This window comes from Streptomyces sp. C10-9-1 (assembly GCF_024497955.1).
Taxonomy (GTDB): Bacteria; Actinomycetota; Actinomycetes; order Streptomycetales; family Streptomycetaceae; genus Streptomyces; species Streptomyces sanyensis.
On record NZ_JANHKP010000016.1, the window covers coordinates 114309 to 171979 of the forward strand.

Consider the following 57671-nt stretch of genomic DNA (forward strand, 5'->3'; position numbering starts at 1 on the left):
CGCGTCGTCGCCGAGTTCGGTGACGCCCGCGTTGCGGTCGGTCGTGTCCAGGACGATCGGGACCGCGGTGTGGTACTTGCCGTCGTCGACGCGGTAGGCGAAGACGCCGTCGAAGTTCCCGTCCAGGTGGCCGGAGGGCCGGCGGTACTCGAGGAGCAGGCTCTGCTTGCCCTTCAGGGGGATCTCCAGGGCCCGGGTGCCCTTCTGCGTGCCGTAGAGGGGCTTGAGGCTGAAGGTTCCGGAGCCGGTGACGCGCTGGTGCTCGGCGGTCTCCAGCCAGCCCATGCGGATCAGCTGGTTGGCGGAGAGCCCGGCGCCTCCGTTGCCGCCCATGGGCGAGCGGCCCGCGACGGCGGCGCGGTCGGTGCAGTCGACGAGGTTGCCGTCCCGGCACTGGTAGCGGACCTGGTGACCGAAGCCGATGTTGTGGCCGAACTCGTGGCGGATCGTCGTCTCGGAGACGGTGTTGTTCTTGGTGTTCAGCCAGGTGTAGCGGCCTCCGATGGAGCCCATGCCGGACCAGTAGCAGCTGATGTTGGGGAGGACGATGGACAGGTGGTCCCAGTCCTTCCTCCGCTCCAGGCCCTTGGCGGTCACCTGGGCCTCGATGTCCTCGCGGATTCCCCGGAGGTTGCTGCAGCCCGCCTTCTGGTGCAGCGTCAGCGGGCCGATGACCTTCTCCTTGGCGGCGGGCGCGAAGGTGAAGCGGCCGCGCGAGACCTCGGTGAAGTACGTGGACAGGGAGTCGCCGGGACCGAAGTACTTGTCGAGGGCGTCCGCCCGCATCGCCGCGGGGTCGGGGTGGGCGCGGTCGGCGAAGTCGGCCACGACGACCAGGACGCGCCCGGTCTTGGCGTCGTCCGCCGCGGCCGGTGAGGCCGAGGCCCCGACCGCCAGCGTGGTGAGGGAGGCCGCAGCGGCCAGGAGCCTGCCGGTTCTGGTGTGCATGTGCTCTGTACTCCCGTTGCTCGAAGACTGACTGCACGGGTAGGGAGCGGGCACAGGGCGCCCCCTCGCGCCGTGTTACCGGTTCGTTATCTCCGGGCGGGGCGGGTGTCCCGGCTGCGGCTCGCAAAGGAGCTGCGGGAAGGTCGCCCCGCGACCCTTCCGCGACGGCGGCGCGGGGCGGTCCAGGCGCCGTCGCGGGGCGGGGGTGCTGAGCGTGCCGTGAGCGGGGAGGGGCCGATGGCCGTCGGCGTCGTCGGCATCGAGGCGGGCGGTGGTTCCTCGCTGGCCCGGGCGCCGGCCCGGGGGCGGCCGCCCGCATGACGCCCGTCACACGGCTGGCGCGTTGCTGATGCTGTCCGGTGCAGCGGACCGTGGCGTCGGCCGGATCGCGGGCCGGGAGCCCGGCGGTGCCGCAGCGGAACGGCGGTCCGAGGCGGCGACCACGGCACGGCCTCTGTGGGCGAGGAGCAGGACGACCCGGCCTCAGGACAACGACGAAGGGCCCCCTGTTTCCAGGGGGCCCTTCGACATCGTGCCCGGTGAGGCACTGGCGGAGGATACGAGATTCGAACTCGTGAGGGGTTGCCCCCAACACGCTTTCCAAGCGTGCGCCCTAGGCCTCTAGGCGAATCCTCCGCCGGGAACATTACATGACGTCGGGGGGTGCTCGCGAACCCGTTCCGGGGGGATCCCCCGAGGGGGTCGAGCACCCCTCGGGATCGGGTAACCTGGGGCGCAGCCCCTCACGTGGCGCTATCTGACTGAACTCCCCCAGGGCCGGAAGGCAGCAAGGGTAGGTCGGCTCTGGCGGGTGCGTGGGGGGCGTCTGCGTTCCCGGGGAACGGTCTCCGGGGCGGGCGCCGCGACGGGCCGCTCCGGTTGTCCGCGGGCCCCGATAACCTCGTAGGCGTGTCGTCCCTTGCGCTGTACCGCCGCTACCGCCCCGAGTCGTTCGCCGAGGTCATCGGACAGGAGCATGTCACTGACCCGCTCCAGCAGGCCCTGAGGAACAACCGGGTCAACCACGCGTACCTGTTCAGCGGTCCGCGCGGCTGCGGCAAGACGACCAGTGCGCGCATCCTGGCGCGCTGCCTCAACTGCGAGCAGGGGCCCACACCGACCCCGTGCGGTGAGTGCCGGTCCTGCCTCGACCTGGCCCGCAACGGTCCCGGCTCCATCGACGTCATCGAGATCGACGCGGCCTCGCACGGCGGTGTGGACGACGCCCGCGACCTGAGGGAGAAGGCGTTCTTCGGGCCGGCGGGAAGCCGCTACAAGATCTACATCATCGACGAGGCCCACATGGTCACCCCGCAGGGCTTCAACGCCCTGCTGAAGGTGGTGGAGGAGCCCCCGGAGCACCTGAAGTTCATCTTCGCCACCACGGAGCCGGAGAAGGTCATCGGGACCATCCGCTCCCGTACGCACCACTACCCCTTCCGGCTGGTGCCGCCCGGCACGCTCCGGGACTACCTCGCCGAGGTCTGCGGGAAGGAGGGCATCCCCGTCGAGGACGGTGTGATGCCGCTGGTCGTGCGGGCCGGGGCCGGCTCGGTGCGGGACTCGATGTCCGTGATGGACCAGCTGCTGGCCGGCGCCGCCGACGACGGTGTGACATACGCCATGGCCACGGCCCTCCTCGGCTACACCGACGGTTCCCTGCTGGACGCGGTGGTCGACGCCTTCGCCTCCGGGGACGGCGCCGCGGCCTTCGACGTGGTCGACCGGGTCATCGAGGGAGGCAACGACCCCCGCCGTTTCGTGGCGGACCTGCTGGAGCGCCTGCGTGACCTGGTGATCCTCGCCGCGGTCCCGGACGCGGGTGCCAAGGGCCTGATCGACGCCCCCGACGACGTGGTGGAGCGGATGCAGGCGCAGGCGTCCGTGTTCGGCGCGGTCGAGCTGAGCCGCGCGGCCGACCTGGTCAACCAGGGCCTGACCGAGATGCGGGGCGCGAACTCCCCCAGGCTGCAGCTGGAGCTGATCTGCGCCCGGGTCATGCTGCCCGCGGCCTTCGGCGACGAGCGCTCGCTGATGGCCCGGCTGGAGCGCCTGGAGCGCGGTGCCGCGGCCGGGCTCCCCGCGGGCGCCCCCGCACCTGCCATGGGCTACGTGCCCGGCCCCGACGCCCAGGCGCATGTGGCGCAGGTCCCCCCGGGCGGCGGCCCCGCCGCGGCCCGCGCCGCCGTGCGCGCGGAGCAGCCGCCTCCGCCGCCCGCTCCTCCGGCTCCCGGGCCCGAGGCCCCGGCCGCGCAGGCGCCCGCCCCGCCTGCGCCTGCCCCTTCCCCGGATGCCCGGCCCCCGGCGGGCCCCGCCCGGCCTGGGGCCTGGCCCGGGGCCTCGGCCGGCTCCGGTGGTGACGCCGCGCCCGCGCCGCCCGCCCCGGCGGCCGAGCCGGGCCGCCGCCCCGGGGGCTGGCCCACCGCGGCCTCGCCCGGGCAGGGTGCGCCCCAGCCCGCGGCCGCCCCCGCACCGCCTCGGCCGCAGGCCCCGCAGGCTCCGCAGGCCCCGGCGCCGTCCGCGGCCGCTCCGGCCGGAGGCGGGGCCGGGCAGGTGCGGACCATGTGGCCGGACATCCTGGAGGCGGTGAAGAACCGGCGCCGGTTCACCTGGATCCTGCTCAGCCAGAACGCCCAGGTGGCCGGATTCGACGGCACCACCCTCCAACTCGGCTTCGTCAACGCCGGAGCCCGGGACAACTTCGCCGGCAGCGGCAGCGAGGACGTGCTCCGGCAGGCACTCGCCGAGCGCTTCAACGTGCACTGGAAGATCGAGGCGATCGTCGACCCGTCCGGCGGCGCGGGCCACCCCTCCGGTCCGGGCCAGCCCCCTTCCGGCGGGTACGGCGGCTCCGGCGGCGGGGCCGCGCCTCCGCCGCGCCCGCCCGCCCCCGCCGCGCCCCAGGCCCCGCAGGCCCCCCGGCCGCCGGAGGCTCCGGCCGCGCCCGCCCCGGGGCAGCCGGCTCCGCAGCAGGCCGCACCGAAGGAGCCGCCCCGCTCCGCGGAGCCGCCGAGCCCGCCGCCGGTCTCCCTGGAGGACGACGTCCCGGAGGAGGACGACCCGGACCTGGTCGACTCCGCCCTCTCCGGGCACGACCTGATCGTCCGCGAGCTCGGCGCCACCGTGGTGGAGGAATACACGAACGAGTAGCGGGTCCTCTCTCGGAGGCCCGTACGACGACTTCCGGCGCCCGGCGGCTAGGCTGGCGCCCGTGAAGGTCCTTGTCATCGGCGGCGGCGCCCGCGAACACGCCCTGTGCCGCTCCCTGTCCCTCGATCCCGACGTCACCGCCCTGCACTGCGCGCCCGGGAACGCCGGTATCGCCGACGTGGCCGAGCTGCACGCCGTCGACCAGCTGGACGGCGGGGCCGTCGCCGCCCTGGCGGCGTCGCTGGAGGCCGACCTCGTCGTCGTCGGCCCCGAGGCGCCGCTGGTGGCGGGTGTCGCCGACGCCGTGCGCGCCGCGGGGATCCCCTGCTTCGGCCCGTCCCGGGAGGCGGCGCAGCTGGAGGGGTCCAAGGCCTTCGCCAAGGACGTGATGGCCGGGGCGGGCGTGCCCACGGCCCGGAGCTACGTCTGCACCACCGAGGCGGAGGTCGACGAGGCGCTCGACGCCTTCGGCGCCCCCTACGTGGTCAAGGACGACGGTCTCGCCGCGGGCAAGGGCGTCGTCGTCACGGACGACCTCGCCGCCGCCCGCGAGCACGCGCTGTCCTGCGACCGCGTGGTGATCGAGGAGTTCCTGGACGGTCCCGAGGTCTCGCTCTTCGCGGTGACGGACGGCACCACCGTGGTGCCGCTGCGGCCCGCCCAGGACTTCAAGCGCGCGCTGGACGGCGACGAGGGCCCCAACACGGGCGGCATGGGCGCGTACTCGCCGCTTCCGTGGGCCGACCCCAAGCTGGTCGACGAGGTCGTCGAGACCGTCCTGCAGCCGACCGTCGACGAGCTCCGGCGCCGCGGAACCCCGTTCTCCGGCCTGCTGTACGCGGGGCTGGCGATCACCTCGCGCGGGGTGCGGGTGATCGAGTTCAACGCCCGGTTCGGCGACCCGGAGACGCAGGTCGTCCTGGCCCGCCTCACGACCCCGCTGGCGGGGGTGCTGCTCGCGGCGGCGAACGGGACGCTGGACTCGCTGGAGCCGCTGCACTGGCGTGAGGACGCGGCCGTCACGGTGGTGGTGGCCTCGCACAACTACCCCGGCACGCCCCGCACCGGCGACCCGATCGAGGGCCTGGAGGAGGTCGCGGCCGAGGACGCCCCGCACGCCTACGTGCTGCACGCGGGCACCCGCCGCGACGGCGACGCCGTCCTCAGCGCGGGCGGGCGGGTGCTGTCGGTGACCGCGACCGGGGCGGACCTCGCCCAGGCCCGTGAGCGGGCGTACCGGGCCGTCTCCCGGATCCGGCTCGCCGACTCCCAGCACCGCACGGACATCGCCCGGAGCGCCGCCGGGGAGTGAGCCCGCGCCGCGTGCGCACACGGCGGGAGGGAGCCCGGCGGCATCGCGCCCCGGGCTCCCTTCCGCCGTGTGCGTCCGCCGCCGTACCCGGTCCCGGCCCGCCCGCGCGGGGGCTCGTCCCGCGCGGGTCCCGTCATCCGGTGTCCACCCCCCGCGTCCCACCCTTGCCCCAAAGCCATTCCATCGGGTGATGGCTGGGCCATCCGGATGACGGTCGCCGAACCCCCAACTATGGTGCGGCGCAGGCTTTCCGGCACTTGGCTCACCGGCATTGCGATGTCGGCGGCCGGTGCCACAGTGGGGGAGTGACCAACACCGTCGCAGGGCAGAGGGGGTGAGATCCGGTGGTGTCCGGTTCCGGTTTTTCCGTCGGCGCTCACGGCGCCCGTTCCAAGGCTCTCGCCGTACTGCGGGTGCGCGGCTGGGCCACGGCCGCCGCGCTGCTTCCCGCGGCGGCGGCCGTCGTGCTGCTCGCCGGCGCGGCCACGGGCCCGATGCGGGGCGCGGGCTGGGACACGGCGCGCTGGATCACCGGGGCCTGCGCGGTGGCCGTGCTGCTGGCGGCCGCGGGGGTGGCCGCGGTGATCGCCCGTGCGGCCCCCGCGCTGACCCCCACCGTGGAGCTCGCGCCCGGTGCCGCCCCGGACCTCCACCGGCTGGTGGAGGACCTGGCCGACCGCCTCGACGTCCCGGCGCCGTCCGCCCTCGCGCTCACGCCCGACTGCGACAGCTGGCTGGAGGACCGCTCCCACCCCGCCCGGAGCCGTACCGGTGCCCGCCGGTCCGGTGAGGGCCCGGTGCTGGTCATCGGCTCGCCGTTCCTCTGGTGGATGCGGGTGGCCGAGCTGCGCGCGGTGCTGGCGCCGGTGGTGGCGGGCGCGGGCCCGGCCGCGGACCCGGACATAGCCGCCGCCCGCCGGTTCGTCCGTGCGCTGGACGCGGCGGTCGCGGACGCCGCCGGGCCCGACGGGCGGCGGGGCATAGCCGCGCCCTTCGGGGCGTTGGCGGGCCGTGTCGCCGCGGTGCTGCTGCGGGCCTGCCGGACGGATGCGGCGGAGATGGAGCGCTGGGTCGCGACGGCCTCCTCCGAGCGCGCCAAGGGCGTGGACTTCGGGCTGAGGGTCGTCGCACAGGAGCAGGTCGGCCTCGCCTACGCCGGATGGGACCGGCTGCTGACGCGGGTGGCGCTCCCCGCCTGGCGGATCGGCCGCTGGCCCTCACGGCTGGACGCGGGCGTGGTGGCGGCCCTGACGGAGTTGTCCCGCCGGGACCGGCTCGCCGACGGCTTCGCCTCCCGTCTGGGCGAGCGCCCCGCGTGCGACCTGCTGGAGGAGCCGGGAGCCGTGGACGAGGCGGTGTCCCTGCTGGCGGCCCGGCTCTTCCACGGAGGGCGGTCCGGTCCCCCGTGGGCACCGGTCGCCTGGGAGGCCTATCCCGAGCAGGTCGTGGACCGCACCTGGCGGGCGCAGGCGGCCCGTATCCACGGGGTGCTGGACGACCTCGGGGTGCCGGCGGCGACCGGTCCCGGCGGTCCGACGCTGGCCCGGGTGATGGAGCACCTCTCCCGGAGGCCGGGCACCGCCGCGGGAGACGGACTGGCGGCCGCGCTCACGGCCCGCGCGGCCCGTGAGGAGGCGGCCGGGGCGGCGGGTCCGGGCGGCCCGGGGGAGCAGCGCCCCCCGGCCCCGGGCGAGGAGGCGGCCGCTCCCGCCGCCGAGGAGGTGTCCGCGCTGTGGGGCGGGGACACCACCCCGCTGGTGCCCCTGCAGCCGCCCCGCACCGGGCGGGAACTGCTCGCCGACCATGTGGTCGCCATGGTGTGCTGCACGGCGATCGACACCGTGGGCGCGGCGCCCGGTATGGACTGGCTCGACGGTCCGGTCCTGCTGGTCGACGGTGAGCGCTGCGCGGACCTGCTGCCCCCGGTGCTCAGTCTCGTGGAGGAGGGCGACGCCGCGCCGCTGCGCGTCTGGCTGGGCTCGCTCGGAGTGCGCCCGGAGAAGCCCGTGCGGCTGGTGTGAGCGCCCGGCCGGGGCGCCCCGTCGGCCGGAGCAGTTCGGCGGGGGTGCCACCGGGGCCGGCGTCCGCGGCCCACAGGGGTGTGCGCGACCGGCGGCGGGTCGCCCGGTGCCCTTCGACGCGGCCGGTGGCCGGAAGCGGTCCGTGCGGTGGGGCCGTCCGGGGGAGTCCGGCCGGCGGTGTGCGCAGTCCGCGGTGCCCGGAGCGGCAGGTGTCGTGAACCGCTCGGGTCCGGTCGCCGCCCGGTCTCCCTCCTCTCCCACCGGCTCGTCCTCCGCTCCTTCCCGGTACGGATCGGTCGGACGCGAGGTCCGCAGGGCGGCAGCCGTCACGGGCGGCCACGCAAACGCGCCGGATATGCGGGCAGCACGCCCGGGACGCCGGAAAGGTCCGGAGAAGTCCCTTCCGTTTCACGTCAATTCGCGACGAACGGTGACGGGCTGAGTGCGTTATGTGATGTGCTGGAGACCGGCGCTGCACAGGTCTGCGCCCACCGGCGGTCCGGGGCACCGAGGAGGCACGGCATGAGGGCGGAGAGGATCCGGCGATGGGAATCGGGCGCCCTCGCCCATGCCGTCAGCGACCCCTTCGGCCAGGGGCCGCTGCCCTGGCTGCGGGGCAGCGAGCAGTACTTCGGCGACACCGGGCAGGTCGTCCCCTGGTACGCCGACGAGGCGATGGCCCGGGGCGGCTCCGGTCGCCCGCGTACCGCCGACGACGTCCACCACCAGATCAAGGGCTTCGTCTCCCCGGGGGCGGTCGAGCCCGGCGGGGCCGTCGACTTCCACATCACCGTGGACCCGCCTCAGCAGTTCTCGGTCGACGTCTACCGGATCGGCCACTACGGGGGCGACGGTGCCGCGAAGATCACCACCAGCCCCCGGCTCTCGGGGATCGTCCAGCCGCCCCCGCTGACCGCCGACCGCACGGTCTCCTGCCACCACTGGTGGCTCTCGTGGCGGCTGCAGATCCCCTCGTACTGGTCCGTCGGCGCCTACGTGGCGGTGCTGACGACCCTCGACGGGCACCGCTCCCACATTCCGTTCACGGTCCGCGACGACCATCCGGCGGACCTGCTCCTGCTCCTGCCCGACATCACCTGGCAGGCCTACAACCTCTACCCGGAGGACGGGCGCACCGGTGCCAGCCTCTACCACGCCTGGGACGGGGACGGCCGGCTGCTCGGTGAGGCGGAGGCCGCGACGACGGTCTCCTTCGACCGCCCCTACGCCGGTGCCGGCCTCCCGCTGCACGTCGGCCACGCCTACGACTTCATCCGCTGGGCCGAGCGGTACGGCTACGACCTGGCCTACGCGGACGCGCGGGACCTGCACGCGGGGCGCATCGACCCGGCCCGCTACCGGGGCCTGGTCTTCCCCGGCCACGACGAGTACTGGTCGGTGTCCATGCGGCAGGCGGCGGAGCGGGCCCGGGACAGCGGGACGTCGCTGGTGTTCCTCTCCGCCAACACCCTCTACTGGCAGGTCCGGCTCGGTCCCTCGCCGTCCGGCGTGCCGGACCGGCTGCTCACCTGCCGCAAGCGCCGCGGCCCGGGGCGCCCGGCGCTCTGGCGCGAGCTGGACCGCGCCGAGCAGCAGCTGCTCGGCATCCAGTACGCGGGCCGGGTGCCCGAGCCGTCCCCCATGGTGGTGCGCAATGCCGACCACTGGCTGTGGGAGGCCACCGGCGCGGGCGAGGGCGACGAGATCCCCGGCCTCGTCGCGGGGGAGGCCGACCGGTACTTCCCGCGCACCGCGCTCCCCGAGCACCACCGGCGGATCCTGCTCGCCCACTCCCCCTACCGGGACGGCGAGGGCGTGGTGCGCCACCAGGAGACCTCGCTCTACCGGGCGCCCTCCGGGGCACTGGTCTTCGCCTCGGGGACCTTCGCCTGGTCGCCCGCGCTCGACCGGCCGGGCCATGTGGACGCCCGTGTCCAGCGTGCGACCGCCAACCTCCTCGACCGCATCTGCAAACGCGACTGAGCTCCGCGCCCCGCCGTTCGCGCGCCGCGTCCCGGCGGGCGGTCGGCGCGGCACGGCGCCCCCTGGTCGGGAGAGCCCCGCCGGTACGGGAGAATCGGTGCCGTCGTACTGAACCACGGGGAGGAACCGTGTCCGGATTCGTCGAAAAGCCCGAGCCCGTCCAGGTGCCGGGACTGGTGCATCTGCACACCGGCAAGGTGCGCGACCTGTACCGGAACGAGGCGGGCGACCTCGTGATGGTCGCCAGCGACCGCATCTCCGCGTACGACTGGGTGCTCCCCACCGAGATCCCGGACAAGGGGCGGGTGCTCACCCGGCTGTCGCTGTGGTGGTTCGACCGGCTGAAGGACCTGGTGCCCCACCACGTCCTGTCCACCGAACTGCCCGCGGGCGCTCCCGCCTCCTGGGAGGGCCGCACCCTGGTGTGCCGCTCGCTGCGCATGGTGCCCGTGGAGTGCGTGGCACGCGGCTACCTCACCGGGTCGGGACTGGCCGAGTACGAGCAGTCCCGGACCGTCTGCGGCCTGGCGCTCCCCGAGGGGCTCGCCGACGGGTCCGAGCTGCCGGCGCCGATCTTCACCCCGGCGACCAAGGCCGCCGTGGGCGACCACGACGAGAACGTCAGCTACGAGGAGGTCGCCCGCCAGGTCGGCGCCGAGACGGCGGCGCTGCTGCGCCGGAAGACGATCGACGTGTACGCGCGGGCGCGGGACATCGCCCGGGACCGCGGCATCATCCTGGCCGACACCAAGTTCGAGTTCGGCTTCGACGGGGACGCGCTCGTCCTCGCCGACGAGGTGCTGACGCCGGACTCCTCCCGCTTCTGGCCCGCCGACGCCTGGGAGCCGGGGCACGCGCAGCCCTCCTACGACAAGCAGTTCGTCCGCGACTGGCTGACCTCGCCGGCGTCCGGCTGGGACCGCCGGAGCGAGGAGCCGCCCCCGGCGCTGCCGGAGGAGGTCGTGGCGGCCACCCGTGCCAAGTACCTGGAGGCCTACGAGCTGCTGACCGGCACCGCCTGGTCCTAGGCCGGTCTGGCACGGTCCCGCACCGCGCACACTCGCTGCGTTGCCGGAGCCGTCCCCGGGCGTCCCGTACGAGGACGGCCCTCCGCCCTGCGGTGGCACGCACCACATGCCGCGCACCCAGCTGCGGGCGGACGGCGCCGTGCCGGACACGACCCGGCGCGCGCCGGCGGCACGCGGGGCCCCGTGTGCCGCCGCCCCGCCGTGAGGGACCCGGCCCGCCCTCCGCGACCGCCCGGGCCCGGCCGGTGCCGGGCCGCCCGGCTTCCCCCGGGGGAAGCCGGGGAAGCGGGGTGCGGTGGAGGGGGACACGACGAAGCCCCCGGTGAGATCACCGGGGGCTTCGAACCGAGCGGACGACGAGATTCGAACTCGCGACCCTCACCTTGGCAAGGTGATGCTCTACCAACTGAGCCACGTCCGCATGCGCCGTAGCGCGGAGCCCACTATACCCAACCTTTCTCCCGGGCGAGACGCACCGCGGTGTGGCGGTTCTCGGCGCCGAGCTTGGAGGCCGCCGAGGAGAGGTAGTTGCGCACGGTGCCCGGGGACAGCGAGGCCCGCACGGCGATCTCCGCGACGGGCGCCCCGTCCTCGGCCAGGGCCAGCACCTCGGCCTCGCGCGCGGTCAGCGGGGAGTCGCCCGCGGAGATCGCGTCGGCCGCCAACTCCGGGTCCACATAGCGGTTTCCCGCGTGGACGGTGCGGATGATCTCGGCGAGCCTCCGGGCGCTCACGGTCTTCGGGACGAAGCCCCGCACCCCCGCGGCCAGGGCCCGCTTCAGGTGCCCGGGGAGTCCGTGGCTGGTCACGATCAGGCTGCGGCACCCGGGGAGTTCGTCCCTGAGGCGTGTGGCCACCGTCACACCGTCGGCGCCCGGCATCTGCAGGTCCAGCACGGCCACGTCCGGCCGGTGGGCCCGGGCCATCGCCAGGGCCTCGGGCCCGGTGGCGGCCTCGGCGACGACGCCCAGGTCGTCCTCCAGGGCGAGCAGGGCGGCGAGTGCGCCCCGGATCAGGTGCTCGTCGTCGGCGAGCAGGACGCGTACACGCGGGGTCACGCGGGCTCCTTCGGCTCGGTGCTCGTACGGGGCGGCTCCCGCCCCGGGGCGCTCCGGCGCTTTCCCGGGGCCCGCCGGGGGCCCGGCGGCCGGGGCACGGGGCCGGAGGCGGCGCCCGGTGCCGCGGTCCCCGCTCCCTCGGCGCCGGGGTCCTCGGGCTCCGGCAGCGGGACACGGGCGGCCACCCGGAAGCGGTCGCCGTCGAGCGGGCCCGCCTCCAGGCTGCCGCCGACCGCGGCGAGGCGTTCCCGCAGTCCCGCCAGACCGGAGCCCGGGCCGGCGGGGGCGGCCCGGGCTCCCGCCCCGTCGTTCTCGACGGTCAGGACCGCGCTGCCCTCGGAGAGGCCGACCGAGATCGTGCAGTGCCGGGCGTCGCCGTGCCGCAGGGTGTTGGTGGTGGCCTCACGGACCACCCAGCCGAGGGCGGACTGGACGGCCGCGTCCAGCGCGGACAGCTCCCGCCCGCCGCGGTGGGCCCGCGGCACGGCCCCCGGGTGCGGGGCGGTCAGCACCGTGCACCCGATGCCCGCGGCCGCGAGCACGCTGCTCGCCCCGTCCAGTTCGGCCCGCAGGTCGGCGTCCCGGTAGCCGCGCACCACCTCGCGCACCTCCCGCTGGGACTCCCGTGCGATCCGCTGGACCTCGGTCATCTGGTCGGCGGCCTCCGGCCGTCCGCGGTGCGCGAGTTCCACGGCGAGCTCGCTCTTGAGCGCGATGACCGCCAGGTTGCGGCCCAGCACGTCGTGGAGGTCCCGTCCGAAGCGCAGCCGCTCCTCGGCGACGGCCAGCCGGGCCTCGACGTCCCGTGCCGCGTGGAGCTTCCACATCACGGCGAGCACCCACAGGGAGACCCGGACCGTGACCGCGAGCCACCCGGTGACCAGACCCACCGTGACGGCCACGGCCACCGCGGCGCCCGCCCCGTACCCGGCCCCCGGCAGCACCGCGGCGAGCACGACGAGTGCGAGCACCTGGTGCAGGGCGACCGTCCGGGCCCTCGGCAGCAGGCAGTGGCCGCCCGAGAGCGGGGCCAGGCAGCAGCCGAGGAGCAGCGGGAGCAGCCCCTCCGGCACGGCCTTCGCCGCCGCCACCACCGGCGCCGCCAGTGCGGCGGTGGTGGCGGCGCAGAGGGCGAGCAGCCGCCCGGGGTAGGCCCTGCGGCCGAGGTACGCCTCGATCGCGGCGCGGGCGAGGCGGTGGCACAGGACGCCGTTGACCACTGCGAACAGCAGGGCGGCGGAGGCCAGGAGGGGCTGACCCGCGTCGCGGACCAGGAGGGCGGCCATCAGCAGGACGACGCACAGCACCGCACCCCAGTGGATCGCGTACACCGAGCCGCGCGTGTACAGATCGACCTTCGCCGGTCCGCTGCGGCCGCTCCAGAGCTTCACCCGGTCCCTCCTCGTCTTCCGCCCGCCAGTCCGCGGTCCCCGCGCCCTCGCCCTCCGGGCCCCGCCGCCCCCGGACGGCGAGGCGGGTGCGGACGCTCAGCGCCGGGGCTCCCAGCGGAACCACCGTCGCACAGCGAACACCCCCAGCAGCGTCCAGGCCACTGCCGCCAGCGCCGCGGTGGCGAGCTCGGCCGGCTCGGCACCGCCGGTCCATCCCGCCCTGACCAGGGTCATGGCCCCGGTCAGCGGCAGCAGCTCGCACAGCCGCGCCAGCCGGTCCGGCAGGAGGGCCAGCGGGAGGACCAGGCCCGAGCCGACCGAGGAGAGCACCAGCATCGGCAGCGTGGTGATCTGGGCGCTCTCCACGGTCCGGGTCACGGCGGACGTCGCCGCGGCCAGCACCGTCATCAGCACCACCCCGAGGAGCACGCCCGCGGCGAGCAGCCACGGCCGCTCGGGCGCGCCCGTGCCGAGGAGCGCCGCGCCCGCCGCACCCAGCGCGGCGCACTGGGCGAGTGCCAGGGCGGCGGCCGGGAGCGCCGCGCCCGCCAGGATCTCCGCGTCGGACGCCTCCCCCGTGCGCAGCCGCTTCAGCACCAGGTCCTCGCGCCGCGCGACGTAGGCGGAGACCAGGTTCATGTGGACGACGAGGACGAGGGCGAGGCCGGTGCCGCTCGTCATCAGCGCGGTGTCGGGGTCGATGCCGGTGCCGGACAGGTCGAGGCCCCCGAGGGAGTTCCTGACCGCGACCACCATCAGCGCGGGGAGGGCCAGCGCGACGAAGAGCGAGGACCGGTTGCGGACGAGCAGGGTGATCTCCGCGCGCCCCAGGGCCGTCAGCCGTCCCGCGGCCGTCGTCGTGGCCGTCATCGGGCCCTCACCGTCCCGTCGTTGCCGCTGTCGTGGGGGTGCGCGTCGCCGAGGTCCGGTGGGCCGCCGCCGGGGAGGCTCCCGCCCGCGTGCTCGGCGATGTCGAGGAACGCCTCCTCCAGCGAGGCGGAGCGGGCGTCGAGCTGCTCCAGCCCCACGTCCGCCTCCGCCGCCCACCGGAGCAGGGCTCCGAGGTCCTCCTGGAGGCGGTGGGTGCGGATCTCGACGTGCCGGCCGTCGGCGGCCGCGTGGAGCGAGAGCGGCAGCCGGGCCGGTGCGACCTCCTCGGGCAGCCTGAAGCGGATGCGCGCCGGGCGTCGGGCGGTCACCTCGGCGGGCGTGCCCGAGGTGACGACGAGGCCCTGGTGCATGATCGCCAGCCGGTCCGCCAGCGACTCGGCCTCCTCCAGGTAGTGCGTGGTCAGCAGCACCGTGGTCCCGCCGTCCCGGAGGGCGCGCACCAGCTCCCAGGTGTCGCGGCGCCCCTCGGCGTCCAGTCCGGTGGTCGGCTCGTCGAGGAAGAGCACCTCGGGCCTGCCCAGGAGCGCCAGGGCCAGGTCGAGCCTGCGGCGCTCGCCCCCGGAGAGCTGCTTCACCCTGACCCCCGCCCGGTGGCCGAGCCCCACGAGCTCCAGGGCCTCGGGCACGGGGCGGGCTCCGCTGGTGCAGCCGGCCCACATCCGGGCGGTCTCGGCGGCGGTCAGGTCCGAGGGGAAGCCGCCCTCCTGGAGCATCACCCCGATACGGGGGCGCACGGCGGCGCGCTGCCGCCAGGGGTCGTGGCCCAGGACGCGGACGGTGCCGGCGCCGGGCGGGGCGAGTCCTTCGAGCAGTTCGACGGTGGAGGTCTTGCCGGCCCCGTTGGTCCCGAGCAGGGCGAAGACCTCGCCGTGGCGCACGTTCAGGTCGATGCCGCGGACGGCCCGGTACCCGCCCGTGTAGGTGCGGTGGAGCCCGCGCGCCTCGATCGCGTGCTCCTCGTGCCCGGATGCGGAGCGAGTGGCTTCGAGTGCGTTCCGGAGTGTGGCGTCGGTCATGCCACCAGGCTTCCGCCGCCCGTGCGGCGGCGGCAGTGCCTGCTGTCATCGCCGCCCGTGACGGATGTCATGGGTCCGGGCGGGAGCCGCGCGGTGCACGCGGAGACGACGAAGGCCCCGATCGTGATGATCGGGGCCTTCGTTCCACGAGCGGACGACGAGATTCGAACTCGCGACCCTCACCTTGGCAAGGTGATGCTCTACCAACTGAGCCACGTCCGCAGTGCCTCCGCTCGGCTTTCACCGGGCGGCGCGTTCACCACTGTACCTGATCCACAACGGTGGCCGGTAAGAGGTGGAGAGCGGGTGACAGGAATTGCACACTGCGCCTTCCCCCTGGAAGGGGGATGTTCTACTACTGAACTACACCCGCACGATCCTCGGTTCGGGCCTTTCGGCCTCGCCCCTCGGCGTGCTCCAGACTCTAGCCGATCATCGGGGGGGGCGTGCAAGTCGGATCGGGTGCGACGGCGCCTCCGCCGTCCCCGCGAGGTCAACTCGCCGCGCGGAACGCCTCGTAGACGTGCTTGGGGATGCGCCCCCGGGCGGGGATGTCCATCTTCCGCGACTGCGCCCAGGCGCGGACGGCGGACGGTGCCGGTTCCACCGCGGTGTGGCGGTACGCCTCGGGTGCGGGCCTCCGCCCCGCGCCCCCGGACCGCTTCCGGCCCGCGGCCAGGTACGGTGCCAGGGCCTTGCGCAGTTTCTTTGCATTGGAGGTATTGAGGTCGATCTCGTACGACTTCCCGTCCAGGCCGAACATGACCGTTTCCGCCGCTTCTCCTCCGTCGATGTCGTCGGAGAGTGTGACGACCACTCGCTGAGCCACGGATATCGGTCCTTTCCCTGCGGTGTCACCGCTTCTGACGTGCCAGGACGCCGGATAAGCGGTCGGCGAGGAGCAATGCCGCTTTCCTCTGCATTCCTTTGTACAGCGGCGGGCGGCGCATTGTGAAGCCCCGGTAATTCGCTGCGCGTGTCCGCGGCAAACCCCCTCGGCATTCCTATCCGGGATTTCCGTGCGGTGTCCAAGGATATCTACTCGCGTAGATTTCTCGGCCGGGTACGCTGAGGGAACCGCCCTCGCAACACACCACCGGGAGTGCCCGTGGCTCGCGTCGTAGTCGACGTCATGCTCAAGCCCGAGATCCTCGACCCCCAGGGGCAGGCGGTGCAGCGTGCACTGCCCCGTCTGGGATTCGACGGCATCGCGGACGTACGTCAGGGGAAGCGCTTCGAGCTGGAGGTGGACGGGACGGTCGACGACGCCGCCCTCGCCCGCATCCACGAGATGGCCGAGACCTTCCTCGCCAACACCGTCATCGAGGACTTCGTCGTGAGGGTCGAGTCGTGACCTCGCGTATCGGAGTCGTCACCTTCCCCGGAACCCTCGACGACCAGGACGCCCTGCGCGCCGTGCGCGTGGCCGGCGCCGAGGCCGTGCCGCTCTGGCACCGCGACAGGGACCTGCACCAGGTCGACGCGGTCGTCCTGGCGGGCGGGTTCAGCTACGGGGACTACCTCCGCGCCGGAGCCATCTCCCGCTTCTCGCCGGTGATGGAGACGATCATCGAGCAGGCCAAGGGCGGCATGCCGGTGCTCGGCATCTGCAACGGCTTCCAGATCCTCACCGAGGCGCACCTGCTGCCCGGCGCGATGCTCCGCAACAACCACCTCCACTTCATCTGCCGCGACCAGCGGCTGACGGTGGAGAACGCGGCCACCGCCTGGACGGCCGACTACGAGCAGGGCCAGGAGATCTCGGTCCCGCTGAAGAACATGGACGGCCGGTACACCGCCGACGAGCGCACGCTGGACGAGCTGGAGGCCGAGGGGCGCGTCGCGTTCCGCTACACCGCCGGCGGGAACGCGGCCGACGGCTACGGCAACCCCAACGGCTCGCTGCGCGACATCGCGGGCATCACCAACGCGGCGGGCAACGTCGTGGGCCTGATGCCGCACCCCGAGCACGCCGTGGAGCCGCTGATCGGCACGGGCGGAACGGACGGGCTCGGATTCTTCACCTCGATCCTCAAGAAGTTGGTCAGCGCCTCATGACTCTCGACACGGTCAAGCACGCCTCCGGGACGCCTGACGCGGAGCAGCCCTGGCGCGAACTCGGGCTCAAGGAGGACGAGTACGCGCGCATCCGCGAGATCCTCGGCCGCCGGCCCACCGGCGCCGAGCTGGCCATGTACAGCGTCATGTGGTCCGAGCACTGCTCCTACAAGAGCAGCAAGGTCCACCTGCGCCAGTTCGGGGAGAAGGCCCCCGAGAACGACGCCCTGCTCGTCGGCATCGGCGAGAACGCGGGCGTGGTCGACGTCGGCCAGGGCTACGCGGTGACCTTCAAGGTCGAGTCGCACAACCACCCCTCGTACATCGAGCCCTACCAGGGCGCGGCGACGGGTGTCGGCGGCATCGTCCGCGACATCCTCGCCATGGGCGCCCGTCCGGTGGCCGTCGTCGACCCCCTGCGGTTCGGCGCCCCCGACCACCCGGACACCAGGCGCGTGCTGCCGGGCGTGGTCGCGGGCATCGGCGGCTACGGCAACTGCCTCGGCCTGCCGAACATCGGCGGCGAGGTCGTCTTCGACTCCTGCTACCAGGGCAACCCGCTGGTCAACGCCGGCTGCATCGGCGTGATGAAGCACGAGGACATCCACCTGGCCAAGGCCTCCGGCCCCGGCAACAAGGTCATCCTCTACGGTGCCCGCACCGGCGGCGACGGTATCGGCGGCGTCTCGGTGCTCGCCTCCGAGACCTTCGACGACTCCAAGCCCGCCAAGCGCCCCGCCGTCCAGGTCGGCGACCCGTTCCAGGAGAAGCTCCTGATCGAGTGCACCCTGGAGATCTTCCGGGAGAAGCTCGTCGCGGGCATCCAGGACCTCGGCGGCGCCGGGCTGTCCTGCGCCACCTCCGAGCTGGCCAGCGCCGGCTCCGGCGGCATGCGCGTCGAGCTCGACCGCGTCCACCTGCGCGACGCGACGCTCTCGCCCGAGGAGATCCTCATGAGCGAGTCGCAGGAGCGCATGTGCGCGATCGTCGAGCCCGACAAGGTCGAGCGCTTCCTCGCCATCTGCGAGAAGTGGGACGTCATCGCCACCGTGATCGGCGAGGTCACCGAGGGCGAGCGGCTGGAGATCTACTGGCACGGCGAGCAGATCGTCGACGTGCCGCCGCGCACGGTCGCCCACGAGGGCCCCGTCTACGAGCGTCCCTACGCCCGCCCGTCCTGGCAGGACGCCCTGCAGGCGGACGACGCGAACGCGCTGCCCCGCCCGGCGGACGCCGAGGAACTGCGTGCCCAGGTGCTCAGGCTCGTCGCCTCGCCGAACCAGGCGTCGAAGGCGTGGATCACCGACCAGTACGACCGCTTCGTGCAGGGCAACACGGTGCTCGCCCAGCCCGAGGACGCGGGCATGGTGCGCATCGACGAGGAGTCCAACCTCGGCGTGGCCATGGCGACCGACGGCAACGGCCGGTACGCCAAGCTCGACCCGTACACCGGGGCGCAGCTCGCCCTCGCCGAGGCCTACCGCAACGTCGCCGCGTCGGGAGCCAGGCCGCTCGCGGTCTCGGACTGCCTGAACTTCGGCTCCCCCGAGGACCCGGACGTGATGTGGCAGTTCGCCGAGGCCACCCGCGGGCTCGCGGACGCCTGCCAGACGCTCGGCACCCCGGTGACCGGCGGCAACGTCTCGCTCTACAACCAGACCGGCGAGACGGCGATCCACCCCACCCCGGTGGTGGCCGTGCTCGGCGTGATCGACGACGTGACACGGCGCACGCCGATCGCGTTCGCCGAGGAGGGGCAGCTGCTCTACCTGCTCGGCGACACCCGTGAGGAGTTCGGCGGCTCGGCGTGGTCCCAGGTCGTCCACGACCACCTCGGCGGTCTGCCGCCCGCGGTGGATCTCGACCGGGAGCGGCTGCTGGCGGAGATCCTCATCTCGGCCTCCCGCGACGGCATGATCGACGCCGCGCACGACCTCTCCGACGGCGGGCTGGTCCAGGCGGTCGCCGAGTCCTGCCTGCGCGGCGGGAAGGGCGCCCGGCTGGTCGTGCCGGACGGCCTGGACGCCTTCACCTTCCTGCTGAGCGAGTCGGCCGGACGCGCGGTCGTCGCCGTGCCGCGCAGCGAGGAGCTGCGCTTCACCGACATGTGCGGTGCGCGCGGGCTGCCCGCGACCCGGATCGGTGTCGTGGACGGCGACGCGGTCGAGGTCCAGGGCGCGTTCGGCATCCCGCTCGACGAGCTGCGCGCCGCGCACGAGGAGACGATCCCGGGCCTGCTGGCCTGACGCGCATCGGCGCGGCTCCGCTTCCGGAGCCCCCGAGCCCCGCCCGGCACGGCGTCCCGCGCCGCCGGGCGGGGCTCCGGCGTGCCCCGGGGCCTGCCCCCGGCGGCAGCCCGGCCCCGTGACCGGGTGCGGTCCGGGTCCTCCGGCCGCGTGCGGCCCGGCCCTGCCCGGGCCCTCCGGCGCCGCGCGCGGGCCCGGCGCGGTGCGATCCCCGGCGCGGACCCCGCGACGTGCCGCCGGGCCGTAGGGTCGGGCCATGCCCCCTGCCGCCAAGCGCACCCGCTCCTACGACCACGCGAAGGTCGTGGCCGCGGTCCTCGCCCAGTTCTCCCACGTCCGCGCGACGGCCGGGCGGCTGACGCCCGAGCAGCTCGCCCTGCCCACCCGGCTGGGGGAGTGGACGGTGCGCGAACTCTGCGCCCACATCGCGATGGTGGCCCGGCTCGCGGCCGACGGCCTGGAGCGGCCCGAGCCGCGCACCCGGGACCTCGCCCTGCTGGACTGGCCGTTCGCCACCTCCACCGCGGCGTCCGCGGTCGACGAGGACACCCGCTCCTTCGCCGGGCACGGGGAGGTGGACGAACTCTGCGCACGCACCGCCGAGCGGATCGGGGCCCTGCTCCCCGGTTCCCCCGCCGACCGGCTGGTCGCGATGCGGTTCGGCGGGATGCGGTTCGGCGACTTCCTCGTCACCCGCACCGTCGAGCTGGTGGTGCACACCGACGACCTGGCCGCCGCCACCGGGCTGGAGATCCCCTACGACCGGCAGGCGCTCGCCGCCTGCACCCGGCTGCTCGCGGACGCCCTCGCGGTGAAGGCGCCGGGCGGTTCCACGGAGGTGCGGATCCCGCCGTTCGCGGTCGTGCAGTGCATCGAGGGACCGCGCCACACCCGGGGCACTCCCCCGAACACCGTGGAGACCGATCCGCTGACCTGGGTCAGGCTCGCGACCGGGCGCGCCGCCTGGCAGGAGGAGCGGGACGCCGCCCGGGTCCGGGTCCGCGGCGAGCGGGCCGACCTGGGGCCGCTGCTGCCCCTGCTGGGCTGATCCCGGTCGCCGGTCCGCCGGGCTGATCCCGGTCGCCGGACGGAACCGCTCCGCACGCGGGGCCGTCCCAGCGGCATGCGTCCTCGGCTGATCCCTTCCGTCCTCGCGTCCGTCCTCCTCCTGCCGCTTGCCGCCTGCGGCGGGCAGACGTCCTCCGGAGCGGCCTCCTCCGCCGTTCCCGACCTCCCCCTGTCCGGAGTGCGGTGGTCCGTCGACGCCCTCACGCTGGACGGCCGGCGCATCCCCGCCCCCGCAGGCGCCCACCTGGAGGTCACCGACGAGGGCCGGGCCCGGGGCGACTACGGCTGCAACCGCTTCGGGGCGCAGGTGCGCGTCGAGGGCGACACGGTGACCGTCAGCCCGGGCGAGGCGACCGAGAAGGGGTGCGCCGAGGACGTCCAGAGCTTCGAGGACGGCTTCCGCGCCCTGCTCACCGGCGCGCTCACGGGTGAACTGGCCGACGACCGGCTGACCCTCACCGACCGGCACGGCGACCAGATCGCGCTCTCGGCCGCCCGGGAGCCCGCACTGGTGGGCACCGGGTGGACGGTCACGTCCCTGGTGGAGGGGGAGAGCGCCTCCTCCCTTCCCGAGGGCGCGCGGGGCACCGCCGTGCTGGCCTTCGCCGAGGACGGCACGGTCGAGGGGAGCCTGGGCTGCAACCGCTTCACCGCCGACGCCCGGATCACCGGCGACTCGGTGGCCCTCGGGCCGATCGCGGCCACCAGGAAGCTCTGCGACGGTCCCGCGATGGAGCTGGAGCGGGCACTGACGGCACTGCTGGAGTCGGGGGCGCTGCGGTACCGGCTGGACCAGGGTGCGCTGACCCTCACCGCCGGGGACGGTACGGGTCTGGTGGCCTCGGCGGAGCCGGAGCGCTGAGGGCCCCGCGGCCGCCCGGGCGCCGCCTTGCGTCCCGAATGTCGGAGTATGTCCCTGCGTGGAGGGGCGGGCGGGGATGTGAACTAGCGCACGCGGTCCCGGTCCGGCCCCGGGTGGCCGGCGGCACCCCCGCCCCCTCGCCCCCGAGCGGCTCCCGGCGCCGGCGGTCACACCCGCGCCGCCCGGGGCCTGCCTGGGGAGTCGGCCCCCGTTCCGCTATCCGGACGGCCCGGCGAACGTCCGGGTGATCTTGTCCGGGGGTGGGTGAGAGGCGTGCGGGAACCTCGGAATCAGGGGTTCCGGGACGTGCCGGGGCGCCCTCCGCGGCCCTTGGGAGCGGGTGCGCGGCCATCCCCAATTCGGACCAGTGGTCGATCTCGCCTACACTCGGTGGCGTGCCACGTGGTGACGGACGACTCAACCACGACCTGCTCCCCGGAGAGAAGGGCCCCCAGGACGCCTGCGGCGTCTTCGGTGTCTGGGCTCCGGGCGAAGAGGTCGCCAAGCTCACTTACTTCGGGCTCTACGCCCTCCAGCATCGAGGCCAGGAATCCGCGGGAATCGCGGTCAGCAACGGCTCTCAGATCCTCGTCTTCAAGGACATGGGCCTTGTGTCCCAGGTCTTCGACGAGACCTCCCTCGGCTCCCTGAGCGGTCATATCGCGGTCGGACACGCCCGCTACTCGACCACCGGAGCCTCCGTGTGGGAGAACGCCCAGCCGACCTTCCGGGCCACCGCCCACGGGTCGATCGCGCTGGGTCACAACGGCAACCTGGTCAACACCGCGCAGCTGGCCGGGATGGTCGCCGACCTCCCCAAGGAGAACGGCCGCGCCACCCAGGTCGCCGCTACCAACGACACGGACCTGGTCACCGCCCTGCTGGCGGGCCAGGTCGACGAGGACGGCAAGCCGCTCACCGTGGAGGAGGCGGCCGCCCAGGTCCTCCCCGCGGTGAAGGGCGCCTTCTCGCTCGTCTTCATGGACGAGGGCACCCTGTACGCGGCCCGCGACCCGCAGGGCATCCGCCCGCTGGTCCTCGGCCGCCTGGAGCGCGGCTGGGTCGTCGCCTCCGAGTCGGCCGCCCTCGACATCTGCGGCGCCAGCTTCGTCCGCGAGGTCGAGCCCGGTGAGATGATCGCCATCGACGAGAACGGCATCCGGACCTCTCGCTTCGCAGATGCGAAGCCCAAGGGCTGTGTCTTCGAGTACGTGTACCTGGCCCGTCCCGACACGGACATCGCCGGCCGGAACGTGTACCTCTCGCGGGTGGAAATGGGCCGGAAACTTGCGGCGGAAGCCCCCGTCGAGGCCGACCTCGTCATAGCGACGCCGGAGTCCGGCACGCCCGCGGCGATCGGCTACGCCGAGGCCAGCGGTATCCCGTACGGCTCCGGACTGGTGAAGAACGCCTACGTCGGGCGCACCTTCATCCAGCCCTCCCAGACCATCCGGCAGCTCGGCATCCGGCTGAAGCTGAACCCCCTGAAGGAAGTCATCAAGGGCAAGCGCCTGGTCGTGGTGGACGACTCGATCGTCCGCGGCAACACCCAGCGCGCCCTGGTCAAGATGCTGCGCGAGGCCGGCGCCGCCGAGGTCCACATCCGGATCTCGTCCCCGCCGGTGAAGTGGCCCTGCTTCTTCGGCATCGACTTCGCCACCCGCGCGGAGCTGATCGCCAACGGCATGACGATCGACGAGATCGGCACCTCGCTCGGCGCCGACTCCCTCGCGTACATCTCCATCGACGGCATGATCGCCGCGACCACGATCGACAAGCCCCAGCTGTGCCGCGCGTGCTTCGACGGCGAGTACCCGATGGAGCTGCCCGACCCGGAGCTGCTCGGCAAGCAGCTGCTGGAGACGGAGCTGGCCGCCGGGCCCGCGGCCACCGCGGCCGCCGACGCGCTCCGCCGTCCGTAACACCCCGCAGTAACGACACGAAAGCTCTGAAGCCATGTCTCAGACCACCGGTGCCAGCTACTCCGAGGCAGGTGTCGACATCGAAGCGGGCGACCGCGCCGTCGAGCTGATGAAGGAGTGGGTGAAGAAGACGCAGCGCCCCGAGGTCCTCGGCGGCCTCGGCGGCTTCGCCGGCCTCTTCGACGCGTCCGCCCTCAAGCGCTACGAGCGCCCGCTGCTGGCCTCGGCCACCGACGGGGTCGGCACGAAGGTCGACATCGCCCGCCAGATGGGCGTCTACGACACGATCGGCCACGACCTGGTCGCCATGGTCATGGACGACATCGTCGTCTGCGGTGCCGAGCCGCTGTTCATGACGGACTACATCTGCGTCGGCAAGGTCCACCCCGAGCGGGTCGCCGCCATCGTCAAGGGCATCGCGGAGGGCTGTGTGCTCGCCGGGACCGCCCTCGTCGGCGGCGAGACCGCGGAGCACCCTGGGCTGCTCGGCCCCGACGACTTCGACGTGGCCGGCGCCGGGACCGGCGTGGTGGAGGCGGACCGGCTGCTCGGGCCGGACCGCATCCGCACGGGTGACGTGGTCATCGCGATGGCCTCCTCCGGCCTTCACTCGAACGGGTACTCGCTCGTCCGCCACGTGCTGTTCGACCGGGCCGGGATGTCCCTGGACCAGCAGGTCGAGGAGCTCGGGCGCACGCTGGGCGAGGAGCTGCTGGAGCCCACCCGGATCTACTCGCTGGACTGCCTGGCGACGACGCGGACGACCGAGGTGCACGCCTTCAGCCACATCACCGGGGGCGGTCTCGCCGCCAACCTCGCGCGGGTGGTCCCCGACGGGCTGCACGCGGTGGTCGACCGTTCCACGTGGACCCCGGGTCCCGTCTTCGACCTCGTCGGCACGGCCGGCCGGGTCGAGCGGCTGGAGCTCGAGAAGACGCTCAACATGGGCGTCGGCATGATGGCCGTGGTCCCGGAGTCCTCCGTCGAGGTGGCCCTGGCCACGCTGGCCGACCGGGGCGTGGACGCCTGGGTCGCCGGTGAGATCGTCGACCGCGGCGACCGCACCACCGGTGCGGAGCTGACCGGGTCGTACGCCGTCTAGCCCGCGACGACGGCCGGTGACCTGCGCGTGAGCGCGACCTCGGGCACGACGGAGAGGCGGCTGCCCTCAGGGGGCGGCCGCCCGGCCGGACGACACGGTCGCCGAACAGTACGGAAGCGCACAGAACCCGGTCCGGGCACAGGCCGGACCGGGTCGGTGGATGGGCGTCAAGCGCCGCGGCGTTGCGACGCGGGACCGGACTCCTCGTCCTCGTCCCCGTCGTCGTTGTACATGTCGGCGTACCGCGCGTACGGGTCGTCTTCCTCGTCGTCGTCCTCGAACGGCTCGCCGTTCGGCGGCTGGTTCGAGATATGACCCGAAGTCGATGCGCCCAGCTCGTTGGCCAGACGTGCGAGGTCCGTCCCGCCGCTGTTGTACTTCAGCTGGCGGGCGACCTTCGTCTGCTTGGCCTTGGCCCGGCCGCGCCCCATGGCTCGACCCCCTCGGTGACGGGGCTCGACGGCCCCAGAGTCTTGACACGCGTTCATGATGCGGAACGGGCTCTCCTCGGAGAGCTCGGCCCGTAGGGCTTCAACGGTACCTGCTTCCGCGGCCATACGGTACGCCGCCCGCATGAGGTGCCACTTCACACGACCCCCGAGGCGCCCCGTCCTCGCTGGTCAACTGCGATTTTAACCTCTTCCGGGCACACGACCCGCCGTCCGGGGTGAGTCTTCTCTCCCCCCGGACGGGCGGGCCGTGCGCCCAGGGCTCAGCCCTGCCGTGCCTCGGCCATGCGCTGCTCGGCGATCCGGTCGGCCGCGGCGGCCGGCGGGATACCGTCTTCCTTCGCACGTGCGAATATTGCCAGCGTGGTGTCGAAGATCCCGGCGGCCTGGATCTTGCACCGGTCGAAGTCGAACCCGTTCAGTTCGTCCGCCACCTGGATGACGCCGCCGGCGTTCACCACGTAGTCCGGGGCGTAGAGGATGCCCCGGTCGGCCAGGTCCTTCTCGACGCCCTGGTGGGCCAGCTGGTTGTTGGCCGCGCCGCAGACGACCCGGGCCGTCAGCACCGGCACGGTGTCGTCGTTCAGCGCGCCGCCCAGCGCACACGGTGCGTAGATGTCCAGGCCCTCGGTGCGGATCAGCGTCTCGGTGTCCGCCACCGCGGTGACCTCGGGGTGGGCCTCGACGATCCGCCGGACCGACTCCTCGCGCACATCGGTGATCACGACCTCGGCACGCTCCTCCAGCAGGTGCTGCACCAGGTAGTGGCCGACCTTGCCCACGCCGACGACGCCGACCTTGCGGCCGCGCAGCGAGGGGTCCCCCCACAGGTGCTGGGCCGAGGCCCGCATGCCCTGGTACACGCCGAAGGCGGTGAGCACGGAGGAGTCGCCCGCGCCGCCGTTCTCGGGGGAGCGGCCGGTCACCCAGCGGCTCCCGCGGGCGACCACGTCCATGTCCGCGACGAAGGTGCCGACGTCGCAGGCGGTGACGTAGCGGCCGCCGAGGGAGTCCACGAAGCGGCCGTAGGCGAGCAGCAGGTCCTCGGACTTGATCTGCTCGGGGTCACCGATGATCACGGCCTTGCCGCCGCCGTGGCGGAGGCCGGCCATGGCGTTCTTGTAGGACATCCCGCGCGCGAGGTTGAGCGCGTCGGCGACGGCGTCCTCCTCGGAGGCGTACGGGTAGAAGCGCGTGCCGCCGAGGGCGGGGCCCAGGGCGGTGGAGTGGATGGCGATGACGGCCCTGAGGCCCGTGGCGCGGTCCTGGCAGAGCACGACCTGCTCGTGCCCTCCCTGCTCGGATCGGAACAGGGTGTGCAGGACGCCGTCGGTCACATCGGTCACGGTGGTGACTCCCAAGTACGAAGCGGCGGGGGGAGGACCTTCCGGGGGTGGGGGAAGGTCCGTGTGGGCAGAGAGTATGTCCTACGCGCGCGTAGGTGGGCACGGTGCGCCGGAACACCCTCCGGGAGGGTGCCGACGTGGAAGGATTCCGCTATGCCAGCGCAGTCCTCGGTCCTCGTTCCGTACGCGGTCTACTTGCGGGTCTACGAGCCGCTCGCGGCCTTCCCGGAGCCGGAGCGGTCCTACTGGGCGCGCTACGCGCGGCGCGGCGACGGCCCCACGGCGCAGGACGAACTCCGCCGCTCGCTGGCGGACTTGCTGCCCACCCCGCCGGTCGCCGTCCCCGTCCACGAGAGCCCCGACGCCTTCGTCGCCGAGGTCGACGGAGTGGTCTGCGTCTGCCCCTGGCGGACCCGGCTGCGCGGCTGGCTGGCGCTGGCGGAGCTCCCGGGCGTGCTTCCCGCGGCGCTGCTGGACGCGGTGCTGCCCCGGGTGGTGCGCGAGCAGGCCGCGGCCGATTTCGAGAAGTGGCGGGCGGGCAACCCGGACGCGCGGCCGTGGATGAGGACCGCGCTGTGGGCGGTGCCGGTCGGCTGGTTCGTGCTCTTCTCCGACGGGGAGCGCGTGCACTGCCCCGAGGAGCCCGCGCTGCGCTACCGGACGCCGATGGTCCAGGCCCGGCGGCGGCTGGCCCGGGCGCTGCGCACGGTCCGCGAGGCGATCGGCGAGGGGCCGCTGACCGAGATGCTGGTGGACGTGGGGCGCTGGCTGGAGGAGTTCCATCCGCGCTCGCTGGTGGAGCTGGACTACGGCGGGCTGGTGCACGCGCTGGGAGCGGCGGAGCTCGCGGAGGACCACTCGGCGCGCGATGCGGCGGAGGGGCTGGCGGCTCTGGGCGCCGGCGACCGGGAGGGCGCGGGCGAGGCGTACCGGAGGCTGACCGAGCGCTGGCGCGCCGTGAGGCACCGTCAGTTCGCGAACTGATCCGGCTGGTGGCCGGGGCTCGGGACCTGGGTCCCGAGTCGGGCGTTTGCCTCAAGCGTGATGGACGGCACTAACCGCTCCCTTGCGCCCATCACCTCCCCTCGTGTCAAAATAGGACAAGGAGTCCGGGGAGGGTTCCTTCCGCCCGGTTACGGGCGGATTGCTCTGCATTGCACGCTATGGGGGGTCTGACGACTCCTGATCGCTCTGTGACTGATCGTTACTGTGACGTGACTGTCCGTTATGGCATGGTCCATCGGGCTTCGGCCGCTGATGGACACCTGAGAGGGCAATTCCATCGGTTTGGCCGACGTGGCTGGACAGATGGTGTAGTTGTAGTGCCGAGGACAAGCCGTTCGTCCTATAACCGACTCGGCCTGCGTCCGCCATTTCGGGCAACGCGGGTCAAGGTGCAGAATTTAGAGGAATGAACCGAGAAGGTTCGGTTCTCCCGAGGAGGCCGCTCATGACCGCTCGCACCCCTGATGCCGAGCCGCTGCTGACCCCGGCTGAGGTTGCCACGATGTTCCGCGTGGACCCGAAGACGGTCACCCGCTGGGCGAAGGCGGGCAAGCTCACGTCCATCCGCACGCTCGGTGGACATCGCCGATACCGCGAGGCCGAGGTCCGCGCACTGCTGGCGGGCATTCCGCAGCAGCGCAGCGAGGCCTGAACACCCCGTTTCACCGGGCGTTCCAGGGGCCCCCACCCCTGAGCGACCCACACCTTGATACATCCGGCGCCCGCCTGCCCCAACAGGTGTGCGCCGTTGATCGCGCCGGACTCCGCCGAGTCCGGCGCGATCTTCATGTGTCCGCGGGCGGCGCCGGAGGCGCGCGCCCGGGCCGCGGGCCCCTTCCCGGGTGACATCGCTGTCGTGCCGACGGGCGTGTCGGAGGTCAGTGCAATGGCACACATTAAATGGTGGCGTTGTAGGGAGGGGTTAAATATGAGGGTTCCTGAAACCCCTTCCGTGACTCCCGTCACAGTGCCTGCCTCTTGTCAAACTCCAGCCTGCCACTGAAAGAGCGGCCGCGCGGCGGGCGTTGGTCACTCGCCCGAGGGACCTTCGGTCCCGCCGTCCGGGACCTGGCGGCCCTCCCCTGCGGGGCGCGCGACGCGCTCCCGGGGCGGCGCCTGCTCCGCCGGCCCCCCGGAAGGCCCCGGGAGGCCCCCTGCGGGGCCCTCCGGCTCCCCGGGGGCCACCGCCCCCGGCTCGCGGTCGGCGCGCTCCAGGGCGAGCCGCAGCAGGTGGTGGCAGACGGGGCAGGTCTTCGTGAGGTGGCGGTACCCCGAGGAGGCCGCCAGGTGGGCGCGCAGCAGCGCCCGTGTCTCGTAACGCCGCGCGGTGGACGCCGCCATGCACGTCACCTCCGGGAGTGTGCCGCCCAAGGGCCCTGGCAACGGAGTACCGGCGGCACGGCGGACCGTCAACCCTTCCCGCAGGGACGGGTGCAGGCGAGTGCCGCCCCGGCGCGACGGGAGCGGCACAGGGGGTGGGGGAGGCGGCCGGGGAGGGTGGTGCGAGGTGCGGGCGGGAGTTCGCCGCACCCCCGGCCGGGCACGCCGAAGGCCCGCACCGGTAGGGTACGGGCCTTCAGATGATGCGGTCCTGACGGGATTTGAACCCGCGGCCTCCACCTTGACAGGGTGGCGAGCACTCCAAACTGCTCCACAGGACCAGGTTTCGCAGCCGCTGTTCCCCTGGCTGCGAGAGAGACTGTACAGCAGGTCTGCTGGTCAGGTCGAACTCACGGTGAGCGACGCCCCGGTCACGGGACGAGGGCGTCGATGGCCTTCACGATGCGCTTGTCCGAGACGGGGTACGCGGTCCCCAGGGCATGCGCGAAGTAGCTCACCCGCAGCTCCTCGATCATCCAGCGGACGTCCCGCGCGGCGCGGGGGACCGGCCGCCCCTCGGGGAACTGCTCCAGCAGCCAGGCGAACTCGTCCTGCATCTCGTGGACCTTCTCCATGCGCGTGGTGTCGCGCTGGACGGAGGTGGGCATCTGCTGGAGCCTGCGGTCCGCGGCGACCAGGTAGCGCATCAGGTCGGGCAGCCGCGCGAGCCCCGTCCGGGTCACGAAGCCGTCGGGCATCAGCGCGGCCAACTGCCGCTGCACGTCCCGGACGTTCGGAAGCAGCGTCGGGCTGGTGGTGGCCTTCAGCCGCCGCTCGCACGCCTGCCAGGCGGCGAGGACCTGCTGGACCTGGTCGACGGTGCGCACCGTCAGGTCGACGAGATCGGCGCGGACCTTGTCGAAGAGGGCCCGATAGGCCGCCTCGTCCCACACCGGCCCGCCGTGGTCGGCGATCAGCCGGTCGGCCGCCGCCGTGGCGCAGTCCTCGAAGAGCGCCTGCACGGAGCCGTGGGGGTTGCGCGAGAGCGCCAGCTTCTGCTGGTTCGTGAGCCGGTCCGAGGCGAACTTCGCCGGGCTGACGGGGATGTTGAGCATGATCAGCCGACGGGTGCCCCGCCACATGGCCTCGGCCTGCTCCGCCTCGCTGTCGAAGAGCCGCACGGCCACGGACTCCCCCTCGTCGACCAGCGCCGGGTACGCCTTGACCGGCTGGCCCGCCCGGCGGGTCTCGAAGACCCTCTCCAGCGTGCCGACCGTCCAGTCCCTGAGCCCGGTGCGCTCCAGGGAGCGCCCGTCGGGCCGGGCGGAGGCCGCGGCCTCGGACAGCGCCTTGCGGGCCTTGGGCCGCAGCGCGCGGCGCAGCGCCTCCAGGTCCTTGTCCTCGGCCAGCTTCCGCCGCCGCTCGTCCACGATCCGGAAGGTGACCTTGAGGTGGTCCGGGACCCGGGAGAGGTCGAAGTCGTCCGCCGAGACGGGCACCCCGACCGCCCGCTGGAGCTCCCGTGCCAGCACCGCGACCAGGGGCTCCTGCGAGGGGGCGGCCCGTTCGAGGAAGGCCGCGGCGTGGTTGGGGGCGGGGACGTAGTGCCGGCGCACCGGTTTGGGCAGGGAGCGGATCAACTCGGTGACGACCTCGGCCCGCAGGCCCGGGATCTGCCAGTCGAAGCCCTCCCCGGTCACCTGGTTGAGCACCTGGAGCGGGATGTGCACGGTCACGCCGTCGGCGTCTGCGCCGGGCTCGAACTGGTACGTCACCCGGAACGACAGCCGCCCCTGGCGCCAGGTGTCCGGGTAGTCGTCCTTGGTGACCGACCCCGCCTTCTCGTTGATGAGCATCTCGCGCTCGAAGTCGAGCAGCTCGGGCTGCTCGCGGTGCTTGTGCTTCCACCAGGAGTCGAAGTGGGCACCGGAGACGACGTGCTCGGGCACCCGCTGGTCGTAGAAGTCGAACAGCGTCTCGTCGTCCACCAGGATGTCGCGGCGGCGGGCCCGGTGCTCCAGGTCCTCGACCTCGGTCAGCAGCCGGCGGTTGTCGGCGAAGAACTTGTGGTGGGTGCGCCAGTCGCCCTCGACGAGCGCGTTGCGGATGAACAGGTCGCGCGAGGTCTCGGGGTCGATGCGCCCGTAGTTGACCTTGCGCTGCGCGACGATCGGCACGCCGTAGAGCGTGACCTTCTCGTACGCCATGACCGCCGCCGCGTCCTTCTCCCAGTGCGGCTCGCTGTACGTCCGCTTCACCAGGTGCTGCGCCAGGGGCTCGATCCACTCGGGCTCGACCCGGGCGTTCACCCGCGCCCACAGCCGGGAGGTCTCCACGAGCTCCGCGGACATCACGAACCGGGGCGGCTTCCGGAACAGCGCCGAGCCGGGGAAGATCGCGAACTTGGCGCCGCGGGCGCCCAGGTACTCGTTCCGGCCCCCGCCGCCCCGGCCGGCCGGCTCCTTGCCGGTCTCCTTCACGTCCTTCAGGCCGATGTGGGAGAGGAGCCCGGCCAGCAGCGAGACGTGCACCGCCTGCTCGGGGGCGTCCTGCTCGTCGAGGTGGATCCCCATCTGCTTGGCCACCGTGCGCAGCTGGGCGTAGATGTCCTGCCACTCCCGGATCCGCAGGAAGTTGAGGTACTCCTGCTTGCACATCCGGCGGAAGCTGGAGGACCCCCGCTCCTTCTGCTGCTCGCGCACGTAGCGCCAGAGGTTCAGGTACGCGAGGAAGTCGCTGGTCTCGTCCTTGAAGCGGGCGTGCTGCTGGTCCGCCTGGACCTGCTTCTCGGCGGGGCGCTCGCGCGGGTCCTGGATGGACAGCGCGGCCGCGATGACCATCACCTCGCGGACGCAGCCGTTCCTGTCGGCCTCCAGCACCATGCGGGCCAGCCGGGGGTCGAGCGGCAGCTGGGCCAGCCGGCGCCCCAGCGGGGTGAGGCGCTTGCGCGGGTCCTTCTCCGCCGGGTCGAGCGCACCGAGCTCCTGCAGCAGCTGCACGCCGTCGCGGATGTTGCGGTGGTCCGGCGGGTCGATGAAGGGGAACTTCTCGATGTCGCCCAGCCCGGCGGCGGTCATCTGCAGGATCACGGAGGCCAGGTTGGTGCGCAGGATCTCGGCGTCGGTGAACTCGGGCCGGGCGAGGAAGTCGTCCTCGGAGTACAGCCGGATGCAGATGCCGTCCGAGGTGCGGCCGCAGCGGCCCTTGCGCTGGTTGGCGCTTGCCTGGCTGACGGGCTCGATCGGGAGCCGCTGGACCTTGGTGCGGTGGCTGTAGCGGGAGATGCGGGCGGTGCCCGGGTCGATCACGTACTTGATGCCGGGGACGGTCAGGGAGGTCTCGGCGACGTTGGTCGCGAGCACGATCCGGCGGCCGGTGTGCGGCTGGAAGACCCGGTGCTGCTCCGCGTGGGAGAGGCGGGCGTAGAGCGGCAGCACCTCGGTGAAGCGGTGGTTCTTCTTGCTGAGCGCGTCCGCCGTGTCCCGGATCTCCCGCTCACCGGAGAGGAAGACCAGGATGTCGCCCTTGCCCTCGCCCATCAGCTCGTCGACCGCGTCCGTGATCGCGGTGATCTGGTCGCGGTCGGCGTCCTGGGAGTCCTCCTCCAGCAGGGGCCGGTAGCGCACCTCCACGGGGTACGTGCGGCCGCTCACCTCCACGATCGGTGCGTCGCCGAAGTGGCGGGAGAACCGCTCCGGGTCGATGGTCGCCGAGGTGATCACGACCTTGAGGTCGGGACGGCGGGGGAGGAGCTGGGCGAGGTAGCCGAGCAGGAAGTCGATGTTGAGCGAGCGCTCGTGGGCCTCGTCGATGATGATCGTGTCGTAGGCGCGCAGCTCGCGGTCGGTCTGGATCTCCGCGAGGAGGATGCCGTCCGTCATCAGCTTGACGAGCGTGTCGCCGCTCGCCTGGTCGGTGAAGCGGACCTTCCATCCGACCGCCTCGCCGAGCGGGGTGTCCAGCTCCTCCGCCACGCGCTCGGCCACCGTCCGGGCGGCGATGCGGCGGGGCTGGGTGTGACCGATCATGCCCCGTACGCCGCGGCCGAGTTCCAGGCAGATCTTGGGGATCTGGGTCGTCTTGCCGGAGCCGGTCTCGCCCGCGACGATCACCACCTGGTGGTCCCGTATCGCCGTGAGGATCTCGTCCTTCCGCTGGCTGACCGGGAGCTGCTCGGGGTAGGTGATCTCCGGCATGCGCTCGGCGCGCCGCGCCGTCCGTGCCGCGGATTTCTCCGCCTCGGCGGCGATCTCGGCCAGCACGGCCTGCCGCGCCTCGGGCTTGCGGATGCGGCGGGCGCCCTCGAGACGACGGCCGAGCCGGTGGGCGTCGCGCAGGGACGCCCCGGCCAGCAGGGTCTGGAGGTCGGCGAAGGAAGTAGACATACGGAGTCCAGGATCGCACCCCCGCCGAAGCGGTGGCGAACCCATTTCGCCGCGGTGGCCGACCCGTACCGCCGGCGGTGTCACAGGGGTGGTGCAGTATGGAGCCCATCGTTCACGCTCCGCGCACCGGGTGGAAAGGGCTCCCGCACATGCTGATCGGCACCGGCTCCGGGCACCGCAGGGTGCCGGTCGCCGTCGGTCTGCTGCTGGGGCTGCTCCTCGGCCTGCTGGGCTGCGCGGCGGCGGGCGCCGTGGGGCCGTCCGGGGGAGCGGCTGGCACGCGCGGTGCGACCGGCGGGTCGCAGGGCGTGGTTCAGGCCTCCGCGAGCGCCTGGTGGTCCGGACACGGGCAGCCGGGCGCGGAAGCCGGGGGGACCTCGTACGCCTCCCTCCGGACGCCCGCCGCGACCGCACCGCCCCCCGCCGCGCGGGACCCCCGGGCGGACGGCCCGGTGCCCGGCTGCCGCGGCGGCGCCTCCGACGACGGGGCGCGGCCCTCGGTGCCGCCCCGCGGCGGTGCGTGCGAACTGCTCGCGGCCCTCCACCACGCCCCCGCCCCGCCGGGCGGCACGGCCCTGCGGGACGCGCTCTCCCCGCTGCCCTCGCCGCTGCGTGCCCCGCCCCCGACCGAGGCCCCGTCCCCGGTCGGGCTCTCCGTGCTGCGGGTCTAGGACCTGGCTGACCCGTCCCCCCGGTACCAGGACGGTCCTGCGCCGTGCGAGCGCCCGGACCGCCTGCCGCCTGCTCCGCCCCCGGGCGGCGGGCAGCCCTGGGCCGCACTCCGCGACGGTCCGGCCCGGCCGCGGTGCACACCCCGCGCCGCGCGAAGCCGCCGCCGTACCCCACCGCCGGGGAGGACCCGTCCCGCCCGGCCCCCGCACCCACCCCGCACAGGAGTTCCACCATGCCGTCCGACCGTCCCTCCGCCCCCTCCCGCGCACCGCTCGCCATCGGCGCGGGCGTGCTGGCCGCCGCCGTGCTGCTCGGCTGGGCCTCGTACACGGCGACCAAGCCGGAGGGCTCCGGCGCCGGCACCTCCGCCGCGTCCGCCGCCGAGTCCCGGCCCCGCTCCGCCCTGGAGTCGGTCGCCCGCCGCGACGCGGACGACCCGCTCGCCGTGGGCCGCCACGACGCCCCGGTGGTCCTGGTCGAGTACGCCGACTTCCAGTGCGGCTACTGCGGGGTCTTCGCCCGCGACACCGAGCCGGAGCTGGTCCGCCGCTACGTCGAGGACGGGACGCTGCGCATCGAGTTCCGGAACTTCCCCATCTTCGGGGAGGAGTCCGAGGCCGCCGCCCGCGCGGCCTGGGCGGCCGGCCGGCAGGGCCGCTTCTGGGAGTTCCACGCGGCCGCCTACGCCGAGGACGCCGCCGGGGAGGGCTTCACCGCGGACCGGCTGCGCGCGCTCGCCGAGGAGGCGGGAGTGGCCGACCTCGACCGCTTCGCCCGCGACATGCACGGCGACAGGGCCCGGGGGGCCGTCGCCCGCGACCGGGCGGAGGGCTACAAGCTCGGTGTGGCCTCCACCCCCTCCTTCCTCGTCAACGGCTACCCCGTCTCCGGCGCGCAGCCCCTGGCGGTCTTCGCCGACGAGGTGGAGGAGGCCGCCCGGGCCGCGAAGGACAGGGGCTGAGGCGGTGTCCGACATCGGCTACCTGGCCGCCTTCCTCGGCGGTCTGCTCGCGCTGCTCAGTCCGTGCAGCGCGCTGCTCCTGCCTGCCTTCTTCGCCTACTCCGTCGACTCCACGGGTCGGCTGGTGGCCCGGACGGGCGTCTTCTACGCCGGTCTCGCCACCACCCTGGTCCCCCTCGGCGCGGCAGGCTCCTTCGCCGGACGCCTGTTCTACGGCCACCGCGAGCTGCTCGTGGCCCTCGGGGGCTGGCTGATCATCGCCCTGGGGGCGGCCCAGATCCTCGGCGCGGGCTTCGCCTCCCGGCGCCTCGCCGAGGTCTCCGGCCGGATCCGTCCCACGACCGCGCTGTCGGTCTACGCCCTCGGACTGGTCTACGGGCTGGCCGGGTTCTGCGCCGGGCCGATCCTCGGCAGTGTGCTCACGGTGGCCGCGATCGGCGGCAGCCCCGTGTACGGCGGTCTCCTGCTGGCGGTGTACGCGCTCGGGATGGCCGTGCCGCTGTTCCTGCTGGCCCTGCTCTGGGACCGGTTCGACCTGGGGCGGCGACGCTGGCTGCGGGGCCGGGAGCTGCGCGCGGGGCGTCTGCGGCTGCACACCACCTCGCTGCTGTCGGGGCTCTTCTTCATGCTGCTGGGCACGATGTTCCTGGCCTTCGACGGAGCCACGGCGCTGCCGGGGGTGCTGTCGGCGGACGACTCCCTCGCCGTGGAGCGGTGGGCGTCCCGGGTCGGCGGCGCGGTGCCCGACTGGACGCTGGTGGTGCTGCTCGTGGCCGCGGTGGCGGTGCCGCTCGCGGTGCGCGGCCGCCGCGGGCGGCGGTCACGCGGGGGTGCACCGACCGGGGAGGTCTGACCGGAGCCCGCGGCCCCTCCCGCCCCGGCTTCCCGCCGGGGCGGGACGGGACCGGGTGACGGGGAGGGCGGGCGCGACGCCGCCGGGCGGGAGCGCGTGCGGCGACAGAGAAGGCCCCGATCCGAGGATCGGGGCCTTGGCTGTGGCTGGGGCCGGGGTCGAACCGGCGACCTATCGCTTTTCAGGCGATCGCTCGTACCAACTGAGCTACCCAGCCGCGGAGCTCCTGCGAGCTCCAGCGGTCCTGACGGGATTTGAACCCGCGGCCTCCACCTTGACAGGGTGGCGAGCACTCCAAACTGCTCCACAGGACCAAGCATTGCGCGAGAACGAGTCTCGCACACGGTGATGCGTGCCCCCAACGGGATTCGAACCCGTGCTACCGCCTTGAAAGGGCGGCGTCCTGGGCCACTAGACGATGAGGGCTAAGGGCCCGCCTGGGCGCTTCGCAGCGCGTCGGGGACGTGAGAAGCATATGGGATGCGGGGAGGTATCGCCAAAACGGTTTACGGAGTGGCCGGGGCGGAGGCGGGCGGGGGCGGCGGCAGCGGCTCCGCCGGTTCCACCAGGTGCCGGCTGACCTCGGCCTTCGTCAGTCCCAGTCCGCCCAGGGTGATCTCGTCCCACGCCTGCAGCCGGCGCTCGGAGCGGTCCAGGTAGAGCACCGAGGCCCGCACCTCCTCGGGGCGCTCGTTCTGCACGGCGCGCAGACCGCCGCCGCCGGTGGACCCCTCGATCCTCAGCCGGGTGCCGTGCTCCAGCACCTCGGTGCGGCGGTGGTGCACATGGCCCGCCAGCACCAGGGGCACGGTGCCGTCGACCTCCGCCGCGGCGACCGGGTTGTGGGCGACGGCGATGTCCACGGGCGTACCCGCCCGCTCCTGGTCGCGCAGGGCCGAGGCCAGCCGGATGCCCGCCATCCGCTCGGCCGGGTCGCCCGCCGCGGCGACCGACCGGTCCGGCGTGAACTGCGGATCGCCCGTGCCCGCGAGGCGCAGCCCCGCCACCGTCACCGCCCGGCCCTCGTCCAGGACGTGCACGTTCCTCATCCGGGACAGGTACGCCTGGGTCGTGCGCGAGTCGTGGTTGCCCCGTACCCAGACGTAGGGCGCGCCGAGGCCGGACGCGGGGTCGAGGAAGCCGTTCTCCGCCGCCGAGCCGTGGTCCATGGTGTCGCCCGAGTCGACGATCACGTCGATGCGGTACTGCCGCACCAGCGACCGGATGATGTGCCAGGCGGCCGGGTTGAGGTGGATGTCGGAGACGTGGAGCACCCGCAGGGTGCCGGGGTCCGGCCGGTACGCGGGCAGGGTGGAGGTGGCGTCGTAGAGCCGGGTGACGTTGGTGACCAGGCGCGCCAGCTCCTTCTGGTAGACGTCGAAGTCGGTGACGATCGAGCGGGCGTCGCCGACCAGTGAGGGGGCGGACGTCAGCAGGCCGGAGTACCGGGGCTCCAGCACGGAGTCCGGGTTCCAGGTCGCCGCCGCCGACGCCGCGGAGGAGGCCAGCAGGGCGAGCGCCAGGCCGCCCGCGGCCAGGGCCCGCCGGGGGCGGCGGAAGACCACGAGCCCCAGCGCCGTCGCACCGGTCACCACCGCGGCACCGGAGCGGAAGGCCAGCTCGCGGGTGCCGTCGCGGATGTCCGCCGACACCGTGTCGCCGAGCCCGGAGAAGAGCCCCGGGTCCTCCACCAGGGCCTGCGCCCGCGCCGGGTCCAGGCGGTCGACGTCCACGTCGAGCCGGACCGGGGCGTGGTGCGAGTCCAGCCGCAGGTCGCCGAGCGGAGCGACGTTGATCCTGGTTCCGCCGGTGAGGGAGGGACGCAGGGTCATGGTGGTGTCCACCGGCCCCACCGGCGTGCGGACGTCGCCCACGACGAGCAGCCCGAGCCAGGCACCGGCCAGGACCACCGCCGCCAGGGCCAGGGCGCGCGCCCACGGCTGCGGCGTGCGGCCGAGCCCTCCGCCGGACGTCCCCACCGGCCGGGTGCGGCGACGCGGCACCCGGAGCGGCCCGGGCCGGCGGCCGGCGCGGTGCGGTTCCGGTGCCCGGTGCGGTTCCGGGGTTCGGCGGGCCATTGCCTGCGTATGCCCTCCGGGCCGCCGGGGCATTCCGGCCCGGTGCGCCGCGGCGGCGGTACGGGACAATGGCCGGGTGCTGGAGATGACGCGCGAGGAGTTCGAGGAACTGGTCGCCGAGGCCCTGGACCGGATCCCTCCGGAGCTGACGCGGCTGATGGACAACGTCGCCGTGTTCGTGGAGGACGAGCCGGCCCCCGGCGACCCCGACCTGCTCGGTCTCTACGAGGGGACTCCGCTCACCGACCGCGGCGAGTGGTACGCGGGGGTCCTGCCGGACCGGATCACGATCTACCGCGGTCCGACGCTGCGCATGTGCGAGAGCCGGGAGGACGTGGTCGCCGAGACCGAGATCACCGTGGTGCACGAGATCGCCCACCACTTCGGGATCGACGACGCCCGGCTCCACGAACTGGGCTACGGATGAGGGGCGGACGCAAGGCGCCGCCGGACGCGCCCGTTCCCCCGGAGGACGGCGTCTGCCCGGCCTCGGCGGTCGACCCGGACGTCGACCTGCGGGTTCCCGCCCAGCGGGCGGAGCTGGCGGGCCGTCACCGGTGGACGGTGCTCTCCGCGATCTCGCTCGGCGGGGCGGTCGGCGCGACGGGCCGCCACGCGGCCTCGGTGCTCTGGCCGGCCTCCGGCGGCGGCTTCCCCTGGGCCCTCCTCGCGGTCAACGCCGTGGGCTGCGCCCTGATCGGCGTGCTGATGGTGCTGGTGGGTGCCGGGGGCAGGGCGTCCCGCCCCCTGGTCCGGCCCTTCCTCGGCGTCGGCGTCCTCGGCGGCTTCACCACCTTCTCCGCCTATGCCGCGGGGGTGGTGGACCTGCTGGAGCACGGCAGCGTGCTGCCCGCCGCCGGATACGCGGCGGGCACCGCGGCGGCGGCGCTCGGCGGGGTGTGGGCCGGTGCGTCCGCCACCCGGGCCTGCCTGGCGGGGGAGCGCCCGTGAGCGGGCCGGGGCGCTGCGCGCGCGCCGGGCGCCTCGGGCGGGGCGGGTCCCTCGCGGCACGCCCCGGGAGCGGGACGAGGGACGCGGACCGGGAGGGGACGGCATGACCTGGCTGCTGGTGGCCGCGGGCGCGGCCGCGGGGGCGCCGCTGCGGTATCTGACGGACCGTGCGGTGCAGTCGCGGCACACCTCCGCCTTCCCCTGGGGCACGTTCACCGCCAACGCGCTCGGCAGCCTGCTGCTCGGGCTGCTGGCCGGGGCGTCGGTCTCCTCGGGCGCGTACGCGCTGCTCGGCACGGGGCTGTGCGGGGCGCTCACGACGTACTCGACGTTCTCCTACGAGACCCTGCGGCTGGCCGAGCAGGGGCGGCCCCTGACGGCGGCCGCCAATGTGGCGGCCTCGGTGGCGGTGGCGGTGGCGTCGGTGTACGCGGGCATGGAGACCGCCCGCCTCCTCGCGGGCTGAGCGTGCGGCACGGGCCCGGAGGCGGTCGCGCCGGGAGGCCGGGGCGGGGGCCCCGGCGCGCACGGGGGCGCCGCCGTGCGCGCGGCGGCCGTGTCCCCGGCGGGGTGCGGGTAGTTGGGCAGGGGGACCCGCGTCCGTCTTTCCTGCCCCGGAGGTGCCCCCGTGCGCCATTTGCCCGCTCCCGGCCGGTCCGCCGCCCTGCTCGCCGCCGTCTTCGCGGTCCTGGCCTCCGCGGGCTGCATGAGCGTGGGCCAGGACGAGGGCGCGCCACCTGCGCCGAGCACCTCCGCCAGCGAGGGGTCCGACGAGGTGCAGGAGGCCGGCGCGGACCGCGGGGCCCCGGGCGGGCAGCTCCCGGCCGGGCACGGAGGGGACCGGCCCGCGGTCGGCGACCGGGACGACGCCGCCGAGGACGAGGACGGCAAGGGCGGCGAGGACGGGGCGGACGAGGACGAGGACGCCGAACCCGGTGAGGCGGGGGCGCCCCCCGTGCCGAGCGGCTCGCCGACGCGGGGTGCCTCGCCGCGTCCCGGCGGGGGGCCGGACAAGCCGGACACCCACCCCTCCGCGACGCCGTCCGGCCCCAGTGCCGAGCCCGGCACGCCGACGCCCGAGCCGCCGTCCGAGCCCCCGCAGGAGCCCGAACCCGAGTCCTCCGAGCCCGCGGAACCCACCGGGCAGCCGTCCGCCTCCTCGGCCCCCGAGGTGCACGGGAGCGCGCTGCGCACCGTCGCGGACGGGGAGCCGGACGCCCGCTTCGGTTCGGAGCCCGCGGCCTCGCCCCAGGCCGGTCCCGCGTGACCGCCGTGCCGCTCACCCGCCCGTGAGGCCGGTGTAACCGGGCTCACGCCGAGGCGGTTTGCCTCGGCGGGGGGAGGGTGCGTATGGTGGTAGATCGTTTGATCCCATTGCCCGGCGCCGAAAAAGAAGCGCGCCGTGTGGCGCGTACTCTCCCTGACCGTGGCTGACCGCATCGAGGCGGTCGAATTGCGAATTCACGGAGTTTGGGCGCGTGCCGTAACTCCGGAAGGTTCGCATTTCGCATGTCCGAATTCTCGACCGATCACGCCGTCATGCCCGCTGACGCCGAGGCGCCCGCCGCCGAGCAGCCGTCCGCGGAGCCGCAGGAGCCCCAGGTGACCTTCGCGGACCTCGGCCTCCCCGAGGGCGTGGTGCGCAAGCTCGCCCAGAACGGCGTGACCGTCCCGTTCCCGATCCAGGCGGCCACCATCCCGGACGCCCTGTCCGGCAAGGACATCCTCGGCCGCGGCCGCACCGGCTCCGGCAAGACCCTCTCCTTCGGCCTGCCGACGCTGGCGGCCCTGGCCGGCGGCCGCACCGAGAAGAAGCGCCCCCGCGCGGTGATCCTCACCCCCACCCGTGAGCTCGCCATGCAGGTGGCGGACGCGCTCCAGCCCTACGGCGACGTCCTCGGCCTGAAGATGAAGGTCGTCTGCGGCGGCACCTCCATGGGCAACCAGATCTACGCCCTGGAGCGCGGCGTCGACCTGCTGGTGGCCACCCCGGGCCGTCTGCGCGACGTCATCAACCGTGGCGCCTGCTCCCTGGAGGACGTGCGGGTCGCCGTCCTCGACGAGGCCGACCAGATGTCCGACCTGGGCTTCCTCCCCGAGGTCACCGAACTGCTCGACCAGGTCCCGTCCGACGGCCAGCGCATGCTGTTCTCCGCGACCATGGAGAACGAGATCTCCACGCTGGTGAAGCGCTACCTCACCGACCCGGTCAGCCACGAGGTCGACAGCGCCCAGGGCAACGTCACGACCATGACCCACCACGTCCTCGTGGTGAAGCCGAAGGACAAGGCGCCCGTCACGGCGGCGATCGCCGCGCGCGAGGGCCGCACCATCATCTTCGTCCGCACCCAGCTGGGCGCCGACCGCATCGCCGAGCAGCTCCGCGACGCCGGGGTGAAGGCCGACGCCCTGCACGGCGGCATGACCCAGGGCGCCCGCACCCGCACCCTCGCCGACTTCAAGGACGGCTACGTCAACGCGCTGGTCGCGACCGACGTCGCCGCGCGCGGCATCCACGTCGACGGCATCGACCTGGTGCTGAACGTGGACCCGGCCGGCGACCACAAGGACTACCTGCACCGCTCCGGCCGCACCGCGCGCGCCGGCCAGTCGGGCACCGTGGTCTCGCTCTCGCTTCCGCACCAGCGGCGCCAGATCTTCCGCCTGATGGAGGACGCGGGCGTCGACGCCTCGCGCCACGTCGTGGGCGGCGCGGGCGCCTTCGACCCGGAGGTCGCCGAGATCACCGGCGCCCGGTCGCTCACCGAGGTGCAGGCCGACTCCGCCAACAACGCCGCCAAGCAGGCCGAGCGCGAGGTCGCCGAGCTGACCCGGCGTCTGGAGCAGGTGCAGCGCCGGGCCGCCGAGCTCCGCGAGGAGGCCGACCGCCTGGTCGCGCGCGCCGCCCGCGAGCGCGGTGACGACCCGGAGGCCGCGATCGCCGAGGTGACCGAGGCCGCCGAGGCCGAGGTGGCGGCTGCCGTGCCGGAGCCGGCCCCCGAGCCCGTGCGCGAGGAGCGCCCCTCCCACGACCGGCGTGACGATCGGGGCAACTTCGAGCGCCGCGACCGGGGCGGGTTCCGCCGTGACGACCGCGGTGGCGACCGGGGCGGGTTCCGCCGTGACGACCGCGGTGGCGACCGCGGCGGCCGGTCCTTCGAGCGCCGCGACGACCGCGGTGGCCGCTCCTTCGACCGTGACCGGTCCTTCGAGCGCCGTGACGACCGCGGTGGCGACCGCGGTGGCCGCTCCTTCGACCGCGACCGCTCGTTCGACCGCCGCGACGACCGCCCCTCGGGCGGCTTCCGCCGGGACGACCGCGGGGGCTTCGAGCGCCGCGACCGGGGCGGGTTCCGCCGCGACGACCGCGGTGGCCGCTCCTTCGAGCGCCGTGACGACCGCCCCTCGGGCCACCGCGGCAGCGACCGCCCCTACAACCGCGACCGCCGTGACGACCGCCCCTCGGGCGGCTTCCGTTCGGGCGGCGACCGCCACGACCGCCCCTACGGCCGTCGTGACGACCACCGCGGCGCCGGCTCCTTCGGCGGCGGCCGCCGCGACGACAAGCCGCGCTGGAAGCGCAACGGCTGACACCGTGTGACCTGAAACCCCGGGCCCGTGGGCCGCTTCTGACGAGCGGTCCGCGGGCCCGGGCCGTTTCCGGGGACGCCCTCCCGGGGCCGGTCGCGGCGGGACGCCCGGACGTGTCGGGATACCCGATCGGTTCCGGGGAGCTCTTTGGCTATGCTCAGGGGTGTCGTGTCGAGGGCCGTTAGCTCAATTGGCAGAGCAGCGGACTTTTAATCCGTTGGTTGTGGGTTCGAGTCCCACACGGCCTACCGGCAGCAGGGGAGGAGAGATCCTCCCGCCTGCGGCAGAGCGCCCCGCGCGGTTCCCACCGGGCGGGGCGCTCCGCCGTTCCGGCGCGCGGGTGGACGCGGGCGTGCCCGCCGGGCCCCTCAGGGGACCGGGGCACCGGGGACGGCCCCCTCCGCGACCGGCCGTGGGCGGTGTCCCGCCCGAGGCCGCCGCCGGCCGCCTCGGCCACCGCCGCCTCCCCGTGCCGGCCCGTCCCTCCGGGGCCCCGGCCGTGCCGGCCTCGTCGACGGTCCCGGCTGCGGCGGGTCGCGGACGCCCCGCGGTGCGGCGACGATGAGGTCGGGGCGCGGCCCGTGCACCGCCGAGTCGGCCTGCGGGACGGGCCCCACACGCTGCCCGACGGCCCGCGGGAGACGTTCATGAGCACCATCGAGCTGACGATCCAGGCGACCATCGCGGTGTTGCTGCTGGTCGATCCCTTCCTGCGCGGCGTCTTCTTCCGGATGCTGACCGAGGACGAGCCCGAGCGGCGGCGCGAGTACGTCGGCCGGATCATGCTGACGATCGCCGTCACCCTGGGCGGGGCCGCCCTGGTCGGCCGGGAGCTGCTCGACCTGGTCGGCATCGACCTCGGGGCCTTCGGCATCGCCGGCGGGCTGGTGCTCGCCCTGATGGGGTTCGAGATGCTCTTCGGAGGGGAGCCGACCCGTGCGCAGGGCGGGGCCCGGGCACACGAGGAGCCGCAGCGGAGGTCGGCCGAGGACTCGATCGTCGTGCCGTACGCCATCCCCTTCATGGCGGGCCCGGGCGCCATCACCTCGGTGATCACCATCGCCTCCGCGGGGGACGGACTCTCGGGCACGGTCGCCGCGCTCATCGCGGTCGGCGTGACGGTGGCACTGATCCCGCTCGGGCACCTGTACCTGGCCGACCGGATGAACTTCTCCCACCAGACCATGGCCCTGATGACGCGCTTCGGCGGCCTGTTCGTCGCCACGATCGGCATCCAGCTCATGCTCGGCGGCGTCCGCACGTACTTCGGCATCGGCTGACCGCGACCGGCCCTGACGGCACCTCACCGCCCGGTGCCCGGCCCCGGCCACCGGGCGCGGCGGGGGCGTGGCGCGGCGGTGCCGCGCGCGCCCGGTCGTCGGGGAGCCTGCCCCGGCCGACGATGGGAGTACGCCCGTCGACAGGGAGGCGCTCATGACCGGCTGGCTCATCAGGGACTATGCCCAGGACGACCTGGAGGGGCTGATCCGGGTCGACGCCGAGAGCGGGACGACCGGGGAGCCGCCGCTGTTCCCGCTGTCCGACGCGGTGGCCGCCCTCCAGGGCGGGCACCCTGCGGTGGTGGCTGTGGCGGACGACGTGGTCGTGGGGGCGGCCGTGGGGCGGGTCGAGCACGACCGGGCGTGGATCCTGCGGATCTGCATGCTGCCCAGCTGGCGGCACATGGGCATGGGCAGTGCGCTGGTCACGGCCCTGGAGCACCGGTTCTTCGCGGGCGGGGTGCGCTCGGTGCACGTCGCGCTGCCGGAGGAGGAGACGGGCGCCGCCGCCCTGCGCAACTGCGGTTTCGAGGCGCGGTCCGGGCTGGTCGTCTTCGAGAAGCGGGGACCGGTGACCCCGCGGGCGATCAGCATGCTCTCGGCGCTCGGCGCGGAGCTGCCTCCCGGGGGGCTGTGGGGGAAGGTCGCCGGGATGCAGCGGGAGAAGCGGCTGATCGAGCGGCGGCTGGTGCTCCCGCTCGCGCACCCGGAGATGGCGTCCCAGCACGGGGTGGAGCCGCCGCGCGCGGTGATGCTCTTCGGGCCGCCCGGGACGGGCAAGAGCACCTTCGCCCACGCCATCGCGAGCCGTCTCGGCTGGCCGTTCCTGGAGCTGTTCCCGGCGCGGCTGGCAGCCGAGTACGGGCTGGCCGCCGGTCTGAGCCGGCGGTTCGACGAGATCGCGCAGCTCGACCACGTCCTGGTCTTCATCGACGAGGTGGAGGAGGTCGCCGCCGCGCGCAGCGGTGCGGACGCGACGGGGGTCGGCGTCGTCAACGAGCTGCTCAAGGCCATCGTGCGGTTCCGCAGCCAGGACGGGCGGCTGCTGGTCTGCGCCACCAACAGCGTCACCGCGCTGGATCCGGCCTTCCTGCGCCACGGCCGCTTCGACTACGTCCTGCCCATCGGTCCGCCCGACGAGAGCGCCCGGTCCGCCCTGTGGGGGAGCTACCTGGCGCGCGCCGGGACTGAGGCGGACGTCTCCGCGCTCGCCGCCGCCAGCGAGGGCTTCACCCCCGCCGACATCGCCCATGTGGCGCGGATGGTCTCCCAGGCCCAGTTCGAGCGCACCTACGACACCGGGGCCCGCTCCCGGCCGACCACCGAGGACTACCTGGCCGCCATCCGCGAGACCCATCCCACGGTGAGCCGGGGCATGGTGGAGGAGTTCGCGGAGCAGAGCGCGGTCTTCGCCCGCACCTGAACGGCGGCCCGGGCGCACCGCCCGGGACAATGGCGCGATGGAGGACACGACGGGGCCGGGCCCCGGGGACGAGGCCGTGGCGCGGGCCGTCGCGGGGGAGCTGCGGCTGATGGAGCCCGCGGTGCGCGCCTCGCGCGCCGCTGCGGCGGAGCTGCTGGATCCGGAGTTCGTCGAGGTGGGGGCGTCGGGTCGGCGGTGGACGTACGCCGAGATGCTCGACGCGCTGCCCGGGATGGCGGGCGCCGACGGGGAGGGGCCGCGCCACCGGCCGTCCGCGGTGGCCGGGGTGCTGCTGGCGCCGGGGCTGGTGCACCTCACCTACGAGACGGAGGCCGGCGGACGCCGGGTGCGGCGGAGTTCGCTGTGGCGGGCCGAGGGCGGTACCGGCCCCCTGCGGCTGCTGTACCACCAGGGCACGCCGGTTCCCGACGGCGCCGGGTGAGTCCTGCCGGGCGGGGCGGCCGCGGGACGGGCGCCCGGGAGGCCGGGGCGGCCGGGCGGGGGCGCCGGGGGCCGGGCCGCGGAGGCGTGCGGTGTCCGCCGGGACCCTGAATAGGAGTCCTGGATGCATGTTTGCTAGCGTCCTCGTATGCGGCTGACCAAGTTCACCGATCTCGCCCTCCGTGCCGTGATGCGGCTCGCCGTCGTGCGCGAGGGCTCGCCCGTCTCGACCACCCGCGAGGTGGCCGAGGCGATGAACGTGCCGTACGCGCACATGGCGAAGGCGGTCGCCCGGCTCCAGCACCTCGGCGTGGTGGAGGCCCGGCGCGGGCGGGGCGGCGGTCTGGCGCTCAGCGCCCTCGGTCGCAGGGCCTCGGTCGGGTGGCTGGTCAGAGAGCTGGAGGGTGAGGAGGAGGTCGTCACCTGCGAGGGTGACGCCCCGTGTCCGCTGCGGGGCGCATGCCGTCTGCGGCGTGCGCTGCGGGAGGCCCAGGAGGCGTTCTACGCCAGCCTCGACCCGCTGACCGTCGGGGACGTCGTCGCTTCGCCCACGGGTCCGGTCCTGGTCGGCCTGACCGGGGTGCGGGGAGGGGAGGCCGGAGTCCCCCGGCCCGGATGACCGGCCGGTGCGCGGTGGTGGTGTGCCTGGCCTCTGCCCGCAAGCGTCAGCGAAAATGCGAAGATCTTTAACCAATTAGGAGTCCCTGTGCTGTCCGACCAGTCCGCGCCCGTCGTCCGCGCCACGCTCCCGGCCGTCGGTGCCGCGATCGGCGAGATCGCCGACCGCTTCTACGAGCGGCTCTTCGCCGACCGGCCCGAGCTGCTGCGCGACCTGTTCAACCGCGGCAACCAGGCCAACGGCGAGCAGCGCCGCGCCCTCGCCGGGTCCATCGCCGCCTTCGCCACGATGCTGGTGCAGCGGCCCGACGAGCGGCCGGACGCCCTGCTCGCCCGGATCGCCGGCAAGCACGCCTCCCTCGGGGTCACCTCCGACCAGTACAAGCTCGTCCAGCGGCACCTCTTCGCGGCCATCGCCGAGGTGCTGGGCGACGCGGTGACCCCCGAGGTGGCCGACGCCTGGGACGAGGTGTACTGGCTGATGGCGGGTGCCCTGATCGCCCGGGAGGCCCGCCTCTACCAGGAGGCAGGGGTGCCCGAGGGCGAGGTGTGGCAGCGCATGGTGGTGGAGGAGCGCCACCGGGAGACGCCCGACGTGGTCTCGTTCACCCTGCGCCACGCCGACGGCCGCCCGGCCGGGGCCTTCCGGCCCGGGCAGTACGTCAGCGTGCAGGTCCCGCTGCCCGACGGCGCACGGCAGATACGCCAGTACAGCCTCTCGGCGGCCCCCGGCGGATCCACCTGGCGGATCAGCGTCAAGAGGGTGCGCGGCGGCGCGGCGCCCGAAGGCGAGGTGTCGGCGTGGCTGCACGAGCACCTGCGGCCCGGCGGTGAGCTGACCGTCTCGCTGCCCTTCGGCGACCTGGTGCTGCCTCCCGGGGACGGTCCCGTCGCGCTGGTCTCGGCCGGTATCGGCGGCACGCCGATGCTCTCGGTGCTCGGCCACCTGGCGGAGACGGGGCGCGACCGCGAGGTCCTCGTCGCCCACGCCGACCGGAGCCCGTCCGACCACGCCCACCGCGAAGAGCTCCTGCGGCTGGCGTCGGCGCACCCCCGCGCCGCCGTCCGCCTCTGGTACGAGGAGCCCGGGCGGCAGGGGACCGAGGAGCAGGGGACCGGCGGCCGCCCGGTGGCGGTCGCGTCCGGGCCGATGAACGCCGGGGCGCTGGAGCTGCCCGAGGGGGTCACCGTGCTGCTCTGCGGCCCGCTGCCCTTCATGCGCGCGGTGCGCGGGGACCTGCTGCGCCGGGGCGTCCCGGCCCGGCGGATCCAGTACGAGGTCTTCGGTCCGGACCTGTGGCTGGGTCTGGAGTGACGCCCGTCCGGTTCCGCCCGGTGCGCTCCGGCGGCTGACGCGGAGCCCCGGGCGGGACTCCGGCCCTCCCGGCACGCACCCCCGCACGGCGGCGTACCCGGCACGTTCCGCCCGGCGGACCGGGCCGGGCCGGGGCCCGCGGAGCGCCCGCCCGGGAAACGTGGTCGGAACCGCCCCGCGGATGGCGTATGGTTGTGTTCACCGACGCGGGGTGGAGCAGCTCGGTAGCTCGCTGGGCTCATAACCCAGAGGTCGCAGGTTCAAATCCTGTCCCCGCTACTGAAGGCCGAGGCCCGGTGATCATAGCGATCACCGGGCCTTCGCCATGCGCCCCTCCGGTCCGGTGGTTCGCCCGGCGGGCATGCGGCAAGTCGCCGCCGCGCCGATCCGCACGCAGCATGGGAAGAGCGCGGCACCGGTCCGCGGCCGTGGACCAAGCGGCAGGAGATCAGCTGTGGGGCGAGAGCAGGGCGCCGGCTACCGGCCTCCGTGGTTCCTGCGCCTGCTGCCTGCCGCCACACTGCTGGCGGGCGTCGCGCTCGACGCACTCACCCCGCCGCGGTTCACGGCCGTCTCGTTCTACGCCGCCGCACCGCTGATCGCCGCCGCCATCGCCTCCTGGGTGGTGACCCTCCTCACGGGGATCGGGGCGATCCTGGCCACCGGCGCGCTGCACTACTACGACGACAACATCACCGAGGCGACCGCCTTCACCGAGACGAGCACCGTGGTCACGGTCTCCGCCGTGGCCCTGGTGATCAACAGGGTGGTGCGGCGCAGCGGTGAGCGGCTGGCCTCCGCCCGGGTGGTCGCCGAGGCCGCCCAGCGCGCCGTGCTGCCCACGCCCCAGGACCGGATAGCCGGGCTCCACATCGCCGCACGCTACGAGGCGGCGCAGGCGGAGGCGTTCATCGGGGGCGACCTCTTCGCCGTCCAGGACACCCCGCACGGGATCCGGCTGATCGTGGGGGACGTGCGGGGCAAGGGCATGGGCGCGGTGGAGTCGGTCGCCGTGCTCATCGGCACGTTCCGGGAGGCGGCCGAGCAGGAGGGCACGCTGGAGCAGGTGGCCGAGCGCCTGGAGCGGGCGCTGCGGCGCGAGGGGGTGCGCCGTGCCGGTCTCGACGCGGTGGAGGGGTTCACCACGGCCGTGCTGGGCGAGATCCCGCACCCGGACGGCGGGGGCGGGGCCCACGGCCCGCCGGCGCGGAAGGGCCCGGGCGGCGGCGTGCCCGGCACCGTCAGGCTGCTCAACCGCGGGCACCCGGACCCGCTGCTGCTCCACGCGGACGGCCGGCTGGACGTGCTGCCGCCCGCGCAGGCCGCGCTGCCGCTGGGGATGGGGGATCTCGGCGGCTGGCCGGACCGCCCGGAGTCGTTCCCGTTGCCCGCCGGGTCCACGCTGCTGCTCTACACGGACGGGCTGTCGGAGGCGCGCGACGGCCGCGGGGTGTTCTACGACCCGGTGGAGCGGCTGAGCGGGCGGATCTTCGCGGAGCCGGACGACCTGCTGGACGCGCTCGTGGCGGACGTTCGGCGCTACACGGGCGGGGGGTCGAGCGACGACATGGCCCTGCTGGCCGTCCAGCGTCCGGCGGCCGGGCAGCCGGAGCGCAGGCGTACGGTTCCGGTCGTCCGCGGTGACCGGAAGGAGTCGGTCAGGGGAGCCGGGAGGCGTGCCGACCGAGAGCACCGTGCGTAGTCGGAAGGTACCCCTCCGCATAACAACTGACGAACAGTCAGAAAAGCCGCTCCTCCTGAGAGGCGCTCAAGTCGCCCGAGTCCACACGCTTCTGTCCCGTTTGGTCCCGGTCAAGATCCTCAACTATCCGCTGGAACGGCTTGGAAACCTGCCGCGGCTTCTATTAACGTTCGATAACGCAGCACGGTCGTCCCAGCCGTCGCAAGAGGCGGCACCGTGCTCACGCGCCGAATCCCGCAAGGGAACCGGGGAACCACCACTTGGGGTGAATCAGCCAACTTCGGCCGCACGCACATCGGCGGCAGGGGGCGGCTGTAGGAGACCTTCCTGCTCCGAACCCGTCAGCTAACCCGGTAGGCGAGAAGGAAGGAAAGGAGTACGCCTTCGTGGCGTCCAACATGCCTGCTCCCGAGGCCCCGACCGCGTCGTCCCGGTTCAGCGGCGACACCCCGGAAGCCTCCTTCGGGGAGTGGAACCCGACCGAGGAGACGGTCCGCCCCGTGCGGGGCCGGCACCGCGTGGCCAAGCAGCGCGGCGGCCTGGCCCGCAGCTCCACCGTCCTCGGCGTGGGCGTCATCGCGGCCGTGGGTGCGGGTGGCATCGCCACCGCGCAGGACAAGCCCGCGGTCTCCATATCCCTTCCCGACGCCCTCACCGACAGCCTTCCCGAGGCTGCCTCCCTCCCCGGCGTCGGCTCCCTGATCGCGGATTCCGACGCGGACTCCGACTCCGGGACGACCGCCAACACCGCCCCGCTGACCGCTATGGCGCCCGTGGCCGAGACCGTCGCGAGCGGCGCCGAGGACCGCTCCGCGGGAGCGGGCGAGGCCCTGCGGGCCCGGATCCTCCAGCAGGCCGAGCAGCAGCGCGCCGAGGCGGACGCGGAGGCCAAGGCCGCGGCCGAGAAGGCCGCCGCGGAGGCGGCGGCGGCCGAGGCCGCCAAGCAGCAGAGCGAGGCGGAGGCCAAGGCCGCCGAGGAGAAGCGCAAGGCCGAGGAGGCGGCACGGGCCAAGGCCGAGGCCGAGCGCCTCGCCAAGCTCGCGGCCAGCTACGCCCTCCCCACCTCCTCCTACACCCTCACCTCGACCTACGGCCAGGCCGGCTCCATGTGGTCCTCCGGCTACCACACCGGACTGGACTTCGCCGCCCCGACCGGCACCCCGGTCAAGGCCGTCCACGGCGGCACCGTCACGTCGGCCGGCTGGTCCGGCTCGTACGGCTACCGCATCGTGCTGGAGCTGGAGGACGGTACCGAGGTCTGGTACGCGCACCTGTCCTCGATGACGGCCTCCGCCGGCCAGAAGGTCGCCACCGGCGAGACCATCGGACGGGTCGGTGCGACGGGCAACGTCACCGGCCCCCACCTCCACCTCGAGGTGCACTCCGCCGGTGGCTCCGGCCTCGACCCGCTCGCCTGGCTGCGGGGCAAGGGCCTCACCGTCTGACGCACGGCGAGCCCGCACCCCGCGTCCGCAGCGCCCCGGCAACCCCGGGGCGCCGCTGCGTCCGGGCCCTCGCGCGCGCCACGGCCCCCGCCCGCGTTCCCGCCGGCACGCACCACCCGGGGAGTCCGCCCGGTGCCGGCCTCAGGTGCGGTAGGGGTTGAACCCGTCGTAGTCCCGGTGCGGCAGCACCCGGGGGGCCCGGCCCGTGGCGCGTGCCGCGTAGGCCAGGGAGGGCGCCGCGACCTCGCGGCGCAGCCACAGGTGGTGCAGCAGCTCCCGCTCCCGTTCCGCGAAGTCCGGTCCCGCCGCGCCCCGGTGGGCCCTGTTGCGCAGGAACGCCAGCGAGGTCGCGAACGCCTCGTACTCCGCCACGGCCCGTCCGGCCGCCGGGCCGTAGGTGCGGCGTGCGAAGTCCCTCGCCATGGCTCGCGCGCGCATCGACGACAGGGCGGGCGGCTCGGTGGCCGTGAGCCAGCCCGCCGCCGCGTACGCGGGCAGGCGGGCGGCTATGGTGCGCAGCTCGCGCTGCCTGCTCCACACGGTCAGCCAGGTGAGCAGCGCGAACGCGGGCACCATGAACGCCCCGTACACCCCGAAGAACCCCCAGGGGCCGAGCAGGGAGGCCGAGCCGTTCCACAGGGCGTGCATGCCCATGGCGGCCACCAGCCCGAGCAGCGGCAGCAGCACCCGCCGCACCCGGCGCCCGCGGGGCGCCGCGGCGGCCAGGCCGAAGCCGAGGCCGCAGAGCACCGTGAACAGCGGGTGCGCGAACGGGGACATCACGATGCGGACGAAGAAGGTCGCCGCGGTGACCGATCCCAGGCCCGCGAAGCCGAACGCCATGTCCTCGCCGAAGGCGTTCCCGAGGTAGAGGACGTTCTCCGTGAAGGCGAAGCCCGTCGCGGTGAACCCGGCGAGCACGACCCCGTCCACCACACCGGTGAACTCCCTTCCGCGCAGCAGGAAGAGCAGCAGCAGCGCGACCCCCTTGGCGCTCTCCTCGACGACCGGCGCGACGACCGTGGCGCCCAGTGTGTCCGCCGAGGCGGGGTCGGCCGTGGCGGTGGCTATCCAGCGGGTGGCCAGGGTGTTGGCGAGGAGGGAGATCAGTGCCGCCGCACAGGCCCCCCAGGCGAACGCGAAGACCAGGTTCCGCCAGGGAAGCGGGTCGACCCGGTCGAGCCAGCGGAACGCGGCGAGCAGCAGCGGCACGGGGAGCGTGGCCAGCCCCAGGCCCACCAGGAAGCCCGTGGAGCCGGTCTGCTCGCGCACCAGGACCAGGATGACCAGCCCGCAGAGTGCGAGCAGGGTGAACACGGCCGCCATCCGCACGGCCCGGCTGCGCCACAGCAGCGCGGCGCGCAGGCGGGCCGACCGGCGTGCCCGTGCCCCGGGGACGGGTGGTGCCCCGTCCGGTGCGTACGGGGGCACGGCCGGGGGCGGCGGGAAGGCGGGCGGGGAGGGCTCCGGCGGAGTCGCTGACACCCGTCGACCCTAAGGCCTGCCCCGTGCTCCCCGGCGGGCGTACGACGACGGGGCACGGCACCCCGCTGTGCTGTCGTTTCGCCCGGACACGCCCGATGCGCACGGGATTCTCCGCCTTGCTGCACCGCATCCGACGCCGCGCGCCGGGCAGTGCGGGGAGCGCGCCCGGGACCTGTCCCGCACCCCCGGCGCGGGTACGGCGGCCCTCGCCGCCCTGCGGAGCCGCCGGACGGGCGCCCGGTGCGGGGGTGGTCCTCCGGGACGGGAGGGACGTTCCGGCAAGGGCGGCGGAGCGCTGCCGAGGGCCCCCGGGGACCGGCCGCCGGCTCGGGGCAGGACGCCCGGGTCAGACGTCCCGGCGGGTGCGGCGGAAGAGCAGGTCGTGCACGCGGTGGCCCTTGTCCAGCCCCTGCCCCTCGAAGCGGGTGAGCGGCCGGAAGGCGGGCCGGGGGGCGTAGCCGCCGCCGGGGACGGTGTTCTCGAAGTCCGGGTGGGCCTGGAGCACGTCGAGCATCTGCTCGGCGTAGGGTTCCCAGTCCGTCGCGCAGTGCAGCACGGCGCCCGGCTTCATGGGCCCCGCGGCCAGATCGAGGAACGCGGGCTGGACGAGACGCCGCTTGTGGTGGCGCTTCTTGGGCCAGGGGTCGGGGAAGAAGACCCGCATGCCGTCGAGCGAGCGCGGCGGCAGCATCTCGCGCAGCAGGATGACGGCGTCCCCGTTGGCCACGCGCACGTTGGTGAGGCCGTGGCGCTCGGCGAGGGCGAGCAGGTTGCCCTGGCCCGGCGTGTGGACGTCCACGGCCAGGATGCCCGTGCCCGGATCGTCCGCCGCCATCTGCGCCGTCGCCTCGCCCATGCCGAAGCCGATCTCCAGCACGACCGGGAGCCCGCCGAACATCTCCTCCAGGTCGAGTACCCGGTGCCCGTCGATGTCCGTGCCCCACGTCGGCCAGAGCCGTCGCAGTGCCTCGCCCTGCCCGGTGGTCACCCGGCTGCGGCGCGGCTGGAAGCTGCGGATGCGGCGCTCGTGGTGGGAGCCCGCGGGGTCGGCGGCGGGGCCGCCGGGGAAGCGGGGCGCGCCCACGGTGCGGGTCGCGGGCCGGGGGGCGTCGGGGGCGGTGTTTCGAGGCTCAGACACAGTGCGTCGATTCTACGAGCCGGACCGGCGCCCCCTCCGGCGCGGTGCTGGGGGCCCGGTCGGCCGCCCGGTCCGGGGAGGAGTGCGGGGCCGGGGCGCCGGTCCGGGGCGGTCAGTCCGGTGCGGCCTCCAGCGCGGCCAGCACGCGCCGGGCCACCTCGCGGCCGATGGGCAGTGCCGCCGTCGCGGCGGGCGAGGGCGCGTTCAGCACGTGGACCGTCCGGGGGCCCTCGCGCAGGACGAAGTCGTCGGCGAGGGTGCCGTCCCGCAGCACGGCCTGGGCACGCACCCCGGCCGCGGCAGGCCGCAGGTCGTCCTCGGTGACGGCGGGGAGCAGCCGGCCGACGGCCCGGGTGAAGGCCCGCTTCGACAGTGAACGGTGCAGCTCTCCCGCCCCGTGGCGCCAGTGGCGGCGCGCCATCCGCCAGGCGCCGGGCCAGCGCAGGGTCTCGGCGACGTCCCGCGGACGGGCCGTCCACCGGTGGTAGCCCTCGCGGGCCAGGGCGGGTACGGCGTTCGGGCCCACGTGGACGCCGCCCTCGACGCCCCGGGTCAGATGGACGCCGAGGAAGGGGAAGGCCGGGTCCGGCACGGGGTAGACCAGGCCGCGGACCAGCCCGGGGCGGAGGAGGTCGTAGTACTCGCCGCGGAAGGGCACGATCCGCAGCTCCGGGTCGTCGCCGGCGAGGCGGGCCACCCGGTCGCAGTGGAGCCCGGCGCAGTTCACCAGGGCCCGGGCGCGCACCACCGCGCCCCCGGTGGTGCGGACCGCCACCCCCCAGGGCCTGCGGTCGACGGCGTCGACCTCCTGCCCGTAGCGCACGTCGGCGCCGGAGGCGAGCGCCAGCCGCGCGGCCATGGCGCGGAAGTCGCACACTCCGGTGGTGCCGACGTGGATCGCGGCGAGGCCGGTGACCTCGGGCTCGTACTCGGGTATCTGCGAGGCACCCAGTTCGCGCACCGGGATGCCGTTCTCCCGGCCGCGCTGGACCAGGGAGTGGAGGCGGGGCAGCTCCGGGCGGTCGGTGGCCACGATGAGTTTGCCGGTGACCTCGTGGGGAACGCCGTGCTCCTTGCAGAACGCGACCGTCTCGGCGGCTCCGCGCACCGCGTAGCGGGCCTTGAGCGAGCCGGGCCGGTAGTAGATCCCGCTGTGGATCACTCCGCTGTTGCGTCCCGTCTGGTGCCGTGCGGGGCCCGGCTCCTTCTCCAGGACGGCCACCTCGGCGCCCGGGGCCGAGCGGGAGAGGGCGTACGCCGTCGACAGGCCGACGATCCCGCCGCCGATCACCAGGACGTCGCAGTCGAAGCCCCGTACGCGTGCCGTCACCTGCGCCACCTCCCACCCCGATAGTGCACTGGCCCGCCGGCAGGGGCTTCAAACCAGGCCCGGGGAGTGGGGGGTGTCACGCCGGGGCGGCCAGGAGCGGGCGGGCCCGCTCCCGCAGCTCCATCACCCGCGGCTCGTCGCCGTAGGGCTCCAGGCGGTGCAGCAGGTCGCGCACGTACTCGGTGGTGCGCGCGGAGGAGATCCGGCCCGCCACCTCGACCGCACGGGTGCCAGCCGCGCAGGCGGCGTCCAGGTTGCCGGACTCCAGCTCGGCGACCGCGCTGACGATCAACCGGAGCCCGTGGGAGCGCACGTACTCCTCGGTGGGGCGGGACAGGGCCTGCTCGGTGAAGCGGCGCACCTGCCGGGGGGCCTTGAGGTCGCGGTAGCACTCGGCGGCGTCGGCGGCGAAGCGGTCGTAGGAGTAGAAGCCGAGCCAGGAGGGGTCGCAGTCGCCCTCCCGGGAGCGCTCCAGCCAGCCCTCGGCGGCCTTGAGCGCCTGGCCCGCGGCGGCGGCGTCGCCGGCCTTGGCGTGCGCGCGCGCCTCGATCAGCCGGAAGAAGCTCATGGTGCGCGCGGTCGCCAGGCCGCGGTTGCGCTCCAGTGCGGCCTGCGCCAGGTCGACCCCCTCGTCCGCGAAGCCGCGGTAGGTGGCCTGAAGCGACATGGAGGCGAGGACGTAGCCGCCCAGCGGCACGTCCGCGGCGGCCCGGGCCAGCCTCAGGGCCTGGATGTAGTAGCGCTGGGCCGCCTCCTGCTGGCCGGTGTCGAAGGCCATCCAGCCGGCCAGGCGGGTCAGCTCGGCGGTGGCGCCGAACAGCGCGCGGCCCACCTCGTCGGAGTACGAGCCGAGCAGCAGCGGTGCGGCGTCGACGCGGAGGCACTCGGGGACCATCGACGAACGCCAGTCGCCGCCGCCGTACTTGGAGTCCCAGCGGCGGGCGTCCTCGGCCGCCTCGCGGAGCTTGGCCACATCGCTGTGGCCGACCCGCACGGCGGCGTCCGCGCCGTCGGCCGGCTCCGCCGCGGGCCCGGCGGTGCGCGGGGCGGAGCCCACCCGCAGGGGGGCGCCGACGAGCCGCTCGACCGACGGGTCCGCGGGGGTTATCAGCCAGCGGGACGCGGGGGTGGCGTAGGCGCTCACGGCGAAGGAACCGGCCAGGGACTGCCAGATGCCTCCCCCGCCCGCGCGGCGTCCGGCGAGATCGAGCCGGTACAGCTCGGTGGCTGATTTCACCGCCTCGCCGATGTCCCGGGGGAAGGCGAGCCCGACCTCGGGCGCCGGGTCGGCGTCCGCCAGGCCGATCTCGTGGAGCGGGACCGGGCGGCCCAGCTTGGCGCCGATCGCCGCGGCGATCAGGTGCGGTGCGGCTCCCTGGGGCACCATCCCCTTGGAGACCCAGCGGGCCACCGAGGTCTTGTCGTAGCGGAGGGTCAGTCCGCGCTGGGCCCCGAGGTCGTTGACCCGGCGGGCGAGCCCCGCGTTGCTGATTCCCGCGAGGGCGAGGACGGCGCCGAGCTTGTCGTTCGGCTCGCGTTGCTCCCTGGACATGCGCCACCCCTCGACACGCAGACGGCTGCCGCGACGCCCCGGCGCACGGCATTCGTGCTGTGTCCCCGTGCTTCGCGGCCCGCCCGTCCCGGACCGGTCCCGGCTGCAAAAGCGCCTGGCCGAACCGCCCGGAATATGCGCGCCCGTGGAGGACAGCAGTAAACCCAGCGTAGTTCGCCGCATCCCTACCGTTAAGAGGCGGTGTGCCGTATGGCGGGAATGTGGCGCGGGCCGGGCGCCCCCGCCCGCGCGCCGTGCTCCCGCCGTGTGGCCGTGCGCCCGTCCGTGCGCTCTGGCCCGGGGGCGGCCGGGGCGGTTCGCTGGGTGCTGCGTGGGTCGGCCCACGGTGCGTCAGCACCGGTGGGCTGGGGGACACCGCCGCCTCATCCCCGCGGGCGGCGGACCGGTCCGGGAGGCGAACCGCGCCTCCCGGAACGGTTGCCGAACCTAATCCTCGTTCCAGAGAATGGCCGGAAGTCGATGGTGAGGGAGCGGGCTCCAGCCGCTCCTCCCGCGAGTGGAACTACGTTTTCACGCCATCCGTACAGCGTTAAATCGCCACGCTGCGGCAGGCGTTCACTTCCCGCGCACGCGACCGGAGCCGGGGTCCCGGCGCCTCCTTCGTGGCAGCATGTTCCCGAGCGGCTTCGGGAACACGGTGGAGGCGGGGATGCGCTGGCTGGTGGGATGGAGCAGTGGCGGCCCGGGTCCCGCGCCGGCCGACGCCCCGACCGGCGCCCCGGCCGGCCTGCCGGACGGCACCGAGGGCGGCTCCGTCCACCCGGTCGGCTCCCACCCCCTGTGGGGCGGACCCGATCCGCTGTGGGCGGTGGGCGACTGGCGCCCCGACGAGGTGCGCGTCGTCACGGTCGCACCACCGGCCCGCGCCGTTCCCGGCGGTGGCGCGAACCCTCCCCCGGCCGTCCGCCTCGCGGTCCTCGGCTGCTGCGCCGCCGACGACGAGGAACTCCGGGTGGGCCTGCTCGCCGCACGCGGCGGCGCCCTGCGCCATCTGACCGCCTGGCCCGGCAGCTACACCGCCGTCGTCCAGTCCGGCCGGCGCACCACCGTCGTCGGCGACCTCGCGGGCGCCCGGCCCGTCTTCCACACCCCGTGGGCCGGCGGCACCGCCTACGCCACCGCCGCCCTGCCGCTCGCCGACCTGGTCGAGGCCCAGCTCGACATCGGCTACCTGGCGGCACTGCTGGCCTGCCCCGAGACCCCCGAAGCGCTGGGCGACGCCACGCCGTACTCCGGAGTGAGGCGCATCCCGCCCGGGCACGCGCTGATCCTCCGCGAGGGCTCCCGGGAGGTCGCCGGGTACGAAGCGGTCGCCTCGCTCGCCGTCGCCGGGCCCCGGATCGACCCGGACCAGGCCGTCGGCGGGGTCCGCGACGCCCTGGTGGAGGCCGTGCGGGCGCGCCTGACCGCGCCGCGCCACGCCCCCGAGACCCTGCCCCCCGACCCCGGGCCGGTCCCCGGCATGGGACCGGCGGAGCGCAGGGCCGCCCGGGGCGCGCCCGCACCCGGCATCGGGGCCGACCTCTCGGGCGGCAGCGCCTCCAGCACGCTCGCCCTCCTCGCCGCCGGGTTGCCCGGGGTGCCCGGCACCGTGCTCGGGCACGGCACCGGCGCGGGTGAGCGGCTGCTCGCCGTCACCTTCAACGACCTGGCCACCGCCGGGCGGGACTCCCGCGAGCCGGAACTGGAGCGCGCCCGCCTCCTCGCCGCCAACCCCCGGCTGCACCATGTGGTCGTCGCCGCCGGGGAGGAGGCCCTGCCCTATGCCGGGCTGGAGGGCGGGCCGCTCACCGACGAGCCCGCGCCGTCTCTGGTGACCGCGGAACGCCACCGCTGCCGGCTTGTCGCCGGGAGCGCCGACCATCTGACCGGGGCGGGCGCCAGAGCGGTGCTCGACGCCCACCCCGCGCGCCTCGCGGACCTGCTGATGGACCGCAGCCGGCGCCACCTGATGCGGCCGGTGGCGGCACTGGCCCGCGCCGACGGTGCCTCGCCGCAGTCGCTGCTGGTGCCGTTCACGGTCTACCGGGCGGCCCGCCGCCTCGCCCGTACGCCCTACCGGGCGGGGCTGGAGGACGCCGCCGGACGGCTGCTCACCGCCAACCGGCCGGGGGCCGTGGGGCTGAACGGTGCCGTCGGCGCCTCGCTCGCCGCGCTGGCGTGGGCCCGGCCCGGCCCGGCGGCACGCTGGCTGACGGGAGAGGCCCTCGCTGAAGTATCGGTTCGCCTGACCGGCGCGGCGACCCGCCCGGCC

At 74.5% G+C, this 57671-nt stretch carries 45 protein-coding genes, 10 tRNA genes, 1 other RNA gene and 1 riboswitch (2 of these 57 cut by a window edge); of the genes, 33 read left to right on the forward strand and 23 right to left on the reverse strand.

Annotated features, from left to right (window positions below):
- Both NPS70_RS22770 and NPS70_RS22775 read right to left on the reverse strand, forming a co-directional pair.
- Positions 1-948 carry the 5' portion of a hypothetical protein gene (locus tag NPS70_RS22770; RefSeq protein WP_256526230.1) on the reverse strand. The gene continues 477 nt to the left of window position 1, outside the view, so the window shows 948 of its 1425 coding nt (coding positions 1-948); its start codon is at positions 946-948; its stop codon lies off the left edge, out of view.
- Positions 949-1496: 548 nt separating this feature from the next.
- Positions 1497-1584, reverse strand: a tRNA-Ser gene (locus NPS70_RS22775).
- A gap of 98 nt (positions 1585-1682) precedes the next feature.
- On the opposite strand from NPS70_RS22775, the gene ffs reads away from it, so the two are divergent.
- The 6 genes from ffs to NPS70_RS22805 all read left to right on the forward strand — a co-directional run bounded on the left by ffs (position 1683) and on the right by NPS70_RS22805 (position 10442).
- Positions 1683-1779: signal recognition particle sRNA small type (ffs, locus tag NPS70_RS22780), an RNA gene on the forward strand.
- 78 nt (positions 1780-1857) lie between these two features.
- Positions 1858-4098 carry a DNA polymerase III subunit gamma and tau gene (locus NPS70_RS22785; RefSeq protein ID WP_256526231.1) on the forward strand — a complete coding sequence of 747 codons (2241 nt, stop codon included), beginning with the start codon at positions 1858-1860 and terminating at the stop codon, positions 4096-4098.
- A gap of 61 nt (positions 4099-4159) precedes the next feature.
- Positions 4160-5410, forward strand: coding sequence for a phosphoribosylamine--glycine ligase (gene purD, locus NPS70_RS22790; protein WP_256526232.1), 1251 nt, complete (start codon positions 4160-4162; stop codon positions 5408-5410).
- 347 nt (positions 5411-5757) lie between these two features.
- Positions 5758-7431, forward strand: a complete 1674-nt coding sequence (locus tag NPS70_RS22795) for a hypothetical protein (RefSeq protein WP_256526233.1) — start codon at positions 5758-5760, stop codon at positions 7429-7431.
- 522 nt (positions 7432-7953) lie between these two features.
- Entirely contained in the window at positions 7954-9414 is a 1461-nt protein-coding gene (locus NPS70_RS22800) for a N,N-dimethylformamidase beta subunit family domain-containing protein (protein WP_256526234.1), read from the forward strand.
- Positions 9415-9542: 128 nt separating this feature from the next.
- Positions 9543-10442 carry a phosphoribosylaminoimidazolesuccinocarboxamide synthase gene (locus NPS70_RS22805; RefSeq protein ID WP_256526235.1) on the forward strand — a complete coding sequence of 300 codons (900 nt, stop codon included), beginning with the start codon at positions 9543-9545 and terminating at the stop codon, positions 10440-10442.
- Between the two features lie 348 nt (positions 10443-10790).
- Here NPS70_RS22805 and NPS70_RS22810 read toward each other — a convergent pair.
- The 8 genes from NPS70_RS22810 to NPS70_RS22845 form a co-directional block, all read right to left on the reverse strand.
- A tRNA-Gly gene (locus tag NPS70_RS22810) sits at positions 10791-10863 on the reverse strand.
- 22 nt (positions 10864-10885) lie between these two features.
- Entirely contained in the window at positions 10886-11500 is a 615-nt protein-coding gene (locus NPS70_RS22815; RefSeq protein ID WP_256526236.1) for a response regulator transcription factor, read from the reverse strand.
- Positions 11497-12891 (reverse strand): histidine kinase, encoded by a 1395-nt coding sequence (locus NPS70_RS22820; protein WP_256526237.1) that lies wholly within the window; start codon positions 12889-12891, stop codon positions 11497-11499. The genes NPS70_RS22815 and NPS70_RS22820 overlap by 4 nt, the downstream gene beginning before the upstream one ends.
- Before the next feature lie 96 nt (positions 12892-12987).
- Positions 12988-13761 (reverse strand): ABC transporter permease, encoded by a 774-nt coding sequence (locus tag NPS70_RS22825; protein ID WP_256526238.1) that lies wholly within the window; start codon positions 13759-13761, stop codon positions 12988-12990.
- Positions 13758-14798 (reverse strand): ABC transporter ATP-binding protein, encoded by a 1041-nt coding sequence (locus tag NPS70_RS22830; RefSeq protein ID WP_256526239.1) that lies wholly within the window; start codon positions 14796-14798, stop codon positions 13758-13760. The genes NPS70_RS22825 and NPS70_RS22830 overlap by 4 nt, the downstream gene beginning before the upstream one ends.
- 149 nt (positions 14799-14947) lie before the next feature.
- Positions 14948-15020: transfer RNA gene (locus NPS70_RS22835), tRNA-Gly, on the reverse strand.
- A gap of 79 nt (positions 15021-15099) precedes the next feature.
- A tRNA-Gly gene (locus NPS70_RS22840) sits at positions 15100-15171 on the reverse strand.
- A 120-nt stretch (positions 15172-15291) separates the two neighbouring features.
- Entirely contained in the window at positions 15292-15627 is a 336-nt protein-coding gene (locus NPS70_RS22845) for an Lsr2 family protein (RefSeq protein ID WP_256526240.1), read from the reverse strand.
- A 279-nt stretch (positions 15628-15906) separates the two neighbouring features.
- On the opposite strand from NPS70_RS22845, the gene purS reads away from it, so the two are divergent.
- From purS to purM, 7 genes are all read left to right on the forward strand, one after another.
- Positions 15907-16152 (forward strand): phosphoribosylformylglycinamidine synthase subunit PurS, encoded by a 246-nt coding sequence (purS, locus tag NPS70_RS22850; protein ID WP_256526241.1) that lies wholly within the window; start codon positions 15907-15909, stop codon positions 16150-16152.
- Positions 16149-16856 carry a phosphoribosylformylglycinamidine synthase subunit PurQ gene (gene purQ / locus NPS70_RS22855; RefSeq protein ID WP_256526242.1) on the forward strand — a complete coding sequence of 236 codons (708 nt, stop codon included), beginning with the start codon at positions 16149-16151 and terminating at the stop codon, positions 16854-16856. Before purS ends, purQ begins: the two co-directional genes overlap by 4 nt.
- The gene (purL, locus tag NPS70_RS22860; protein WP_256526243.1) at positions 16853-19102 is read left to right on the forward strand and encodes a phosphoribosylformylglycinamidine synthase subunit PurL; all 2250 of its coding nucleotides are present in this window, start codon (positions 16853-16855) and stop codon (positions 19100-19102) included. The genes purQ and purL overlap by 4 nt, the downstream gene beginning before the upstream one ends.
- A gap of 256 nt (positions 19103-19358) precedes the next feature.
- A complete protein-coding gene (locus tag NPS70_RS22865) occupies positions 19359-20150 on the forward strand; it encodes a maleylpyruvate isomerase family mycothiol-dependent enzyme (protein WP_256526244.1) in 792 nt (263 codons plus the stop codon).
- A 75-nt stretch (positions 20151-20225) separates the two neighbouring features.
- The gene (locus NPS70_RS22870; RefSeq protein ID WP_256526245.1) at positions 20226-21032 is read left to right on the forward strand and encodes an META domain-containing protein; all 807 of its coding nucleotides are present in this window, start codon (positions 20226-20228) and stop codon (positions 21030-21032) included.
- Positions 21033-21427: 395 nt separating this feature from the next.
- Positions 21428-22954: an amidophosphoribosyltransferase gene (gene purF / locus NPS70_RS22875; protein ID WP_256526246.1), complete on the forward strand. Its 1527-nt coding sequence runs from the start codon at positions 21428-21430 to the stop codon at positions 22952-22954.
- Positions 22955-22988: 34 nt separating this feature from the next.
- The gene (gene purM / locus NPS70_RS22880; RefSeq protein ID WP_256526247.1) at positions 22989-24056 is read left to right on the forward strand and encodes a phosphoribosylformylglycinamidine cyclo-ligase; all 1068 of its coding nucleotides are present in this window, start codon (positions 22989-22991) and stop codon (positions 24054-24056) included.
- A 167-nt stretch (positions 24057-24223) separates the two neighbouring features.
- Here purM and NPS70_RS22885 read toward each other — a convergent pair whose 3' ends face one another.
- Positions 24224-24487 (reverse strand): DUF3073 domain-containing protein, encoded by a 264-nt coding sequence (locus NPS70_RS22885; protein WP_308315038.1) that lies wholly within the window; start codon positions 24485-24487, stop codon positions 24224-24226.
- A gap of 281 nt (positions 24488-24768) precedes the next feature.
- Positions 24769-25851 carry a Glu/Leu/Phe/Val dehydrogenase dimerization domain-containing protein gene (locus tag NPS70_RS22890; protein WP_256526249.1) on the reverse strand — a complete coding sequence of 361 codons (1083 nt, stop codon included), beginning with the start codon at positions 25849-25851 and terminating at the stop codon, positions 24769-24771.
- Between the two features lie 153 nt (positions 25852-26004).
- Between NPS70_RS22890 and NPS70_RS22895 the strand changes: the two genes are divergently transcribed.
- Together NPS70_RS22895 and bldC are read left to right on the forward strand one after the other, a co-directional pair.
- Entirely contained in the window at positions 26005-26835 is an 831-nt protein-coding gene (locus NPS70_RS22895) for a hypothetical protein (protein WP_256526250.1), read from the forward strand.
- A gap of 466 nt (positions 26836-27301) precedes the next feature.
- Positions 27302-27508, forward strand: a complete 207-nt coding sequence (gene bldC / locus NPS70_RS22900) for a developmental transcriptional regulator BldC (RefSeq protein WP_003949541.1) — start codon at positions 27302-27304, stop codon at positions 27506-27508.
- A 377-nt stretch (positions 27509-27885) separates the two neighbouring features.
- On the opposite strand, the gene NPS70_RS22905 is transcribed toward bldC, so the two are convergent.
- The 3 genes from NPS70_RS22905 to hrpA form a co-directional block, all read right to left on the reverse strand.
- A complete protein-coding gene (locus tag NPS70_RS22905; protein ID WP_256526251.1) occupies positions 27886-28197 on the reverse strand; it encodes a DUF6274 family protein in 312 nt (103 codons plus the stop codon).
- 245 nt (positions 28198-28442) lie between these two features.
- Positions 28443-28517, reverse strand: a tRNA-Asp gene (locus tag NPS70_RS22910).
- 90 nt (positions 28518-28607) lie between these two features.
- Entirely contained in the window at positions 28608-32561 is a 3954-nt protein-coding gene (hrpA, locus tag NPS70_RS22915; protein WP_256526252.1) for an ATP-dependent RNA helicase HrpA, read from the reverse strand.
- Between the two features lie 149 nt (positions 32562-32710).
- Here hrpA and NPS70_RS22920 point away from each other — a divergent pair, with 149 nt between their 5' ends.
- The 3 genes from NPS70_RS22920 (at position 32711) to NPS70_RS22930 (ending at position 35047) form a co-directional block, all read left to right on the forward strand.
- Positions 32711-33232 carry a hypothetical protein gene (locus tag NPS70_RS22920; protein ID WP_256526253.1) on the forward strand — a complete coding sequence of 174 codons (522 nt, stop codon included), beginning with the start codon at positions 32711-32713 and terminating at the stop codon, positions 33230-33232.
- A 233-nt stretch (positions 33233-33465) separates the two neighbouring features.
- Complete coding sequence (locus NPS70_RS22925; protein WP_256526254.1) at positions 33466-34194, forward strand: thioredoxin domain-containing protein; 729 nt, start codon at positions 33466-33468, stop codon at positions 34192-34194.
- Positions 34195-34198: 4 nt separating this feature from the next.
- Positions 34199-35047: a cytochrome c biogenesis CcdA family protein gene (locus NPS70_RS22930; RefSeq protein ID WP_256526255.1), complete on the forward strand. Its 849-nt coding sequence runs from the start codon at positions 34199-34201 to the stop codon at positions 35045-35047.
- 143 nt (positions 35048-35190) lie between these two features.
- Here NPS70_RS22930 and NPS70_RS22935 read toward each other — a convergent pair.
- The 4 genes from NPS70_RS22935 to NPS70_RS22950 form a co-directional block, all read right to left on the reverse strand.
- A tRNA-Phe gene (locus tag NPS70_RS22935) sits at positions 35191-35264 on the reverse strand.
- A gap of 22 nt (positions 35265-35286) precedes the next feature.
- Positions 35287-35361: transfer RNA gene (locus tag NPS70_RS22940), tRNA-Asp, on the reverse strand.
- Between the two features lie 39 nt (positions 35362-35400).
- A tRNA-Glu gene (locus NPS70_RS22945) sits at positions 35401-35473 on the reverse strand.
- Between the two features lie 80 nt (positions 35474-35553).
- Complete coding sequence (locus NPS70_RS22950; RefSeq protein ID WP_374212044.1) at positions 35554-37125, reverse strand: metallophosphoesterase; 1572 nt, start codon at positions 37123-37125, stop codon at positions 35554-35556.
- A gap of 76 nt (positions 37126-37201) precedes the next feature.
- Between NPS70_RS22950 and NPS70_RS22955 the strand changes: the two genes are divergently transcribed.
- From NPS70_RS22955 to NPS70_RS23020, 14 genes are all read left to right on the forward strand, one after another.
- The gene (locus NPS70_RS22955; RefSeq protein WP_256526257.1) at positions 37202-37552 is read left to right on the forward strand and encodes a metallopeptidase family protein; all 351 of its coding nucleotides are present in this window, start codon (positions 37202-37204) and stop codon (positions 37550-37552) included.
- The gene (locus NPS70_RS22960; protein WP_256526258.1) at positions 37549-38076 is read left to right on the forward strand and encodes a CrcB family protein; all 528 of its coding nucleotides are present in this window, start codon (positions 37549-37551) and stop codon (positions 38074-38076) included. The genes NPS70_RS22955 and NPS70_RS22960 overlap by 4 nt, the downstream gene beginning before the upstream one ends.
- A 103-nt stretch (positions 38077-38179) precedes the next feature.
- Positions 38180-38542, forward strand: a complete 363-nt coding sequence (locus NPS70_RS22965) for a CrcB family protein (protein ID WP_256526259.1) — start codon at positions 38180-38182, stop codon at positions 38540-38542.
- Between the two features lie 162 nt (positions 38543-38704).
- Positions 38705-39343 carry a hypothetical protein gene (locus NPS70_RS22970; protein WP_256526291.1) on the forward strand — a complete coding sequence of 213 codons (639 nt, stop codon included), beginning with the start codon at positions 38705-38707 and terminating at the stop codon, positions 39341-39343.
- 242 nt (positions 39344-39585) lie between these two features.
- Complete coding sequence (locus NPS70_RS22975) at positions 39586-41667, forward strand: DEAD/DEAH box helicase (protein ID WP_256526260.1); 2082 nt, start codon at positions 39586-39588, stop codon at positions 41665-41667.
- A 175-nt stretch (positions 41668-41842) separates the two neighbouring features.
- Positions 41843-41915, forward strand: a tRNA-Lys gene (locus NPS70_RS22980).
- A gap of 399 nt (positions 41916-42314) precedes the next feature.
- On the forward strand, positions 42315-42947 hold the full coding sequence (locus NPS70_RS22985) for a MarC family protein (protein WP_256526261.1): 633 nt from the start codon (positions 42315-42317) through the stop codon (positions 42945-42947).
- Between the two features lie 154 nt (positions 42948-43101).
- On the forward strand, positions 43102-44370 hold the full coding sequence (locus NPS70_RS22990) for an ATP-binding protein (RefSeq protein ID WP_256526262.1): 1269 nt from the start codon (positions 43102-43104) through the stop codon (positions 44368-44370).
- 37 nt (positions 44371-44407) lie between these two features.
- Entirely contained in the window at positions 44408-44812 is a 405-nt protein-coding gene (locus NPS70_RS22995) for a DUF4440 domain-containing protein (RefSeq protein WP_256526263.1), read from the forward strand.
- A gap of 147 nt (positions 44813-44959) precedes the next feature.
- Positions 44960-45430, forward strand: coding sequence for a nitric oxide-sensing transcriptional repressor NsrR (gene nsrR / locus NPS70_RS23000; RefSeq protein ID WP_256526264.1), 471 nt, complete (start codon positions 44960-44962; stop codon positions 45428-45430).
- 87 nt (positions 45431-45517) lie between these two features.
- Positions 45518-46744, forward strand: a complete 1227-nt coding sequence (locus NPS70_RS23005; protein WP_256526265.1) for a globin domain-containing protein — start codon at positions 45518-45520, stop codon at positions 46742-46744.
- Positions 46745-46949: 205 nt separating this feature from the next.
- Positions 46950-47023, forward strand: a tRNA-Met gene (locus NPS70_RS23010).
- A 175-nt stretch (positions 47024-47198) separates the two neighbouring features.
- Positions 47199-48446: a PP2C family protein-serine/threonine phosphatase gene (locus NPS70_RS23015; RefSeq protein ID WP_256526266.1), complete on the forward strand. Its 1248-nt coding sequence runs from the start codon at positions 47199-47201 to the stop codon at positions 48444-48446.
- Positions 48447-48661: 215 nt separating this feature from the next.
- Positions 48662-48821: riboswitch (cyclic di-AMP (ydaO/yuaA leader) on the forward strand.
- A gap of 11 nt (positions 48822-48832) precedes the next feature.
- Positions 48833-49891 (forward strand): M23 family metallopeptidase, encoded by a 1059-nt coding sequence (locus NPS70_RS23020; RefSeq protein ID WP_256526267.1) that lies wholly within the window; start codon positions 48833-48835, stop codon positions 49889-49891.
- Positions 49892-50032: 141 nt separating this feature from the next.
- Here NPS70_RS23020 and NPS70_RS23025 read toward each other — a convergent pair whose 3' ends face one another.
- The 4 genes from NPS70_RS23025 to NPS70_RS23040 all read right to left on the reverse strand — a co-directional run bounded on the left by NPS70_RS23025 (position 50033) and on the right by NPS70_RS23040 (position 55396).
- Positions 50033-51376 carry a PrsW family intramembrane metalloprotease gene (locus NPS70_RS23025; RefSeq protein WP_256526268.1) on the reverse strand — a complete coding sequence of 448 codons (1344 nt, stop codon included), beginning with the start codon at positions 51374-51376 and terminating at the stop codon, positions 50033-50035.
- Positions 51377-51722: 346 nt separating this feature from the next.
- Entirely contained in the window at positions 51723-52514 is a 792-nt protein-coding gene (gene trmB / locus NPS70_RS23030) for a tRNA (guanosine(46)-N7)-methyltransferase TrmB (RefSeq protein WP_374212045.1), read from the reverse strand.
- A gap of 112 nt (positions 52515-52626) precedes the next feature.
- A complete protein-coding gene (lhgO, locus tag NPS70_RS23035; protein ID WP_374212046.1) occupies positions 52627-53844 on the reverse strand; it encodes an L-2-hydroxyglutarate oxidase in 1218 nt (405 codons plus the stop codon).
- Positions 53845-53920: 76 nt separating this feature from the next.
- Entirely contained in the window at positions 53921-55396 is a 1476-nt protein-coding gene (locus tag NPS70_RS23040) for an MFS transporter (protein WP_256526270.1), read from the reverse strand.
- A 670-nt stretch (positions 55397-56066) separates the two neighbouring features.
- On the opposite strand from NPS70_RS23040, the gene NPS70_RS23045 reads away from it, so the two are divergent.
- Positions 56067-57671, forward strand: partial view of an asparagine synthase-related protein gene (locus NPS70_RS23045; protein ID WP_256526289.1) — the 5' portion only. 570 nt of this gene lie beyond the right edge of the window; 1605 of the gene's 2175 nt are visible here — the first part of the coding sequence; the start codon lies at positions 56067-56069; its stop codon lies beyond the right edge, outside the window.

Coding starts and splice junctions, on each gene's coding strand:
- NPS70_RS22800 (WP_256526234.1), top strand. CDS start 7,954: ATGAGGGCGGAGAGGATCCGGCGATGGGAATCGGGCGCCCTCGCCCAT.
- NPS70_RS22825 (WP_256526238.1), bottom strand. CDS start 13,761: ATGACGGCCACGACGACGGCCGCGGGACGGCTGACGGCCCTGGGGCGC.
- NPS70_RS22830 (WP_256526239.1), bottom strand. CDS start 14,798: ATGACCGACGCCACACTCCGGAACGCACTCGAAGCCACTCGCTCCGCA.
- purL (WP_256526243.1), top strand. CDS start 16,853: ATGACTCTCGACACGGTCAAGCACGCCTCCGGGACGCCTGACGCGGAG.
- NPS70_RS22865 (WP_256526244.1), top strand. CDS start 19,359: ATGCCCCCTGCCGCCAAGCGCACCCGCTCCTACGACCACGCGAAGGTC.
- NPS70_RS22870 (WP_256526245.1), top strand. CDS start 20,226: ATGCGTCCTCGGCTGATCCCTTCCGTCCTCGCGTCCGTCCTCCTCCTG.
- purM (WP_256526247.1), top strand. CDS start 22,989: ATGTCTCAGACCACCGGTGCCAGCTACTCCGAGGCAGGTGTCGACATC.
- NPS70_RS22885 (WP_308315038.1), bottom strand. CDS start 24,487: ATGGGGCGCGGCCGGGCCAAGGCCAAGCAGACGAAGGTCGCCCGCCAG.
- NPS70_RS22895 (WP_256526250.1), top strand. CDS start 26,005: ATGCCAGCGCAGTCCTCGGTCCTCGTTCCGTACGCGGTCTACTTGCGG.
- bldC (WP_003949541.1), top strand. CDS start 27,302: ATGACCGCTCGCACCCCTGATGCCGAGCCGCTGCTGACCCCGGCTGAG.
- NPS70_RS22905 (WP_256526251.1), bottom strand. CDS start 28,197: ATGGCGGCGTCCACCGCGCGGCGTTACGAGACACGGGCGCTGCTGCGC.
- hrpA (WP_256526252.1), bottom strand. CDS start 32,561: ATGTCTACTTCCTTCGCCGACCTCCAGACCCTGCTGGCCGGGGCGTCC.
- NPS70_RS22920 (WP_256526253.1), top strand. CDS start 32,711: ATGCTGATCGGCACCGGCTCCGGGCACCGCAGGGTGCCGGTCGCCGTC.
- NPS70_RS22925 (WP_256526254.1), top strand. CDS start 33,466: ATGCCGTCCGACCGTCCCTCCGCCCCCTCCCGCGCACCGCTCGCCATC.
- NPS70_RS22950 (WP_374212044.1), bottom strand. CDS start 37,125: ATGGCCCGCCGAACCCCGGAACCGCACCGGGCACCGGAACCGCACCGC.
- NPS70_RS22960 (WP_256526258.1), top strand. CDS start 37,549: ATGAGGGGCGGACGCAAGGCGCCGCCGGACGCGCCCGTTCCCCCGGAG.
- NPS70_RS22965 (WP_256526259.1), top strand. CDS start 38,180: ATGACCTGGCTGCTGGTGGCCGCGGGCGCGGCCGCGGGGGCGCCGCTG.
- NPS70_RS22975 (WP_256526260.1), top strand. CDS start 39,586: ATGTCCGAATTCTCGACCGATCACGCCGTCATGCCCGCTGACGCCGAG.
- NPS70_RS22985 (WP_256526261.1), top strand. CDS start 42,315: ATGAGCACCATCGAGCTGACGATCCAGGCGACCATCGCGGTGTTGCTG.
- NPS70_RS22990 (WP_256526262.1), top strand. CDS start 43,102: ATGACCGGCTGGCTCATCAGGGACTATGCCCAGGACGACCTGGAGGGG.
- NPS70_RS22995 (WP_256526263.1), top strand. CDS start 44,408: ATGGAGGACACGACGGGGCCGGGCCCCGGGGACGAGGCCGTGGCGCGG.
- nsrR (WP_256526264.1), top strand. CDS start 44,960: ATGCGGCTGACCAAGTTCACCGATCTCGCCCTCCGTGCCGTGATGCGG.
- NPS70_RS23040 (WP_256526270.1), bottom strand. CDS start 55,396: ATGTCCAGGGAGCAACGCGAGCCGAACGACAAGCTCGGCGCCGTCCTC.